Raw genomic sequence first — 55,027 nt, forward strand, 5'->3', positions numbered from 1 at the left:
ACTTCCTCCGTTTTCGAAGTGGACAATGAATAGCAACGGCGCTGTGAATGGTGAATACTCGTACCAACTGACAACGTCCACAACCACAAACCAGCCATCTTGGGCTAAGGTTAATTTGATCATTGGGCAGCAGTATACGTATTCAGCCGTTCATGCAGGGAGGCTTGTAGTTGTCTTTTACGACATTACCGGACAAGTCATTTCGGGATCGGGAGTCTCGACGGCGGAAGCAGAACTAACATTCACAGTTCCCGTAAATACTGCTTACGCGGAGATGAGGTTTGACGGGGATAGCAGCATAGGAACTTTCACCTTCACCAACCCCATGCTCAACTTCGGCCCCGAACCCCTCCTGTTCGAGCCACAAAAGCCATCCTATCTTTATCTGCCCGATTGCAACCTCCGCTCCAACGTAGGCGGCAGCGTAGCAGATCGGCTGTATACGGATGGACAAGGTAAACCGAGGGTGACACGACGGTTTCGGGAGACGGCGTTGGATGGGACGTTGGCATGGGCATTCAACCTTGATTTTTCCGGCTTTAAACGTGTGATATGCCCCCTCCCGGGTGCAACGTATGTCAATGCAAAAGCCGTTAAGTATGACGGCAAGCTGTTGCGCGAGAATGTAGATGTAGACGGGATTGACAATTTTCAGATTGATGTCACTCCAAGCCTATATATCACCATCGCCGACACAGACAGCGGCTGGGGCGAATCCTACACACCTACAGAAGATGAGATTAAGGCTTATTTCTGGGGATGGAGAATGTACGGGTCAAATGATGGATTACCGTACACTGGAACAAATGGAGGAAAAATTTGGAAAATGATTGATGCAAACAACAACTCCACTTACGGTCAAGGAGTATTGGTTGTTCCGACTACCTTGAACATTCTGGCGGAAACAGCTTATAAACCCTACCGCCTAATGTACCAACTCTCCCAAAGTGTAGACGAGCCGGTCACCTATGAAGGCTCCTTGATGCTGCATGAGGGAGATAACCAGGTCGAGGTCGGAACGGGGATTGTGGTGCGGGAAGCCGCCAGTCCAGTGACAAGAGCAGCAGGCGACCTACACGGGATAAATAGTATATCTGGTTATCTGTCCACCAATCCCTTGAAAAACAGAACCGAAAAAATCCTAAGAGTGCACAAGAACAGCCTTGATGATCGAAACTGGCTGAGGGGTATCGGAAATATCTTAAATTGGTACGGCACAGGGTACGCATACATTCCTATCGCCTATTTTGACTCAGCCGCCGCCTATTCCGTCACCTATCTGGCTCTCGACACCTACATGCTCGGCATCGCCCCGCAGACGATCAGCGCGGAGTATGCGCCAAACATCCGGGAGTCCGTCGAATCTCTCGTGCGGGAACTGGTAGAGTCGCGTACGGAAACGTCCGTCCTGGCGAACACGAAGGCGCAGAAGCAGCAACCGCAATGGATCGCGTCGACTCTGCGGAATGATTGGGTGAACTTCGCTAGTGGCATGGCCGCGTCTTACAGACAAAACGAATCTGGAGAAGTGGAATTAAGAGGGGTTATACGAAATGGTATAACAACCGATGGAGTTGTTCTATTTTACTTGCCTACGGATTATAAGCCGACAAGACAGACTGTTATTGGCGTTCTTAATTACCATCCGTCCACCAACGAGGTGTTCAAGGCGTTCCTGGTTATTGATGCTGACGGGAAAGTCACTATCTACGGAGCAGGGGCGGGTTCGGCGATATCCTTCGACGGAGTAGTATTCCCATTAAAGTAAAGGAGAGGGATCAACAAATGAAAGAAGCCACAAAAGTAGACCTCGACGGTCTATACATCGAGCCGGTCATAGTCCCGTTCTCCCAAACGGGCATGACAGAGATCCGCGAGCTGCTGCCCGCAGAAGACGACAAGGAGCCGGAAGACATCGTAACTGGATATATCATCGCCGAAAAAGTCCCAAACGGGCTATTTAAGCCCCGGTGGGACTTTTCTTTATGGGACGACTATCAAGCTGCGCTGAGTGCCGCTCTTGAAGATTACGGCCAGGCGTTGGCGGATTGGAACGCGCTGCCCGAAGAGGAGCGAGGAGAACGACCTGCATATGTCGAGCCCGTTCGTCCCGAGTGTTGGGTCGAGGGGATGGCGCAGGAGGAGATTGACGAGATCCGGAATGCTCCTGTTCCGTTATCGCCTGACCAACGGATCGCTCAACTTGAGACAGAGAGTGTTGAGGTGATGCTGGGGCTGACGGAAATCTACGAGGCGCTGGTTGAGACGAATCCGGGTGCAGGGGCTCGGTTGCAAAGGCTGATGAGCGTGTTTTCGGGCGGAAAGCGATAGGATAATTGGTTTTTTCGAGTAACGTCGCTCAAAAAGGGGAATTATGACCGCCAATATACGATTTTATCGGTTAACGCGCCTGGAAATAGCATGAAAAGACCGACGATGTACGATTCTATCGATTAGCCGGTTGGAAGTGGCGCAGTATGGCCTAAGCTTTCGTTCCTATCCTTATATATGGCCTGCCACCGATCAGTACTGGAGCCTGGTATGCCACAAAACCTCAATCCCAATCAAGAGGAGATGAAAATCATGGCACAAATCTACGCCAATCTGATTCGAAAAGGAATCAAAACGATAGACGATGTACCGGAGTCAAAGCGAGCGGAAGTCGAGGCTATCTTGAATGGCTCTCGGGAGTCCTAGCAAGCGGAAGTCGACTACCCTACTAAGCAATTCGAAATCCAATTAAGTAGAACTAAATTTACCCAAAAGGAAGAACAGCCGATCCGGAGGAGAGAATCTGAGGTCGGCTGCCAGCAAGCAAGCATCTTATTACATCCCAGGAGGTGTCGCCACATGTCCAGCGAAGAGGTGCGCGTGCTCGCGGAAATTCGGGAACGCGTCGTCAGGTTGGAGACGAAGATCGATGCGATGACCGATGTTCGCGAAACGGCGGAAGCGGCGAGAGAATCGGCGCTTGAGGCGCTGCAGTCGACGCGGTCGGCGCATCTGCGGATAAACGAGGTTGCCGACAACCAGCGTTGGCTGTGGCGAACGCTGGTCGGGGCGATCGTCGCGGCCGTGATTGCGGCCGTGACCAATCTGCATGGAGGTTGAATACACTATGGACAAACTGATCTCGATGACCGACGAGGTGGCTCTGCTCGCTCCCATCGTCGCCGCCTATGTGGGCGTCGCGAAGGAGTTTCGCGTGCCAAGCCGGTACTATCATCTCGTCAGCCTGCTCATCGCAACTGTCTTCATACTTGTGCCCCAACAAATACAGCAGACGCTCACGACGATCTCGATTATCGGGTTAACGGCGTCGGGCGTCTATCATTTTACGAAAAAAAGAGAGGAGCAGTCGGATGGTCAAGCTAAGCAGAACGGAATTCATCGCCACATTGGCGCCGATAGCGATTCGAGCTAGAAGGGAGGGCTCCCCTCTGTTCCCTTCCGTCAGATTGGCGCAAAATCTGCTGGAAACGGGGGGAGATCTTCATTCCTGGAACAATCTTGGAGGCATTAAGGTCGGCAGCGGACAAACGAATGCTTATTGGAAAGGCCAGTATGTGCGAAAAGGAACGTGGGAGATCGAAAGCGGGACGAGAGTGGATACGACGGCTCTGTTTCGCGCGTACGACAGTGTCTACGACTTTTATAAAGACCAGGATTTGCTGCTTCAGCTCCCTCGCTATGAACGCGTAAGGAAGGCGGCTATTCCCGAGATTCAGGCGGAAGCTTTGCGATTGAGCGGTTATGCGACCGATCCGCAGTACGGCTCGAAAATCATCTCCCTCATCCAGAGCAATCGTCTGACGCAGTATGACGAACAGGCCGCACAACCGGAGCCGACGAATTCGCCGGTCCAGGAACCGCAGAGGGTTTCCGTTCGTCTGAACGGCGCTCCGCTTGCCGAGGGGCGCTTAATCGCCGGTCAAACTTGGGTGCCCGCAAGGATCGTCGGAGAGGCGTTGCAGCTCAAAATCGGCTTCTCGAATAAAATGGTCACCGCGAACGGTCAATCTCTTCCGACGCTATTGTTCGGAAATACCGGGTACGTGCCGGTGAGAGATTTGATCGCTGTCCACGAAACGGCGAAGGTAGTTTGGAAAAAAGCCGATCTTGCGGTCGACATCACGGTCGCTTAAATTTTCAGTACGACATGATTTTGCGCAAGAGCAAGGCAGACATGCCTACGGTAGCGGCGAATAACTCCAATTCCCCCGGCGCCGTCCTCTCGTTCCGTTCGCGAACTGTTGCGGCGCAATGCCGTTATTAGGCAGGAGTACCCTCTCGAGCTCCCTTCGCATATGATGTTGGCAATCCTGCTGCCCGCAGTTCGCGCAGGCGGTATGATTTGGAGGGAGCTGACCCGATGTCGCGCATTCCGAATTTTCCGAAGAGCCTGCTCGACGAGCACAAAAATTGGCATCATGCCCGGCACAATATCGATATTAACAACCCGCCGCCCGGTTACGGGCTGGAGTTTTTACGTTTTCATCGCGATTTCATTAACCGCGCTCAGGCCTGGTATCGTCAGAATGGGCTCGATCCGAGCTTGATCGAGGCATGGGTATCCGTTCCGGAGGAAATTCGTCGGACGCCCTGTTATAACCAGGCCGCGGAAGCGAGAATTATGTTCCAGCCGGAGTCTTTTGCGAGCGCCGACGAGCTTGGTCGATTTATCGAATCTTCCAATCTTCACGGCTGCATCCACCAGGAGGCGGCCAGGCTGTTCGGGGAGCCGGAGATTAACGACTTCGACTACGCCCCCAGATATACGGAGTTTTATAACATTCATAATATGATTGACCGGTGGTATCGCAACTGGGAAGGGCTTGGCCGTTTTCGGCCGGACGGAGGGTATTGGTACGGTTCGTTCGAGGGAGAGGGCGACGAGATTCTGCTGTATAATTCGTTGTTCGGGGATTGGTGGCTCGGGAAGTTAAAGGAAGAAAGCCGCGAAGACATCCCTGGAAACGAGACGAGAGTGGAGTGGAAAGCGATCGGGGACAGCCGCAAGTTCGGACAGATCAACGACGGACGCCGCTTCCGCATCTGGGACGCGGACGGCGATGGCAAGCTTGAAGTGCTGTTCCAGCATCCGTTGGAGGGGGAATGGATGGAGGGCAAGGTGAGGAACGGGAAAATCGGCTGGCAGCCGATCCGGCTCGAGCCCCTTGGCCAGCCGCCTCATCCCCAGATTGCAACTCGTTAGTGCGCCCGGCCTTAGCCGCTGCTAAGGCCAACTTCAACCTATCTGCCCCACCGGACTTATCGCCAAACGAGCTCCTGCAGGAACTTGAACACGGAGACGTAGTAGTCCGAATCCCGTTCCACGAAAGAGCTGCGGGAGACCTCGGCCTCCGCGGCTTGCAGCTTGCCCCCGCGAAGGGCGACGCCCGGCGCGCGGACAAGCTCCCGCTTTCCTTCCATCAGCGCGATCAACTCACCGGCATCCGCTTCGTACAGACCGGCGACCTCCTCCTCCTGGAGGCGGAAGTCCGCCAACTCCGTCGATACCTCCAAGCCGTAAACCCGGCTGACCTCGTTATCGAAGTAAGCCGCGCCCCCGACCACGCCCTCGCCTTGCTCGCGGACGACGCCATACTCGCGCAGCATCTCGAAAGCCACCTCGACGCCAAGCTCCTCCCGCAGCTCCCGAACGATCGCCTCCGGCGTCTCGCCGGCTTCGAGGTGACCGGCCGTCGTAATGTCGAAGCGCCCGGCACCTGTATCCTTGTTTGCTGAGCGCTGCTGGAACAGCACCTTGGCAGCGATACGGCCCTCCCGTTCCTCGCGCCGAACGAGCCAGCAATGGACCGTATGATGCCATAAGCCCAACCGATGCGCTTCGCTTCGCTCGGCGGTTCCGATCCATACGTCGTTGTCATCGTAAATGTCGAACAGCTCCGCCAACGGACGTTATCCCTTGGCCAGGGAAGCTTGTCCGATCGGCGTTACTTCGGACGTACAGTGAGAGCAGCGGGAAGCCGCTTTGGGAATGTCGGACAGGCAGTACGGGCATTCGCGCGTCGTCGGTTCCACTGGAGCAGGGGCTTCTTCTTTTTTGTGGCTGAGCTTGTTGATTACCTTCACCAGAAGGAACACGCACAAGGCAACGAGTAAAAAGTCGATCAGAATGTTGATGAACTGTCCGTAAGCGATGACCGGAACTCCGGCCGCCTGCGCTTCTTCCAGGGAATTTGCCGTCGTGTCCGACAGCGGAACGTACAAATCCTTGAAGTTCACGTTGCCCAGAAGCTTGCCGATCGGCGGCATCACGATGTCGTTGACAAGCGAGGTGACGATCTTCCCGAAGGCCGCCCCGATGATGACGCCGACCGCCAGATCCACGACATTGCCGCGCATGGCGAAGGCTTTGAATTCGCCGAAAAATGACTTAAACATACCGAAACCTCCAATTTTAGACTTTATCAGAAAAGGAATTTGCTGGCACTCGTCGAATGCTATAAAACGAAAGCAACTGATGTCAGATAATGCGAGGGATAAAAGATGAACGGTACCGTAGCCTCATGGCCTCCTTTTTTTCTGCTGCTGGCACTGTTAATTAGCATACTCGCATCTTATACCATGTTCAACTTCATTAGCAATCTTAAACGTTCGAACGGGACGTTCCGTCAGTTCTGGTTGGCCGGCGGAGCGTTCGTATTCGGGCTGGGATTGTGGGCGAAACATTTCGTGGCTCTGCTGGGCAGTCATGAGCCGATTATTTTCACATGGGTGATGCCGGTTGCGCTGATGTTCATTATTTTCTTTTCCTTGATGGCTTTCATCATGCTGACTTTCCAAGGAATATTGAAGTATCGTCTGGTATACGGCAGCACGATTCTTGCGTTCGGGATCGCGGTCATGAACTATTTCAGCGTGTTCGGCCCGCAGATCGAGCGTCTGGAAGTCAATTCGAGCCAGCTGTTCCTGTCTTTGCTGATGCTGTTTTTCGGCACGTTGTTGGCGTTTATGCTGGCGGAGTCGACGTTCAGGTTCAGGAAGTTTCTGGCCAGCACGCTGCTCGGGGCGTTAGTCGTCGGACTGCAGCTCATGGGCACGGAAGCGCTCAGGGTCGAATATTCGGCCGGCATTTACACAACGTCGGACAAGCTCATTCAGGATATTAACCTGCTGGCGCTGATTCTCGGTCTGGGCGCCTTGCTCATTCTCGTATCCACGCTCATTACCTGGTATATCGACAAGCGGCTCAACCAGATGGACGAACGATACCGACTGCTGGTAGAGAATTCTCTCGATACGATCGCGATTCTGAAAGGCAGCCGCTGGGGATTCGTCAATGCCGCCGGATTGCGAATGTTCGAGGCGGAGAACGAGAGCGACCTGTTGGGCAGGTCGATTTACTCCCTTTTACCGGCGAAGGACCATAATACGATCAAGGAAAGGCTGCACAATCTGGTATTCGTAGGCAGCAGCAAGCCGATCGAGCAGGAATGGTTTACGTTAAAAGGAAAAGTGCTGCACACCGAGATCGTGGAGACGATGACAACGCTGGACAACGAGCCGGCGATTCAGATTATCATTCGCGACATTTCGGAACGGAAGAAGAACGAGGAGCTGCTGATCAACTCGGAAAAGCTGTACGTAGCCGGCCAATTGGCGGCGGGCATCGCCCACGAAATCCGCAATCCGCTGACCTCGCTTAAAGGCTTCCTCCAATTGATCGTCTCCGGAAGAAGAAACAATAACAGCTACTACGATATTATGAACGCCGAGCTCGACCGCATCGAAGACATCGTCAGCGAGCTGCTGATGCTCTCGAAGCCCCAGGTGTACGAGCTAACCTACCAGGATTTGCGGGTGATGATGCGCGATACGGTCACGCTGCTGGAAACGCAGGCGATTCTTCACAACATTGCGATCGAAGCGGAGTACGGCACCGAGCCGCTCTGGATATACGGAGTGGAGAACCAGATCAAGCAGGTGTTCATCAACGTCATCAAAAACGCGATCGAAGCGATGAGCGACGGTGGCTCGATCGGGATCAGGCTGTCACGGGAGCATGACGGCGTATTTGTGCGAATTCGCGACGAGGGGCCGGGCATTGCGGAGGATCAATTGGCCAAGATGGGCCAGCCTTTCTACACGACCAAGGAGAAGGGTACGGGACTCGGACTGATGGTCAGCTACAAGATCGTAGACAACCATCAGGGGAAGATCGACGTCCAGAGCGAGCTCGGCAAAGGCACGCTGTTCGAAATCACGCTGCCCTTTCGCTACCCGGAAGCCGAGATCAAGAAGTCCAGCTGACGGTTGATCAGGTGGCCTGGGGAGGAAGCCTTGCGGATTTGATCGCGCCTCCTCGTCGATAAGGAGCGGGTCGGCGCGGGTCAATTCGAAGTTTGAGGCAAAACTGCGGAGAGGGGGTGCTGGCGGAAATCGGAGGAAGAGTAGTGGAAGACGCACGGATCGGAAGAAGGGAGGGACAGAGGGGACAGGGAGAAGGCCGCATGGGTGATTTGTATGAAAAATCACACAAATGGTAGACGGAATGGCGCTTTTTGGCGAGATTTGTATGAAAAATCACACAAAAGGAAGAGAAAAGGCCCCCTTTCGAAGAGATTTGTATGAAAAATCACACAAATAGCCGTTTGGCGGGTAACGTATGAGTCTGATAGGCGTGTGGAATTCGATCATGCCTGCCATGCCCCCCATTGGGGCGAAGAACCAGCACAAAGCGTCAGTACCAGCACAAGTACCACCACAAGTACCGCAAGAGCATCAGCCACCAGCACAAGTACCACCACAAGTACCGCAAGAGCATCAGCAAGAGCACCAGCCACCAGCACGAGTACCAACAAGAGTATCTGCAAGAGCACCAGCACGAGACCAGCACGAAACCACCACAAGCATCGGCATCCCCCCTTGGGGTCTAAAATCGGCCATTATATCGAGTAGCGAAGAACGCTCCGATTTTCCCTTCGGGTTGAAGGGGAAGCAGGTGCGTTTTTGTTTGCGAAGATGAGGAGTTATTTGCGAAGACGGGGAATTGTTTGAGATGGCGGGGAGTTCCAATACGATTTGCGAGGTGAGGGGATTGAGTTTTGAGGCGGAGCACGAAAAGTGGATGGACTGGCATTTGGACAAGAGGCACGGAGAGAGAAAGGATGCGTTGAGAAGAGGCCACGGGTATGGGAATCGTCTGTTTGTTGAAAAAATATGGTGGAGCCTGATGGGGCATTTTGGCGGCTTGCATCCGGAGTACGAGGTTAAGGACTGGCGGGGGCGATCCTATTATGCCGACTTCGTATGGATCGTTGGCGCGCACCGTTTTGTATTTGAGATTATGGATTACGGTTCCCATGGAAAAGATCGTACGAAATATCGGATGGATCTGAACCGCGTACTGTTTTTGCAATCCCAGGGATACGTTGTTTTCTTGATTTCATTGGACGAACTGAAGGAAAATTCGCCGTTTATCCTGTCCATGCTCCGACATTCGCTTGCTCCCTACCTTACGGCGGCAGCGCAGGAACCTCAACCCAAACCGACGTTTGGGAAAATCGAACGGCAACTCATGCGTCATGCCCTTTTGCACGATCGCATCGTTCGTCCTGCCGCGGCTGCCAAGGAACTGGAACTTCATAAGCACACTGTCATCAAACATTGCCGCAATCTGGTTGAAAAAGGGAGACTTCGAGCCATTCCGACAGGTTCGACGGGGAAAATCTATTGTTACGAGTATATGGGAACGGCGCAGAGCCCGGATTTGCTTTAAGCTGGACGGAGCATGCATGCGTGCGTGCTGCCTAAAGCCTCGGGAAGAGGAATTTATTCGGCGCGAGGACATGCTATAATGGATTTATTTAGCTGGGGGAATCCATGATGGCGGAGCCGCTTAAGGCGATTTATAACGCTTCTTTTTTGGAGGCGTTCGGAGATAAAGTGAAGCAAGCTTACGGAGATTTCGAGATCGATCGGTTTGTTGCTCTCGTTCTCGGCGAAGGGTGGGAGGGGCTGGAGCTCAAGCAGAGAATGCGGCGGATTACGGAAAGCCTGCGTCGGACGCTGCCTGCGGATTACGGCGAGGCGCTCGGTGTGCTGGAGGCGATCGCAGACGAGTGCCGGGGCTTCCCGTATTTGATCTTCCCCGACTTCGTCGAGAAGTACGGGCTGGACGATTGGGAGCGCTCGGTGCGGGCCTTGGAGAAGTTTACTTCCGGGTCCAGCGCCGAATTTGCCGTGCGCCCGTTCATCAAGCTCGATCAAGAGCGGATGATGGCGCAGATGCTGGAATGGAGCGCACACCCGGACGAGCATGTGCGAAGGCTCGCCAGCGAAGGCTGCCGGCCTCGTCTGCCGTGGGGGGAGGCGCTCGTCGCGCTGAAGCGGGACCCGGCTCCGATCTTGCCGATTCTGGAACGGCTGAAGGCCGACCCGTCGGAATATGTCAGACGCAGCGTGGCGAATAACCTGAACGACATTTCGAAGGACCACCCGCAGCTGGTGCTCGACATCGCGAAGGCTTGGCAGGGAGCGGACGAAGGTACGGATTGGATCGTTCGCCATGCCTGCCGGGGGCTGCTGAAGGCCGCCCATCCCGAGGCCATGGCTCTCTTCGGCCTCGCTCCGCAAGATGACATCGAGGTGCTGGAGTGGGAGGTGCATCCGGCCGCGCTCTCCATCGGGGAAGCCGTGGAATTTCGTTACGGACTGCGGGCTCCGGCGGGAGAGGAGGTCAAGCTGCGGATCGAGCTGGCCGTTTATTTTCCTCGTTCGAACGGCAAGCTGTATCGCAAGCTCTTCCGCCTCAGCGAGAAGAGCGTTCCCGGAGAGGCGAACATTCAAGGCGGGAGAGGCTTCTCCTTCGCGGACCTGTCCACGCGCCGTCACTACCCGGGCGTACACCGAATGGCGCTTGTCGTGAACGGCCGCGAGGTCGCGGAAGCCGTCGTCGAGCTGCAAGCGGCCGAGGAGCAGGGAGGAGGGGCGCAGGCATGACGATCGGCGCCCGCGTGCTGAAGACCGGACTGGCCGTCGCCATCGCGCTATGGGTCGGTCAATTGATCGGTCTCTAATCCCCGCTGATCGCGGCGATCGCTTCGATCTTCACGATCCAGCCTTCGATCTACCGCTCCTGGATGCAGATGCTGGATCAGGTCCAGAGCAACGTGCTCGGCGCTGTCATCGCGATCGGAACCGTCTCGCTGGTGGGCAATACTCCGATTCTGGTCGGGCTCGTCTGCGTCGGCGTCATTCTCCTCTGCATCCGCTTGAAGGCAGAGGATACAATCGCGTTAACCCTGGTTACCGTCGTCGTCATTATGGAAGCCCAAGGCCAGGGCTGGATGGTGGCCTGGGACCGGTTGGCCGCCATCCTGACGGGGATGGTGTCGGCGTTCGCGGTGAACGTCGCCATCGCTCCTCCCCGTCATCGCATGCGTTTCGTGAAGCACGTCGAAGATACGCAAGCGCTGCTGTCGCGGCTGCTTCGCACGGTGATCTCCAACGAGCTGAAGGAGAACGTCTATCGGAAGGAGCAGGGCGAGCTGCGGACGAAAATCCGCAAGCTGGAGACCCATTACGATATGTTCGCCGAGGAGCGGGTATGGCGGAAGCAGCCGCGGCTCCAGCGCGCCCGCCTGCTGGTCGTGTACAAAGGCATGGTCGCCGCGCTGGAGAGAGGCTACGCTCTGATCGAAGCGGTGGAGGACCAGTATTGGTCCGTCGCGACGCCGAAGTCCTGGAACCGGCTCATCGACCGCGAGTTCGAAGCGCTGTGCGGCTACCATGAACAATTGCTCTGGAAATGGGGCGGGAAAATGAAGCCGGGAGCCGCTTCGGCCGCCCCGCCCCCCGAAGCTTCGATTCTGCTGATTGAAATGATCGACGATCAAATGGAGAAGGACCAGGAGGCCCGCGCCCGGATGCTGGTCATTACGGGGGCGCTGTACAACTACGAAGAGAGGCTCCGGCGGCTGGACAAGCTGATGGATCAATGGTTCCAGCGCGAATCCGGGGCCGGCGCGGAAGGCGAGGAGCGGGAGAATCCGCTGTTCTCCCGTCTCGGCGAATAGATAAAACAAAGCCCGACCGGCGGCGATGTTCGCAACCGGTCGGGCTTCTTCGTTATTTCTTCCCCGGAGCGATTTGACGGCGGGGATGATCGATTTTGCCGATCTTGTCCGTGTCGTTCTCCTTGGGGACGAGACGAGGGTCGGTCCGCCCTTCGTGATGGTTCTCGAAGGCGAACTCGGTCAGCGTCCATTCCGTCTCTCCCAGCACGACGTCGGAAGGGAAGACCTCTCCCCGTTTCAGCTTCTCCGCTTGTCCGGACTCGTTCTCGTAGACGCCGTCGACCTCGACTTTTTCTCCGGACATCGGGTCCATTCTTTTCGATTCGCTCATCGCGCGCACCCCCTCATAATCCGTGCTTCGGAACGGCGGCTCTGTCGGCTTCGGACTGCAGCCGCTTGGCCGCTTCCTTGCCCGCCCCGGTCCGATCCGCCGCAGATTGGGCCTTGCTGGCCGCTTGCTGCTTGTCGGAAGGCTGTTTGCCGGACATGACCATTCCTCCTTGTCGCATTCGAAATGCCCGCTTAGGGCGTGTATGGAAACCCGCTCAGGGGCATCTATCACCGCCTTTTCGCCCCCTGCATCGACCCTTTGACGTACCCCCGGTACGCCTTCGCAAAAGTTCCTTGCATGGAACGAAAATTCGGCAGTATCTGCTGTCCTCGGAGTATGCATACACGCTCTAGGATTCCACGGCGGGCGAGGGGTTATGCTTAAACGCAGGATTCATAGAGAAGAGGCCGAAGAAATCAGTGATATTGGTTTTCCAGCTTGCGTCCGCCAAGCCACAGCAGAGCGATCACGGAGACGGCCAGGACGATGCGCCACGGATGATCGACCATCGCCTGCAAATCGTGGCCCAGGAAGCTTAGCGTGAAAATCATGACGCCCTTGCCCAGCCCCATCGCGATCAGAAACGTATGGAACGGAATTCGCGACATTCCGGACGCGATATTGACGATAACGGAAGGAGAGAACGGGAAGCAGGCGAGCAGGAAGATCGGGGTGAAGCCTTTGCGCTCGACGTAGCCGAAGAACTTCTCCGATCTCGGGAATCTCGCGCGGATCCGGTCTCCGTAACGATTGCCGAATCGCCGGGCGAGCGAGAACACGAGCAGGGAGCCCGAAGCGACCCCGATCCAGGAGTACAGAAAACCGAGCCACATGCCGTAAGCGGCCGCGTTGGCGACGACGAATACGACCAGCGGCAGGATCGGGAGAAGCGCTTCGAGAAAAGGGAGCAGAATGCCGGGCAGCGGTCCGAATTGCGAATAGCGGTGCAGCAGCTCCTTGATCTCTTCGAGATTGAAATCCATAGAAATAGCTCCATTCGGCCCGCCCGGCGGACTTGGATTATGGCGCCTCCTTCGCTGTGGACGGCGACGATTCGCCTCTGAACAGCCTGAAGGGGAAGAACACGTAAAAGGCGCTGATCACGATAAACAGCAGCCCGGCCAGACCGATGACCGAGGCTTCGCTGTACCGCGTCGCAATCAGCCCGCCGACGACCGGGCCGATCATGCCCCCGATCCCTTCCACCGTGGAAAACACGCCCCATCCCAGCCCTTGCTGGCCCGGGGGTACATAAGCGGCAAGCAGCGCGTTCCAGGCAGGCAGCACGGCGGCGTAGGAGACGCCGAGCACGAACGCCCAGAACAAGGCCAGTCCAAGCGGCGGGTGCAACGTCAGGGCGAACAGCACGAGGCCGAACGCCAGGAAGCCGACAATCAGAAACCACTTTTTGCCGAAGGCGTCGGACAGCTTGCCCATCGGGATCAGGCCGATGACCGTGCAGCCTCCGCCGATCATCAGCAGGATCGAATAATGGGTCGCGGTCATATCGAGCGAGTTGACGGCAAAGCTCGGCAGAATAGGCAGCAGCATGCCCGCCCCGAGCGTCTGCAGCACCATGCCCGGAAGCAGCAGCTTCATCTCGCGCAGACGCTTGCCGAGAATGGACAGCTGGCGGCGGAACGGCACGGTGTCGATGTGGACGCTTTTTCCGCCTCTAATAAGCAGGGAAAGAAGCCATGCCGCCAGCGAGACGCCGACCATTACCCAGTAGCTGAGCTGCAGGTCGTAATCCAGCACGAGATTGATGACGACCGGTCCGCTGCCGAGACCGACCAGCCATACGGTATAGAGAAAACCCATCTGCGTGGCGCGTTGGTCTTCCTTGATTTTCGTCAGGCAGACGATCCATACCGGCGAGATGCCGATTCCGTACAAGGCCGCGGCCGTAATGAACACCCAGGGAATATCCGCGTATTGCATCGCCGCGATCCCGATCAACGAGAACAGCGAACCGGCGGCGACGACCGTGCGCACGGACATGCGGTCCAGCAAATATCCGATCGCCAGCTTTAATCCGGTATCCGTAAAATAATGAGCGGTAATGGCCGCCCCGATCACGTCGAGATTCAGTCCCAGCGCCTTGTCCCCGTAGATGGGCAGGAAGCTGATCAACGCCGCGCCCCTGACGAATTCGATTAAAAACAGAATGACCAGATAGAGGGGCATCTCCGTGCGCAGCAGGGGTTTAAGGGATAACTTGCTCACATATAGCTCTCCTTTGCATCTCCGGCCCGGCCGGAACTCGGGACGAATCGTCCCGGTGCCGAAACTTGCCGTTATCGATGTCGGGAACCACTTCCATTATATTCAATTGTCGGGCAATATCCAAGGCGACCGTATCCGCGGCGTCCGGTTTGCGCAGCGAATAGATCGCCTGCAGCATTTGTTCGCGCAGCCGAGGCTTCTCGAGACGTTCCGCAATGGCGTTCGTCAGTTGGCCGATCGAACCGCAGATGACAGCGGCTCCTTTGTTTTCCAAATAACGGGCGTTGTTGTATTCCTGTCCCGGCACGGGGCGATAGAGAAAAATCGGCAAACCGGAGGCGATCGCCTCCGACAACGTCAATCCGCCCGGCTTGGTTACGATGCAGGAGGAGACGGCCATCCATTCCTGAATTCGCTCTACGTAACCGAGAATCGTCATGCGGGGATCGTCTCCGAGCTGCTCCTCGAGCGCTTGGCGAAGCGCCCGGTTGCGGCCGCATACGACGACGACGCGCGCGTCGCAGCGCCGGGCCAGGCTTCGGCACAGCCCCGCCGCGCGGGCGGGCGCCATCCCGGCGCCGGCCATGACCAGAACCGTCGGCTTGCCCGCAAGGGCGCCCGTTACGGCCGCGGCGGAGGTCTGGAATTCGGGACGAATCGGAATGCCCGTCGCGGCCACCCGCCGCGGGTCGACTCCCAGCTCGCACAGCTGCCGGAGCATGTCGTCCGTCGCGACGTAATACTTGTCGGTGTCCGGGTGCACCCAGCGCAAATGCAGGTCGAAATCGGTGATGACGTTAAACATCGGGATTTTGCACCGCAATTTATGCATGACCTGCGAGCAGGCCAGCGTCGGGAACGTATGGACGATGGCGTCCGGCCGTTCGTCCTCCACCATTTTCTGCAAGGCGGGCACCCCGAAGGAATGCAGCCAGGAGGCCAGGAGGGAGTCCGGCTTCATCGTTCTCGTGCGCTGGTAGACCCAGCCGTAAGCCTGCGGCAGCACGGTATAGCTCTTGCGGTAGACGAAGCGGCTGACCTCGTTGAGCAGGGGATGCGATTCCCCCAGCAGATCGACGAGCTTGACCTCGACGCGGCCGAGCTTGGCGAAGCTCTGCCGGAGAGCGGAAGCGGCTTGCCAGTGCCCGTCTCCGAAGCGGGCGTACAGGATGAAGATTTTGAGCGGGTTATCCACGTTGCTCGCACCTCGCATTGTCTGGTTAGTCGAAACGATCGTTCTCCATCCACTGTACCCCCGAAGTGTAAATCCGGGATAAAGCTTTGGAGAAGGCACGTCAAAACTGATGAAAACCCGTAATTATTAGGTTGGGCGAACGGGTTTTGCGTTATGCGGCGCGGCGAGAAAAAAAACGGAAGCTTCCCGGCGCGGCAGCCGCTTCGCAGACATATGCGAGGGTAATTCGACCGGACGTTGGGCGTTAGGCTGGCAAAACGCGGCGTCAGATCAGTAAATTGAACAACAGCGGGTCTTTGTTGAGCTCGATGAACTGGAACCCCTTGTTCCGCATCCGCTCCAGCAGCCCTTCGCAGTCCTCCGGACTCTTGAGCTCGATGCCGACGAGCGCCGGCCCGTTCTCCTTGTTGTGCTTCTTCGTATACTCGAACTGCACAATGTCGTCGTTGGGACCGAGCACGTCGTCCAGAAACTCGCGCAGCGCTCCCGCTCGCTGAGGGAAGTTGATCATGAAATAATGCTTCAGCCCTTCGTAAATCAGCGAGCGCTCCTTGATCTCCTGCATGCGGTCGATGTCGTTGTTGCCGCCGCTGATGACACAGACGACGTTCTTGCCGCGCAGCGTCTCCGGATCCATCGCCGAGAGCGCGGAGACGGTAAGCGCTCCGGCGGGCTCGGCCACGATCGCATGCTCATTGTACAGCTCCAGAATCGTCGTGCACACCCGCCCCTCCGGCACGACGACGATGTCGTCCAGCAGCTCGCGGCAGACGGCGTACGTCAGCTCGCCGACCCGTTTGACCGCCGCTCCGTCGACGAACTTGTCGATGTCCGTTAACGTAACGACCTGCCGCTCCTCGAAAGCCCGGCGCATGGACGGAGCGCCCTCCGGCTCGACGCCGACGATTCGGGTCGCCGGACTGATCGCCTTGACGTACGTCGAGACGCCCGCCGCCAATCCGCCGCCGCCGATCGTCACGAGCAGCAGATCGATGGAAGGCGCGCCGCCTTCGATGATTTCCTTGCCGATCGTGGCGTTGCCGGCGACGATCCGGGGATCGTCGAACGGATGGACGAACGGAAGCCCTTCCCGCTCGCTGACGCGCACCGCCTCCGCGTAAGCGTCGTCGAACGTGTCGCCGATCAAGCGGATATCGACCTTGTCTCCTCCGAACAGCTTGACCTGGTTGATTTTCTGCCTGGGAGTTGTAGCCGGCATGAAGACGATGCCGGGAATGTCCAATTTGCGGCACGAATAGGCGACGCCCTGGGCGTGGTTGCCGGCGCTGGCGCAGACGACGCCGCGGGCTCTCTCTTCCTCGGGAAGAGAGGCGATCAAATAGTAGGCGCCGCGGATTTTGAAGGAACGGACGACCTGCTGGTCCTCCCGTTTCAAATAGACGTTGCAGCCGAACTTGGCGGACAGCGCCTGGTTGAGCTGCAGCGGGGTCGGGGCAATCACGTCCTGCAAGACGCGGTGGGCGTTCAAAATATCGGCAAGCGATACGATAAAGCCGTCGGAGCGATCGTTCATTGCCATCATCCTTTCTGGTCGTAAATCGGCTTATAAGCGTATAAGAATATAAAAAAACCGCCCCCTGAAAAGGGACGGATCGTTCTCCGTGTTACCACCCTCGTTCCCGATCTGCAAGCGAAAAGAATGCAACGTCGGGCGCTCGATTGTCGTATAGTGTATATACGACTTCCCGTAACGGGGGAACCGTCGGCGCTTACGCAAGCCGGAATTCGGCGCCGCTTCTCGGGGAGGATGTCGCACCGGGTTCCGATCGTCGGCTCTCAGCGGCGCACCGACTCTCTGGAGATCGAAAGGTCCGGACAACTTGTTCCCGTCGTTGAATTTATTATTGTTATACGCCTCTCTATTCCCGAAGTCAACCCTAAAGGAGATTACGATGAAAAAATTGCTTATCGCTCTGTTCGTGCTCGTCTTTCTCGCCGTAATTGCGGGAGTGGGGGCGCTCTATTATGTGAAGCCCGATCAGTCTCTGGACCTGGCCTACGAAGAGGTGCCGCTTAAGGATCGCGCGATCGACATGGCCCGGAGAATGTCGTTGGAGCTGATTCTGACCGATAACGATCTGAGCAATCTGGCCAAAAAATCGCTCGCCGAAAATCCGAAGGTGGAGCAGGACATCGTCGTGACCGGAGCGGAGTTTACGCTGGAGGGGGACCGGCTGATCGCCGATCTGAACGTTCTGTGGAAGGACTGGGTATCCGCCGGTCTGCAGATCACGTACCGCTTGCGCTGGCAGGACCCGAACGTGATCGCCGACGTTCTGGAGGCGAGGCTGAAGGGCTTGCCGCTGCCGAAGTCGATGCTGGACAGCCGGGTGATCCCGATCGCTCAGGAGCTGCCCAAGCCGTTGAAAATCGAAAGCATGAATTGGGGCCGGGGAGAAGTCGCCGTGACGTTCCGCAAGCCGAGCCTTAAGGACCTGCAGGAATTGATCGGCGGGTGACCGGGAAGATAAAATTTCGGCATTTGCGCCAGCCGAACCGGTCAAGCTGGTATAATAGACTAGATTCGCAAGAAGCTATCATTACATACAGAAAGATGGTGCGACAGTTGAAACGTTTGGCAATCGCGTTATCCTCGGCAGTATTGGCGTTTGCGATGGCGGGCACCGCCTCCGCCGCTACCGCGGCCAAGCCCTCCGCCGTCCAAGTCCAGATCAACGGCGAAGCCGTCGACATTGGCGGCGTTCTGATCGAGAAGGGCAAGAGCTACATCGAATACGGCGCGCTCTTCAAGGCGCTTGGTTACGGCACGGAGCTGGATGCCTCCACGCAAATTCTGTACGCCGAATCGGAAGATTACGAGATCCAGGCTTCCGCCGACGCGGACATCGCCATCGTGAACGGCCGGACGATTCCGAGCACGGGCGAGATTATCGAACGGGAAGGCCGCACGCTGATCGGGGTGCGTTTCGCGGGAACGTTGACCAACCATAAAGTGCTGTGGAACGGCAAGGATAAGACGATCTCGCTCGTATTCCAGGGTCCGACCGCAGAGGACAAAACTTCCGTCAACGCGTTTTTCAGCAAGATGCTGCTCGTGGAAGCCGCCGGCGACGCGGAGGGGATCGTTCGTCTGATGGCGGACGATACGGTCATGGATCTGGACGAGGTTCGGGCGAACTTTGAGAGGACCGCGACAAAGACGAACGTCACCGAGATTAACATTCAAGCGTTCGGACCCGGCGAAGCCGTCGTTCTTGCCGTGGAAGACACGAAGAAGGTAAGCGGCAAGTTCTATCCGGACAACCTTGCGCAGGTCCGCTATACGCTTCATAAGGATTCGGCGGGAGAGTGGAAAATCTACAACGTCGAAGTGCTGGGACTGGAATATACGAATATTCCGGGACTGTTCGAGCAGCAGGCGACGCTGCCGGAAGCCGACAAAGCGGCGATCGGCAAGACGTTCGAGGAGCAGGTGAAGGCGGCCAACGAGCAGGACGTCGAAGCTTACGTCGGGACGCTGGCCGACTTCCCGGAGAAGGAGCAGCTCAAGGACCAGCTGACGCAGATGTTCGAGACTACGACGCTTAACGTGACGAGCGAGCAGTGGACCGTCGTCGATTACGACGGCGACAAAGGCACGGCATCCCTGCTGGTCAAAATGTTGTCCGAGACGGAAACGGGCGGGCAAGTGTTCAAAAGCCGCTCCGTCGTGCTCAACGACGCCGTCAAGGTCGACGGGAAGTGGCTGCTGCAGGCCGAAGCGATTATCCTGTCCAGCGAGCCATTGCAATAATCTGTCAGCGCCGCTCTCCCGGTCTCGGGGGGACGGCGCTTTTTTCGTAATACGGCAAATATGAAATTTTCAGGCATGCTTTCGCGATAGGCGGGCATGTCTTTTTTTGCCTGGATGGGCATATGCGGAGCGGCTGACCGAATAAATTAACCAATATCAAGTCGATTCAAGGCAAGGCGAGGAGGTGGCGAAGCGGCTTGTGGAACGTACGCAAGGCGGCGGTGATCGGAGCGGGGGAGACGGGAGCGTCCATTGCCGCGCACTTGGCGAACGCGGGCATCCCTTGTTTGCTGCTCGATCGGGAGGGGAGGGCCGCCGACGGGCTGGCGCGGCTGAAGGGAACGCAACCGCCGCCGCTGTACGACTCCGCTTTTATCGGCAGGATCAGAGTCGGCGACATGGAGCGGGATTTCGCGCAGCTCGCCGAATGCGATTGGATCATCGAAGCCGTATCGGAGGAGCTGGACGTTAAACGCGGCGTCTGGTCGTGCCTTGACGAGGCATGGAAGCCCGGCATGATCGTCAGCAGCAGTACGTCGGGCCTGTCGATCGACGAGATCGCAGCCGGCTGTGGCGACGGACTGCGGAAGCATGCGATGGTTACGCATTTTTTCAACCCTCCGCGCTATTTGAAGCTGGTTGAGATCGTGCCGGGCCGGGATACGGATCGCCAGGCGGTCGAAGCGGCGGCGCTGTTTTGCCGGGATCGGCTGGGCAAGGGTGTCGTGGAGGCGAGGAATACGCCGAATTTCATTGCGAACCGAATCGGAGCGTATGCCCTTCTGGCCGCGCTGGCCGCGATGGAGAAGCACGGCCTTACGATCGACGAGACGGAAGCGGTTACCGGGCCGGTCCTGGGCCGGCCCGAGAGCGCGACGTTCGGGACGCTGGACCGGATCGGCCTCGATACGTTCCTGCAGCTGTGCCGCAGCGTGAGAGAGAACGTGCCGGACCCGATGGAGGCGGCGGCTTTCGCGGCTCCGCCGCTTGTCGAGAGGCTGGCGGAACGGGGGTGGCTGGGAGAGAAGAGCGGCGGCGGCTTTTTCCGCAGGGAAGAATCCGCGCAAGGAGAAGCCCGCGTCCGGGTGCTCGACCCGCGGACCATGGCTTACGTTCCGCGAAGCAAGGCGGCCTCCCACGCGCTGGAAGCGGCGAAGCGGGCGGACGAGGGCACGGCCGGCAAGGTGCGGGCGCTGCTGGAGGCGGCGGAACGGGATCGGCTGGGCGCGTTTGTCCGGGACGTCGTCGACGATACGTTGATCTATGCCGCGGAGAAGCTCGGGGAGATCGCCGACACGCCGATCGAGATCGACCGGGCCATGCGGTGGGGCTTCAACTGGGAGGAAGGTCCGTTCGAATTATGGGACGCGCTGGGCGTGGCGGAAACCGCGGCTCGTCTGGAGGCGAGGGGGAGAGCGGTGCCTGCTCCGGTGGCGGCCATGCTGGAGAAAGGAACGACGTCGTTTTATTTGAACAAGGCGGGAAGCCTGTTCTACTATTCGCACGGCTATTACAAGTACGTCGAAGAGAAGCCGGAGGAAATCTCGTTAAAGGTGCAGCGCGCCCGCGGGCGGACGATCTTCGCGGAGGACGGCACGGAGCTGATCGATCTCGGAGACGACGTCGCCTGCCTAGAATTTCGCTCGCGGCACTCTGCGCTCGGACCGGGAGCGCTGGCCGCCGTGCGCCGTTCCGCAGAGGAGGTGGAGCGCAATTGGCGCGGACTCGTGCTGGCGAACGAGGGGCGCGATTTTGGCGTCGGGGCGAACCTGCGGCTGCTGCTCATGGAAGCGGAGAACGGCGAGTGGGCGGAAATCGACCTGCTGATTCGCGAGCTTCAGGCGAGCGTGCGGGCGCTGCGCCGCCTTCCGCGTCCGGTAGTCGCCGCTCCGCGCGGGAAGACGCTGGGCGTCGGGGCGGAGCTTTGCATGCCGGCCGACCGAATTCTGTTCGCGACGGAGACATATTTCGGCCTCGACGAGACGGGAATCGGCCTGATTCCCGCCGGCGGAGGCTGTCTGGCTGCGGCGGCTCTGGCGAGGGAGCGGGCCGACGAGGCGGGGCTGGACGACGCGACGCAGCCGCTGACGAGGCTGTTCGAGTCGATTGCCATGGCCAAGGTGTCGGAGAGCGGACATGACGCGAAGCGGCTGGGCTATTGGCGGGGCGGCGACGCGGTTCTCATGCGCGACGAGACGCGCATCTACGAGGCGAAAAACGCGGTGCTGGAGCTGGAGCGCCGCGGGTACGCCGTTCCGGAGAGCGAGCGGCGCGTGGCGGTCGGAGGCAGGGAGACGGCGGCGGTTCTGAAGGTGGCGGTCTCTGTGATGCGCAGAGGCGGCTTCATGACGGAGCACGACGCCCGCGTCGCCGGGAAGCTGGCGGAGGTGCTGACCGGCGGCTCTGTGCCGGCAGGGACGGCGGTGAGCGAGCAAAGCCTGTTCGATCTGGAGCGCGAGGCGTTCCTCAGCTTGTGCGGGGAGCCGTTGACGCAGGCCCGTATGCGCCATGCGCTGCTTACGGGCAAGCGGCTTCGCAACTAACGCGCGCCGATCATGGCGAGGAGGGGAGAGAAGAATGGGCAGCAACAGGGAAGCCGTCGTCGTCTCGGCCGTCCGAACGGCGGTCGGACGCGGGAGAGTGGGCGGCTTCGCGCAGACGCGGCCGGAGGATCTGGGAGCGGCGGCGCTGCGGGAGGCGGTGCGCCGCGTGCCCGGACTGGAGCCGGCGGATATCGAGGACGTGATTCTCGGCTGCGCGGCGCCGGAGGGGGAGCAGGGGATGAACGTCGCCCGGCTTGCCGCGCTGCTGGCGGGTTTCCCTGTCGAGGTGCCGGCGGTTACGGTGAACCGCCTCTGCGCGTCCGGCTTGCAGGCCGTCGCGCAGGCCGCCGCGGCGATCCGGAGCGGTCTGGCGGACACGGTCGTCGCCGGGGGCGTAGAGAGCATGAGCCGCGTGCCGATGACGGGCTTCAAGCCGTCGCCCCATCCCGGCTTGTGCGAAGCGATGCCGACGGCTTATATAACGATGGGCCACGCGGCCGAGCTCGTCGCCAAGCGATGCGGCATTACAAGGGAGATGCAGGACCGCTTCGCGGCCGACAGCCACCGCAAAGCCGCCCGGGCGATCGCGACCGGCCGTTTCGCCGAGGAGCTGTTCCCGGTCGAGACCGTCGTCTTTGCCGGGCCGGAAGCGGGAGAGCGGCCGATCGTCGTTGCGCAGGACGAATGCGTGCGTCCGGATACGACGGCGGAGAAGCTGGCGGAGCTGGAGCCGAGCTTCTCCGTTAAAGGCACGGTAACGGCGGGCAACTCTTCGCCGTACGGCGACGGGGCGGCGGCGCTCGTCGTCATGAGCCGCGAGAAGGCCGACAGCCTCGGCGTCCGGCCGCTGGCCGTTTTCCGGGCGTTCGCGGTGGCGGGATTGCCGCCGGAGACGATGGGCCTCGGTCCGGTCGAGGCCGTGCCATTGGCGCTGAAGCAGGCAAAGCTCGCTTCGGAGCAAATCTCGCTTTGGGAGATTAACGAGGCGTTCGCCGCCTCGTGCATCCCCGTCATCGACCGACTCGAGGTCGATCCGGAGCTGGTGAACGTGAACGGAGGGGCGATCGCGATCGGCCATCCGCTCGGCTGCACCGGCGCCAAGCTTGCCGTGACGCTGCTGCACGAGCTGCCGCGGCTCGGCGGCGGATACGGCGTCGTGACGATGTCCGTCGGTGGCGGAATGGGGGCGGCCGGGGTGTTCGAGGCTTTGTAAAAGGGCTGACGCAGCGGCATCCGATCGCAAAATGGGCTTGCGGAAGGGAGGACGAGGGATGGCGGATTCGTATCGGGGAGGAGGGAGCTTTATCGTCGGCGAGACGGAGCCGCGGCGCATAGCGACGCCGGAGGATTGCGCGGAGGAGCGGCACCGGCTCGCGGCGGCGGCCCAGGCGTTCGCGGAACGGGAAGGGCCGCTCGAAGGTGCCGAGACCGGGACGCCCGAAGACGAGGGGACGATCCGGCTGGTTCGCCGGGCGGGGGAAGTCGGTCTGCTCGGTGCGGCCGTTCCGGTAGCTAACGGCGGCCTCGGGCTGACCGGCGTCGGTCTGGCGCTGCTCGCGGAGGCGTTGGCTCCCGTATGGCCGTTCGTGCGTTCGCCGGTTGAGCAGGCCGAGGCCGGCATGCTGCCGCTCGCGCTCTTCGGCACCCCGGAGCAGAAGCTGCGCTGGCTGCCGGCGCTGACGAGCGGAGAACGGATCGCCGCCTATGGCGCGGCCGAGTCCGACATCGGCTCGGAGGCGCTCGCTTCGGGAACGTCCGCCGCGTTGGCCGCAGACGGCAAACACTTCGTCCTGAACGGCTGCAAGCGGGGCGTCGCGAACGCCGGGGGCGCCGATCTGTTCGTCGTGTTCGCGAAGGTGGACGGCACGCAACTTAGCGCGTTTGTCGTCGAGCGCGGCACGCCCGGCTTGACGATCGGCCTCACGGAAAGCGAGCGGGGAATTGCCGCCGCCCCGGTCGGTTCGCTGTTCTTCGAAGACGCGCGTATACCGGCGGAGAACCTGTTAGGCGAAGTCGGGCAGGGCCGACGAATCGCTTACGGCGCATTGAATGTCGGTCGCTTCAAGCTGTCGGCGGGCTGCGTCGGAGGCATGAAGGAAGCGGTCGCGCTGGCTGCCGCTTACGCGAACCGCAGCCGGCAGTTCGGCAAGCCGCTCTCGGCTTTTCCGCTTATCGCCGCGAAGCTGGCGGATATGAACGTGCGGACGTTCGTCGCGGAAAGCGTTGTTTACCGAACGGCCGGGCTGATCGACGAGGCGGCGTCCGCCCCCGGCTCGGCCGACCGGGACACCCCGAAAGACTCGGATGCCTCGGACGCCCCGGACGCCCCGGAAGACTCGGACGCCCCGGAAGACTCGGATGTTCCGGACGCCCCGGACGCCTCGGATCGCGGGTGCCGCGCGGCGGAAGCGTTCGCGGAATATGCGCTGGAATGCTCGATCGGCAAAATACTCGCCTCGGAGGCCCTGGAAGCCGTCGCCGCCGAAACGGTTCAAATTCATGCCGCAGGCGGCGTCGGCATACGGGACGGTAAAGTCGAGAGAATTTGCGGGCATTCCCGCGCGGCTCGCTTCCTGGAAGGAGCGAACGAGATCAACCGGCTGTTTATCCCCGCGGCGCTACTGAGGCGGGCGATCAAGAGTGATCTGCCCTTGATCGAGAAAGCCCAGGCGCTGCAGCAGGAACTGCTGGACTCGCCGCCGCTTCCGCTTTCCTCCGCGTCTCCGGAAGCTCCGTTGGCGAAGCCGGGGGCCATTTTGTCGGCGCTCAAGAAAACGTTTCTTATGGTCGGGGGGCTGGCGGTACAGAAGCATGGGCTGAGGCTGGAGCGGGAGCAGACGATCGTGGCGGCGCTCGCCGACGCGATGATCGACATCTATGCGCTCGAGAGCGCGCTGCTTCGATCGGGCAAGCAGGCGCTGCGCACGGCGGGAGCTTCCGCCGCGGCCCATCAGGCCGACATGACCGCTCTGTTTGCGGAGGAAGCCGCGGAGCGCGCGGGCACGCGTTCGCGGACGATTCTTGCCTCGCTGGAACGGGGAGACGAGCTGCTGCTGCGCCTGTCCGCGCTCAAGCGGCTGCTCCGCTTCGTACCGGGGGACGCGACGGCGCTGCGCAAGCGGATAGCGGCCCGCGTCGTTGCGGCAAGCCCGAATGGGCCTGAGTAACGGCCTGCCAGACCGCTAAAAGCGGGCAACTGCCCGAATGGGTCCGCGTAACGGCCTCCCGGACCGCTAAAAGCAGGCAGCTGCCCGAATGGGCCTACGTAACGGCCTCCCGAACCGCTAAATGCAGGCAGCTGCCCGAATGGGCTTGAGTAACGGCCTGCCAGACCGCTAAAAGCGGGCAACTGCCCGAATGGGCCTGAGTAACGGCCTCCCAGACCGCTAAAAGCGGGCAACTGCCCGAATGGGTCCGCGTAACAGCCTCCCAGACCGCTAAAAGCAGGCAGTTGCCCGAATGGGCCTGTGTAGCGGTCTGTCAGACCGCTAAAAGCGGGCAACTGCCCGAATGGGCCTGAGTAACGGCCTCCCAGACCGCTAAAAGCGGGCAGTTGCCCGAATGGGCCTGAGTAACGGCCTCCCGGACCGCTAAATGCAGGCAGCTGCCCGAATGGGCCTGAGTAACGGCCTCCCAGACCGCTAAAAGCGGGCAGCTGCCTGCAATGGCTTGTGTAACGGCCTGCCAGACCGCTAAATGCAGGCAGCTGCCCGAATGGGCCGGCGTAACGGCCTCCCAGACCGCTAAAAGCAGGTAGCAGCCCGAATGGGCCTGAGTAACGGCCTCCCAGACCGCTAAAAGCGGGCAACTGCCCGAATGGGCCGGCGTAACAGCCTCCCGGCCCGCTAAAAGCAGGCAGCTGCCCGAATGGGCCTGGAGGGCCGCCAAAAGAAGGTTGGTTGAGTAGAGGTTTCGCGATTCCTTCGAGTTCATGTATGCGAATAGGTCGGTCATAGTCAAAAAACGAGGAGGTGCGGCATGAGCGAACTATCCGATGTTCATTCGGGCGCAAGGCCCTGGCATTCGAAATATCCGCTTCAGGTGAAGCCCTCTTACGACTATCCGAAGTCGAATATCGCCAAGCTTCTGATCGACGCGGAGACGGCTTATCCGAACAACGAGGCGCTCGATTTCCTCGGCAGAAGCTATACGTACAAAGAACTGCTGCGGCAATGCCGCAAAATGGCGAACGCCCTGAAGGCGCTCCCGATAGCGAAGGGGGATCGCGTCGCCATTATGCTGCCGAACTGTCCCCAAGCCGTCGTCTCGTATTACGGCGCCTTGATGGCAGGAGCGGTCGTCGTCCAGACGAATCCGACCTATACGGAGCGGGAGCTGCATTTTCAGCTGGTGGACAGCGGCGCGACCGTGCTTGTCGTGCTCGATCTGCTGATGCCCCGCGTCGTCAAAGCCAGGGAGAAAACCGCCGTGCGGTTCGTAGTCGTCACTTCTCTGGCGGATGGACTGCCTTTTCCGAAAAACCTGCTGTACCCGATTAAAAGGCGCAAGGAGCATCCGGACTTAAAAGTCGATTACAACGGTGAAGGGGTGAAGCGCTGGTCCGCTTTCGTCGGCCAAGGCGTAGCCCAAGCGATATGCGAGGAGGTGAACGCGGAAGAGGATCTGGCCATGCTCCAGTATACCGGGGGAACGACGGGGCGGCCGAAGGGCGTCATGCTGACGCACGCCAATCTGCTGGCGAATACGCGGCAGGTCGACGCCTGGTGCTACCGTCTGGAACCCGGCAAGGAGCGGTATCTGGCCGCGCTTCCGATGTTTCATGTCTTCGGATTGACCGTGCTGCTCAATCAGGCGATCGGCCGCGCGGGGACGCTGCTGCTGCTCCCTCGTTTCGAACCGCGAATGGCGCTGGAGACGATTCGCAGACGCAAGCCTACCGTGTTTCCAGGCGCGCCGACAATGTACATCTCGCTTCTCGATCATCCGCTGGCGAAGGACGGGGATTTCGCGTCCGTCAGGTTATGCGTTAGCGGGGCGGCGCCGCTGCCTCGGGAAGTGCAGGAGAGATTCGAGCTTCAGACGGTGGGCAAGCTGATCGAGGGCTACGGTCTGACGGAAGCGTCTCCGGTCACGCACTGCAACCCGATCTGGGGCTTCCGCAAGAACGGCACGATCGGGCTGCCTCTTCCGGACACGGATGCGCGGATCGTCGGAGAGAGCGGTCTGGAGCCGCTGCCGCCCGGAGAGATCGGGGAACTGGCCGTGCGCGGGCCGCAAATCATGAAGGGCTACTGGAACAGGCCAGAGGAGACGGCGGAAGCGCTGCGGGAAGGGTGGCTTCGAACGGGCGACATCGGAACGATGGACGAGGAAGGCTATTTTACGATTATCGACCGGAAAAAAGACATCATTCTCGCGGGAGGGTACAACGTCTATCCGCGAGAGGTCGAAGAGGTGCTGTTCGAGCATCCCGCGATCAAGGAGGCTTCGGTGGCGGGCGTGCCCGACGCCTATCGCGGCGAGACGGTGAAAGCGTTCGTCGTCGTGAAGATCGGCTGGCAGGTGTCGGAGATGCAGCTCGACCGATGGTGCAGGGAGCGGCTGGCCGCTTACAAGGTCCCCAGAAGCTATGAGTTTCGGGACAGTCTGCCTCTGTCGCTGATCGGAAAGGTGCTGCGCCGCAAGCTCAAAGAGGAAGAGGAGGAAAACGATCTAAATTTAACCTAAAAAATGGGTGTCCGCAATTGAAGGAACTTCGTTTATTCGCTATAATATTTGCATATGCGTCCTGTATCATTTCCTTTGTCGACCAATGAGGAAAGCGTTTACAATAGGTGAGGACGGCCGGAGGTGAGCCTGTTGGCGGAGCGGAACGAATCGCAGAGAGAAAGGGGGCATTTCAAGTTCCGCGAAGGACGACGGCCGCGTGTCGCAATGGCCTCCGCAATCGGAGGGATAGCCCTATGGCTGCTGCCCTGCACCGCGCTGGCGTCCGAAGCGCGCAGGGGCCAGGCAGCCGCACAAATGACGCCCGGCACATTGCCGCTGCTCGCGGGTCTGGGGATCGGCATAGCCGTCGCGGTGCTGGCGGTCATCGCGTTCCTGCAATTGACGGCCAAGGGCAAGTTGGCGAACGATGCGGCGCAGACCGCCGAGGAGGACGACGACGAATCGTTCGACGATCCCGACCTGTCGGGCTGGGACGAAGAGGAAGCGAGCGCGAACGAGGAAGCCGAATACCATGAAGAACACGCGCTTACCGATTATACGATCCCGATGACCAGACTGCTGGAGCCGCCCGCGCCGGCCGAGACCGCGGAAGGATCGGAGCCGATGCTGTGCGGAATCGAAGGGGAGCATGCGGGAAGCTGCTTCCGGGTGCTTAACCGGAGGCTGACGATCGGCCGCGATCCGGCCCGCTGCGCGATCTTGTTCCCGTACGAAGCGGTGGATATCAGCCGCGTGCACTGCACGCTCAAATATTCGCAGGACACGCGCGTGTTCGTTCTCGAAGACAAGGGTTCGTCGAACGGCACATTTCTCTTGAGCGGCGAGAGGCTGAAGCCGGGCGTCAAGTACGAGCTACGTTCCGGGGAACGCTTCTCCCTGTCGGGCGACGCCCACTGGTTCGAAGTCCGGGACGAGGGCCCCCGGGGTTAAAGGGAGCGCGTCCGGCATCGTCTGCGCTAAGCTTTCCCGGCGTCAGACCCCGGTCGCGAACTTCGTTCCAAGGACGCCGAAGGCGATTTTGCTTGACGATACAGAATTTATAAGTTTCACTCTTATCCTTGTCTGTATCGTCTCCGACAAAAACGCGTTCGTCATCCTAAGGATGCCGCATGCATTTTTGCTTGCTGTCAAGGGCTGTGCGTTTTATGCTTTATCCCCCAGCTGTTAAATGGTATAATCGAATAATGCAGGACGTTTTCTTATACGGCAACTAGCGGTGGAACATCGAGTTTGAAGGAAGAACCCTTGCAAGAGATTCAGGGAAGCGCCTAATCTCCATTCTTCTCAGAATCGTCTCGAACGTATGCCAAGGTCGCCGAATGTGGCGACTGCCGTTTATGCTTTGGGTTCTCCGGGTGGCGTAATACCGCCTCCGTTCCGGGTTGTGCGGGGACGGAATCCATTCCACTGGGAGGGAATTGCATGGCCAAACGCAGCCACAACGAGGTTCAAGAAAGTTTGCGAGAACTGACGAGAATTTTCCGGCCCAAGGATCCACGCAAGTTTGTTAAAGATTACATCCGCAAATACCGGATCACCGGTGGATACGAAGACGAGTTGACGGTGCTCGTGGAACGCGAGCTGACAAAATTGAACACTCCCGCCTCGTAACGGCGGTGAAAGTCAATCGGCCCGGGAGGCGAAGTTCGCCTCTCCGGGCCGTTTTTTCGACCGTTCCGATTTATGAGCGAATAAGCAGAGGCCTTCCCGACGGCAGCGGAATATACATAGCTATCGAGACGGAGCGGGGAGGCGAACGAATGCGGGGACAACGGCCGCAAGGGATTGCGATTCGCAGCCGGGAAGAGCTGGCGGGAATCCGCAGGGCGGGACGCTTGGCGGGCCGACTGCGGCGAAGACTGGGAACGCTCGTGAAGCCGGGCGTTACGACGATGGAGCTGAACAGGATTGCGGAGCGCTACATGCGGGAGCATGGCGCCCGGGCGGCGCAGCAGGGCTATCACGGCTATCCCTACGCAATCTGCGCGGCGGTCAACGATTGCGTCTGTCACGGCATGCCCGACGGGAGGAGGCTCGCGGAAGGAGATCTGGTCACGCTCGACTTCGTCGTCGAGCTGGACGGCTGGATGGCCGATACGGCATGGACGTACGCGGTCGGCCGCGTGTCCGAGTCGGCCGACCGCCTGCGGCGTGCCGCTTACCGGGCGACGATGAACGGAATCGCCGCGGCGGCGCCGGGCAAGCGTACGGGCGATATCGCGGCGGTCATACGCGAAGCGGCGGGGCCTTGCGGTGTCGTGGCGGAGTTCGGCGGACACGGAATAGGCAGGGAGATGCACGAGCCTCCGGAGGTGGCGCATGTCGGGGAAGCCGGAGAAGGCGCTTTGCTGAGGGCGGGAATGGTGCTGACGATTGAGCCGATGCTGACCGAAGGCTCTCCCGAGGTGTATATCGCCGAGGACGGCTGGTCGGTCATGACGGCGGAGGGCGGCCTGGCCGCGCAGTTCGAGCATACGGTGGCCGTTACTTCCGAGGGCCCGCTCATCTTGACGATGTAAAAACCGCCCCCGGGCGAGTTCGCCTTGACGGCGATGTCCGGGGGCGGTTCGGGAGCGGGCTTGCCAACCTCACGAACGGGAATCAAGGATTCGGCTTCTTTTTTAAATAGAGAGGAAGCGGAATCTCGTTGCCCGTTCCGAAGGTATACTGGACAAGCGTATTGAAGTCCTTCGTCAGCGGCGCCAGCGGCTTTTTCAGCCAGGCTTCTTTCGCGAACTCGAGCGACTGGTTGACGAACTCCCGGTTGGCGGAGATATGCACTTCCTGAGCTCGGGAGAAATGCTCCCGCACCTTCGTGCCGATCACCTGCCGCAGTTCGGAGGAGAGGTCGCTCGGGTCCTTGTGTGTAAAATAGGAGTTGTACGGAGTGGCCACCTGGCGGTTATCCCATTTCGGGCTGCCGTTGTTGACGTTGTATACGCCTTCGGTGGTGCCCGTATTGTCCTGCTCGCGCGAACGGGGACCGCCGGTCGCTTTCGTGCCGGTAGCCGACCAATCGGTCATGATCGCGACGTACGCGTTCTTGTCCGTCAGGAACACGAGAGCGGTATTGATCCCCGGCAAGGCCGCTACCTTGTTGGAAAGCGCGGAGCTGTACTCGAAATAACGGTTCTCGTGCTGCTTCGGATCCGCGGTGTAGGCCCCGTAGGAACGCGTCTGGGACATTTTCGGATCGTTGACGGTCCGGCTTCCGTAATCCTGGGTGCTTTTCTGGAAATAGGATTTGTAATTGCAGGCGGACAGCAATCCGAGCGTCAGGGCGATCCCGATAAGCAGACATGAGCGTCGTGCGGACGACATGGACAACCCTCCTTGAAAAGTCGTTATTGAATAGGCTTCGACCGCCGAAGCCAAAGTATGCGCGCAAGGCCGCACATAAAAATCGGACGAAATGGCAAAAAGAAGGGAGGGCAAGCAAAAAACGCCTGCGGCGTCCTTAGGACGGCGAACGCGTTTTTGTCGGAGACGATACGGACAAGGATAAGGGTGAAACTTATAAATTCTGTATCGTCAAGCAAAAACGCCTGCGGCGTCCATAGGCCGGCGAACGCGTTTTTGTCGGAGACGATACAGACAAGGATAAGGGTGAAACTTATAACTTCTGTATTGGCAAGCAAAATGCCCCGGCGTGCTTGGGACGTGAACCAACGGTTTCTCCCGAACGGAGAGGGAGAAACGGACGCCGGCCGCGAAAGCCGGTCGCCCGTATGGCCGAAAGTGCGAAAGCCTTAGAACGGCGGCCTTTTTGACAGTTTTGAGAACAATTTGTGAACTGCACGGTGAACATTGACAAAAAGGCGGAACAATCTTTATATTTATTAGAGTGCCTGGTTGGCGGAAATTCGGAAAATCCGCGAAAATGAAGGGTTTTTTTGAATTCGAGGCATGAAATGCGTTAAGGTTGGTCCAACGGCGTGTACATATAGGGAGCGGTTGCCGGAGAGGCAAACGATTTTCTATGAAAATGTCAAAATGGGGTTGATATGATGAAACGGTGGCCTGTAATGAAGCGGTTGCTGCCGCTGCTGACTGGGCTCGTGCTGTTGCTGACGGCATGTGGAAGAGAAGACCTCTCAACTCTGAATCCGCAAGGACCTGTAGCTGAGAAACAATTCGAATTGATGAAGCTGGCCATTGGCATCATGACTTTGGTCGTTGTCGTCGTGTTTGCGATTTGTATTTACGTTCTGATCCGCTTTCGCCGCCGCAAGGGGGATAAAGCGATTCCAAAGCAAGTGGAAGGAAACCACAAGCTCGAAGTTATCTGGACCGTTATTCCGATTATTCTTCTGTTGATTTTGGGTGTGCCAACGATTCAAAGCGTGTTCGGCTTCGCCAAAGACTACAGTCAAGATAAAGACGCCGTTCAGGTCAAAGTTACGGCTCACCAGTATTGGTGGGAGTTCGAGTATACCGACTACGGCATTACGACCGCGCAGGACTTGATCGTTCCGACGGGCAAGAAAATTTCGTTCGAGCTGGTTGCGGCTGATGTGAAGCACTCGTTCTGGATTCCCGCGATCGGCGGCAAGATGGACACCAACCCCGGCTCCTCCAACAGAATGTACCTGGAATTCCCGAATGAGGGCGTATTCCGCGGCAAGTGCGCCGAACTCTGCGGACCTTCCCATGCCTTGATGGAGTTCAAGGCGAAGGCGGTCAGCCAGGAATCGTTCGATCGCTGGGTTTCCGCGATGAAGGCTCCTGCCGTTATGCCTGCCGACGCCGAGCTGGCCGAGAAGTTCACTTCGCAATGCCTGAGCTGCCACGCGGTAGGAGAGAACGGCGGCAACAGCGCGCCGAACCTGACCGGCATCGGCAGCCGCGAGACGGTCGCGGGCTATCTCTTCAACGACGAAGGCGGCATCGAGGAGAATCTCCGCGAATGGATTACGGATCCTCAGAGCGTCAAGATGGGCGCGATGATGCCGGGAGCGGAAGATACCGGCTTGACGCCCGAAGAGATTGCCGATATTGCCAAATATTTGGCTGAATATAAGCTTGACTATTAACCAGCGGGAATTTGAAGGAGGTACGTGGCCTTGGCAGCAACACATGCACATGGACACAAGGTCAAGCGCTATAGCGGCTTGATGGATTGGCTAACGACCGTCGACCATAAGAAGATCGGCATCCTGTATTTGATTGCGGGCCTGATCTTCTTCCTGATCGGCGGGCTGGAGGCGATCATCATTCGGGTTCAACTGCTCAAGCCGATGAATGATATCGTCGCCGGAGATACGTTTAACGAATTGATTACGATGCACGGAACAACGATGATCTTCCTTGCGGCGATGCCGCTGCTGTTCGCGGTCATGAACGCGGTTATTCCGCTGCAGATCGGCGCGCGCGACGTCGCGTTCCCGTTCCTGAACTCCCTCGGTTTCTGGACGTTCTTCTTCGGCGGACTGCTGCTCAACCTGAGCTGGTTTACGGGGACCGTCCCGGATGCGGGATGGACCTCATACGTACCGCTGGCCGGCACGCTTTTCAGTTCCGGCTCAGGCGTCGATTATTATGTGCTCGGTTTGCAGATCGCCGGTATCGGTACGCTGCTCGGCGGGATCAACTTCATGGCGACGATCATCAACATGCGGGCTCCGGGCATGACGTTCATGAGAATGCCGATGTTTACCTGGGCGATCTTCATCACGTCGGCGCTGATCGTGTTCGCTTTCCCGGCCCTGACGGTAGGTCTGGTCGCGCTCATGTTCGACCGTCTGTTCGACGCCAATTTCTTCAATGTCGCCAACGGCGGCAACGGCGTGCTCTGGGAGCACATCTTCTGGGTGTTCGGTCACCCTGAGGTTTACATTCTTATCCTCCCGGCGTTCGGAATCATCTCCGAGGTCGTCAGCACGTTTTCGCGCAAGCGCCTGTTCGGTTACAGCTCGATGGTGTTCGCGACGGTGCTGATCGCGTTCCTCGGATTTATGGTGTGGGCTCACCATATGTTCACCACCGGTCTCGGACCGGTAGCAAACGGTCTGTTCTCGATCGCGACGATGCTGATCGCGGTGCCGACCGGGGTCAAAATCTTCAACTGGCTGTTTACGCTTTGGGGCGGATCGATTCGGTTCACTACGGCGAACCTGTTCGCGATCGGCTTTATCCCGACCTTCGTTATGGGCGGCGTAACGGGCGTTATGCTCGCTTCCGCGCCGGCCGACTATCAGTATCACGACACCTACTTCGTCGTCGCTCACTTCCACTACGTTATCGTGGGCGGTCTGGTTCTCGGTATTTTCGCGGGTCTGCATTACTGGTGGCCGAAAATGTTCGGACGCATGCTCAACGAGAAGCTCGGCCAAATTACGTTCTGGACGTTCTTTATCGGCTTCCACCTGACGTTCTTCGTCCAGCATTTCCTCGGCTTGCTGGGGATGCAGCGCCGCGTATATACGTACCTGCCGGGTCAGGGCTTCGACAACATGAACTTCATCAGTACGATCGGCGCGTTCTTGATGGGAATCGGAACGATCGCGTTCCTGATCAACGTCTTCGTCACATGGTCGAAGCCGCGCAACGCTTCCAACGACCCATGGGAAGACGGACGTTCGCTGGAATGGACGATTCCTTCTCCGGCGCCGGAATATAACTTCAAGCAAACTCCGCTCGTTCGCGGATACGACGCATGGTGGTTGGAGAAGATGGAAGGAAAGACTTCGATGACTCCGGCCGAGCCGGTCGGCTCGATCCATATGCCTTCTCCGTCGATCCTGCCGTTCATTATGAGCATTGGATTGTTTGTCGCCGGATTCGGATTCATTTACGACAAATTGATCGTTGCGGGCGTCGGCTTGGTGATTACGCTCGGCTGTATGACGATTCGTTCTCTGATCGACGATCACGGTTTCCATATCGAACCGGAAGAACAGGATAAGGGGGTGCAGGCATGAGCGCGCATGACCACGTAGAAGGGCACTTGCCTCATGAACCGGAGAAGGCGACTCTGGAGGCCCGCAATAAAATTTTGGGCTTCTGGCTGTTCCTCGGAGCGGAAGTCGTCCTGTTCGGCACCTTGTTCGCAGCTTTCCTGGCGCTGCGCCACAGCGTCGGCGACGGCCCTACGGCCGGCGAGCTGTTCCAGCTTCCGATGGTATTCGCGGCGACGATGATCCTGCTGACTTCCAGCTTGACGAGCGTATTCGCCGTGCAGGCGATGCATCAACATAACCGGAAGTCGATGGTCGTCTGGCTGATCATTACGGTTCTTTTCGGACTGTCGTTCCTCGGCCTCGAAATTTACGAGTTCGTGGAATACGTTCACGAAGGCCACGGCTTTACGACAAGCGCGTTCAGCTCCTCGTTCTACACGCTCGTCGGTTTCCACGGCGCCCACGTCGCTTTCGGGGTATTCTGGATTTCGCTTGTCATCGGTCAGGTTTTGAAAAAAGGGCTTACGGTAGTTACCGCGCCCAAAGTGTACATCTCCGCGATGTACTGGCACTTTATCGACGTTGTCTGGGTTTTCATCTTCACCGTTGTTTATTTGATGGGAAAGGTGGCTGGTTAACTTGTCGAGCAATCCTAACGAGTCGGCATCCGGTGAGCTTCCCAAGCGCCACAAGGTCGAAGGACCGCAGAAACACGTTGTCGGCTTCATTCTCTCGCTCGCTCTGACGATTATCGCGTTCGCCGCGGTATCGGCAGGCGAGATTAACGAAACGTTCACGTACATCATTCTGGTGGCCATGGCGGTCGTTCAGGTCATCATTCAGATGGCTTACTGGATGCACATGAAGGATCGCGGACATTTGTTCCCGATTATCGGAATCATTTCCGGAGTCGTCGTCGTATTCGCGATGGTGATTATGGCGCTGTTCTGGGTATGGTGGTAATATCCGGACGGAATTGAATTTCAGAGAGGCGGGCCGCAATCCGTCCTCTCTTTTTTCATGGGTCCGGCAATCGCATTCGAAAGGAGGTCGGCAGCAATGATGGGATTGGAATATTTCTCGTTCAGCGATTTGTGGAGTCCGGCGTTTATGATCTTGATGATGGTGATTGTCGTTTTGTACACGTTCACGGTGGGTCCTTGGAGGCATCACTTCTCCGGGAGCGCCCCCGTTTCCGCTATGCGCCAGATTTCGTTCATCCTGGCGATCGCGCTGCTGTACTTGACGCAAGGCGGGCCATTGAGCTTGTTGGGCCACCTGATGTTCACTTTCCACATGACCAATATGGCGCTCGCCTACATGCTGGTTCCGCCCATGCTTATTTACGGCATACCGGCATGGTTTTGGCGCGCCGCGTTCGGGGGACGTTTCTGGCGGAACGGGGTATTTCGTTTTCTGATGAATCCTATTTTTGATATGCTGGCCTTCATTTTGCTATTCTCTATGTATCATATCCCGGACAATCACGATTGGATCATGACTCATTTTACGATTCATCGGATCTATTACGGTTTGCTGTTCCTCAGCTCGATGGCCATGTGGTGGCACGTCTACTGTCCGATTCCGGAGTGGCGGCGCATGTCCCATATGCTGACGCTGGGCTACATTTTCATGAGCGGTCTGCTGCTTACTCCGGCCTGCGTCATGATTATTTTCGCAGGAAAGCCGCTATTCGGCGTCTACAACGATCCCCAGATCTGGGCCAATGCGATGGGCTATTGCGTGGCCGGCGACCCGGCGGAGCTGCTGCGTCAGTTCGAAGGACCGAAATTCTTTAATCTGTTAAGCGCGACGGACGACCAACAGCTTGGAGGCATCGTCATGAAGCTGCTGCAGGAAGGGATTAACGTGGCGGCGCTGTATACGGTGTTCATGCAGTGGTATCGCAGGGACCGTTCGCTCGACAACGACAACGTGCTCGATCCGGTGCCGGAATGAACATATTAACAATGTGTGACGTTCCTCACAAACGTTTGAACTGAGCCTCCCGGACAGGTACAATGAAGGAAGAAGCTTGGAACAACCGACGATAGAACAGGTGGATGCGTATGTCGTGGTATGAGATTTTTCCGCTCGTCAGCACGAGCTTTATTTTAATCAGCGGAATTCTGGTCGCCATCGGCTGGCGGCTCATTATTCTGAAGAAGCGCGACGCGCATGAGAAGGTCATGATCGCGGCGGCGATCGCGGCGTCCTTGTTCTTCATCATCTATGTCTCGCGCACCATCTTCATCGGCAATACGACGTTTAACGGTCCCGACGACTTGAAGACGGTCTACTTGGTCTTCCTGTTGTTCCACATCGTGCTTGCGACCGTTGCCGCCGGATTCGGAATTACGACGCTGACGCTGGCTTTTCGCAAGAGGTTCGCCAAGCACCGCAAAGTCGGGCGGGTAACCTCGGTCATTTGGTTCGCTACTGTGATTACGGGCGTTACGGTCTATGTGCTGCTCTACCTGATGTATCCGGGCGGACACACGAAGCCGGTCATTCAGGCGATATTCGGGTAAAAGGAAAGGATCGCTCTAATCCGAGCGATCCTTTAGCAATTTTAAAGCCTTCTTGTAATTGCTCTCCGAGAAAATCACGAATTTATGAGTATCCTCGAAGTAGCCTCTGTATTGGTAATACTCCGTTTTCTCGATGCGGCTTAATCGCCGATAATCCGCGACCTGGGAGCGGTCCGTCTTCTCGAACCGGTACCCCGAGTTGTTCAGATTATCGACGAGCACGCTCAGATTGCTCCCTAACGTGAAGTAAAACATTTCAGTTGCGGTGTGGACTTGGATCGTTGCTTCGTAGAAGTGGATGTATAGAATGGAGTCCATTGGCAACGACACGATGCCAGTTGCACCTTTAGGGTCTCGACTTACTGGGAGCTCCTTGATCCACTCCATAAGCTCCTCCTACTGCAGTTCTTCCGGCATTTCGGGGTCGTACAACCCTTGCTGGCAGGCAAATGAAGATTGTACAAAAGCAACGATCCCAAGAATAGTAGAAAGAATGAATAATGTTGAGATTCTCAGTTTCTTCATATACTATTACCTCCTTTCCTAAAATGGATGAGTGTTAAGGCTTGCAGGAAAAATGCTATAGCGAGAACGGGAGACATAACGAGAAAATTGACGGCTATGATCGCCCCGCCTGCAAGCTTTATTATTTGGTGCTGCTTTACGATTGCACGTTTTCCTTGTGGAGCAAACGTGATGCAAAGCAGCAAACTCCCCAGGGTAATTGCAAATGTGACATACGGAGAATGAACGAATTGGGCAAGTATCGGAATCGCGTTATATACGATGACCGTCGTTGCAATACATAATGTCGGCGATGAAAAATGGTACCCTCCGGTAATGAAGCGCAAAAGAAGAAAGGAAATAATCGTGAGGAGGACTTGTGATGCTTGGGTGATAAAACTTCCTGCGACTAATGAAAATGCGATAATAATCGTATTGAGAATGATCGTTTCAATCGCATATCTTTGGACAGGAAGACTGACCGAATGATTAGGATTGGCGGAATGGATCCGAACGGCCAGATTGTCCGCAAGTTTATGGCTCCAGTTCATTTCGTAGCTCATCCCTTTCCATTTTTCTGCTTAACATTAGGAGAGCAACAAGCATGACAATATTGGCAAGTATTTGGCTTAAGTCGTTTAGAATAATAAACCGAAACAAGACGGCAAGTAGTATGAGTTCCAAGAAAACAAGCCATAGATGCTTCCAGCGCCAACGCGGAAACTCATAGGTAAATCCGGCTCCACGATAGTAGTAGAGGAAAGAGAATAGAAATACGAAAGCAGACGAAAGGATTTGAGCCAACACTAAGTAGGATAGGTTCGTTTGGACCTCTGCCATCGTGATGCCAATAACATCAAATACAATTAACACGATCATTTGTGTGGCACCGACAAGAGCATAACCTGTAGTCATCATCACGGATGCCCATAAGATTCGAATTTTACTGATGTAGCGAATGAACAGGGTATAGGAGAAGAGATAAGCCATGGGAACAATAATCGTAAATTTGTTAATGACCGTTATATCTCTTAACGAATAAGAAAAGACTGCCAGTAGAACGCTCAAAATAAGCTTCTTCCAAATGAACTCTCTGAACGGAAACCGGAAAAGCATGTAGCTAGCGGATATAGTACAGAACGCTTCTAGAGTGTAGATTGTCACGTAGATAATGGCCACCAACCAACTACGCTCCTCTCAGCAGTTTGTGACTAAATTATACATAATTTTCTTGTTCAGTGGAATATCTGAAAGCTATAATTCTTTTTACTAGAATTCCATGTATGATATTTATAGGGTTTTTATTATGTTAAGTTGGGGTGGTAGACAATGAAGGGATTCGCTATTCTGGCGGTTTATTGTCTGGTATTGCTCGGATGCAGCAGCGAACGTTCGCTGGTTCCCATTCAGAAAACGGAGGAAACCGATAATTTTCGATTAATACTGGAAGTGAATAAAGGGGAGTTTCAAGAAGATGAAGGGATCTTGATTAATTCCTCTTTTGAATATACGGGCGAGAAAGAAATACGATTTGATCAACAACCGGCATTTGTAATCGTAGTTTGGAACGAAGAGAGCGGAGAAATAGCGAGGATGATCGAATTCAATGTTGTGGAAAAGACGATGACGAAGGGAGAGGCCTATTCCAAAGAAATCAATGATATTCATTTGGCGAAGGGGAAGTATGGAATTGTGGTTCAAGCTTCTTCGGCATTTTCCGTAGGGGTACGGTCGTACGTCATAAATACGACTCCATTTTTAGTTGAAATCAAGTAGTCGGTTATTTCTTCATGTATTTTTTATTGCATGGTATTAGGTTACGTTATAGAATATAAATAAGAGAAGGAGCCGTGCTCTAACACGACTCCCCCCACAACAGCCGCTTTTAAGGGCGGTAGGCTTATAGGAAATGCGTCAGAAATAGACCGCGTCCTTGGCGAGGGCGGTCTATTTCCGTTTAAAGGACAGTATCGCAACGATCAGTGAACCGAACGTTAGCATAAGTATAAGTCCTTCGAATACTGTCACAGGCATCACCTCCCCTCCGGGAGACTAGCCGACCGCCCTTGCAAGCCTATACTGTTGTGATTGCATTATACCATAATTTGTATGGGGAGCAGCGGGAAACGGGCTTGATCTTGATTTTTTAATTGCATGGTATTAGGTTACAATATAGAATATAGATAAGAGAAGGAGCCGTGCTGCTAACACGACTCCTTACAACAGCCGCTTTTAAGGGCGGTAGGCTTTGGAAAATGGTTGGAAATAGACCGGTTCCTTCGCGAGGGTGGTCTATTTCCGTTTAAAGGACAGTATCGCAACGATCAGCGAACCGAACGTTAGCATAAGTATAAGTCCTTCGAATACTGTCATGGGCATCACCTCCCTTCCGGGAGATTAGCCGACCGCCCTTGCAAGCCTATACTGTTGTAATTGAATTATACCATAATTTGTATGGAGAGCTGCCTCGGCAGCTCTTTCTTTTCAAAACTGCTCAATTGATGTACATTCGCTCGATTCGCCCGTGTAACGGCCTCCCGGACCGTTAAAGGCGGTCGCCTCCTTGAATTTGCTCGCGTAACGGCCTCCTGGACCGTTAAAGGCGGTCGCCCCCTCGAATTTGCCCGCGTAACGGCCTCCCGGACCGTTAAAGGCGGTCGCCTCCTCGAATTTGCTCGCGTAACGGCCTCCCGGACCGTTAAAGGCGGTCGCCTCCTCGAATTTGCTCGCGTAACGGCCTCCCGGACCGTTAAAGGCGGTCATCCCCTTGAATTTGCTCGCGTAACGGCCTCCCGGACCGTTAAAGGCGGTCGCCCCCTCGAATTTGCTCGCGTAACGGCCTCCCGGACCGTTAAAGGCGGTCGCCTCCTCGAATTTGCCCGCGTAACGGTCTCCCAACTGCATGGAATGGTTATATTCAAGGGAAGCTGCAGCTGCGTCAGGAAGAGCAGGACAATCCCAGGCATGATCTCGGGTCCCGGCTAATATAAATAAGGTGGAAAGGTTTAAACCGGGAACCGACCGGACCGAGCGGAAAGGGTGAGCCTCATGCTGCATATCGTCGCCTGCATCAAGCAGGTGCCGGACACGAAGATCATCAAGATGAACCCGAAGACGAACACGATGGATCGCTCCAGCGCGCCCGCGATCCTGAATCCGTACGACGCCCATGCGGTGGAGGAGGCGGTGAGACTGCGAGCGCGATACGGAGGCGTCGTCTCCGTGCTGACGATGGGGCCGCCGCCTGCGGTGAAGGCAATCCGCAAGTGCATCGAGATCGGCGCGGACGAAGGCTACATGATTACCGACAGGGCGTTCGCGGGCGCGGATACGCTGGCGACCAGCTACGCGCTGACGAAGGCGCTGGAGAAGATCGCGCAGACGCGCCCGATCGATCTGATCATCTGCGGCAAAATGACGATAGACGGGGACACCGGCCAGGTCGGCCCCGGCATCGCGCGAAGGCTCGACATGCCGCCGCTCACGTCCGTCAACAAGGTTGTCGAGGTCGATGCGGAGCAGCGCCATGCGATTGTCCACCGCAAGCTGGAGGACGGCTACGAGGTAGTCCGTTCCACGCTGCCGTGTCTGCTCTCGGTGGAGAAGGAGATCAACGAAGTACCGTATTCCTCGCTGCCGAACATGCTGCGGGCCGCGCGATATCAGCCTCATATTTGGGCGGTCGCCGACTTGCCGGACATCGACAAGACGCAGCTTGGACTGAAGGGCTCTCCGACGATCGTCAGCTCTGTCTGGGCGCCGCCGAAGCCGCAGGGAGGCACGATGCTGGAAGGCGCTCAGGAGGAGCAAGTCGCTCGACTGCTGGATATCTTGATGGCGCGTCAAGAGCTGTTCGCTGCCGCATCGGGAGGTGGAGCTTCTTGAATTTCGAGGATTATCGCGGCGTATGGGTATTTATCGAGGAGAAGGACGGAGCGATCGCTCCGGTATCGCTGGAGCTGCTCGGAGCGGGCAGGCAGCTGGCGGACAAGAGGAAGACGGAGCTGGCCGGGGTGCTGATCGGGGAAAATATCGGAGCGCTGGCGGAGACGGCGTTCGAATACGGGGCCGACAAAGTCTACGTATACGATTCTCCGATCTATCGTTTCTACCGGACGGAGACGTATATGCGGGCGATGCTGGCGTGCGTGGAGAAGCATAAGCCGGAAATTTTGCTGTACGGGGCAACTTCGACGGGGAAGGATCTGGCCAGCGCCGTAGCGACCGACTTGCCGACGGGACTGACCGCGGATACGACGCAGCTTGACGTGGAAGAGGATACGGGGCTGCTGCTTGCCAGCCGGCCCGCGTTCGGCGGCAACATTATGGCGACGATTCTGTGCAAGAAGTACCGTCCGCAGATGGCCACCGTTCGCCCCAAAGTTATGAAAGCGCTGCCTCGCAGACCGGGAGCATCCGGAGCCGTCGTCGAGGAATGCATCCCGCTGAAGGAGGAGGACATCCGCACGAAGGTGCTCGAAATCGTTCGATCGACGACTCGTCACGTCCGCATCGACGAAGCCGACGTTATCGTCGCGGGGGGCAAGGGGCTGGGAAGTCCCGCGGGCTTTAAGGTCGTACAGCAGTTGGCGGACACGTTGGGCGCGGCCGTCGGGGCGAGCCGGGATGTCGTGGAGGCCGGATGGGTCGATCATCATCGCCAGGTGGGTCAGACGGGCGTGACGGTGACGCCGAAAATCTATTTCGCGATCGGCATATCGGGCGCTATCCAGCATCTGGTGGGCATGCAGAATTCGGGCCTCATTATCGCGATCAACAAGGACCCCGCGGCTCCCATATTTCAAGCCTGCCATTACGGCATCGTCGGAGACGCGCTGACGATCGTGCCGATGCTGACCGAGGCTTTCAAATCCGCGTTGGAAAGAAAGGAAGAGGCCGATGCCGGAAAAGTTTGACGCGATCGTCGTGGGAGCGGGTCCCGCCGGAACCGCCTGCGCATACGAGCTGGCGAAAGCGGGCGTTAACGTAGTCTTGATCGAACGAGGGGAATACCCCGGCTCCAAGAACGTGATGGGCGGCGTGCTGTACCGCAAAATGATGGAGGAGGTCGTCCCCGGCTTCCATAAGGAAGCGCCGATCGAACGGCCGATCGTCGAGCAGCGGTTTATGATGATGGATAAGTCGTCGGCGGTGACCTTCTCGTACAAGGGGATGGAGTGGGCGGAGGAGCCGTACAACAACTTCACCGTGCTGCGCGCGAAGTTCGACCAGTGGTTCGCCTCCAAAGCGGTAGAGCAAGGCGCTCTGCTGCTGAACGAGACGGTCGTGCTGGAGTGCATCGCGGAGGATGGCCGGGTGGTCGGCGTACGCACGGACCGTCCGGACGGGGAGCTGCGCGCCGATGTCGTTGTGCTGGCCGACGGCGTCAACTCCCTGCTCGCGAAGCAGCTCGGTTTCCATAAGGAATTCCGACCGGACGAAGTGGCGCTGGCGACGATGGAAATCGTGAAGCTCGACAAGAAGATTATCGAGGATCGTTTCAGCCTCGAGGAAGGGCAGGGCTGCACGATCGAGCTGTTCGGAGACGCGACGAAGGGCATTCTCGGCACGGGTTTCCTGTACACGAACAAGGATACGCTCAGCATCGGCGTCGGCACGCTGCTCTCCGGCCTTATCAAGCATAAGATAAAGCCTTACGAGCTGATGGAATACGTGAAGACGCATCCGATGATCCGTCCTTATATTCAGGGAGCCGAGGCACAGGAATATTTGGCGCATCTCATACCCGAGGGCGGCTACCGTTCAATGCCCAAGGTCGTGGGGGCGGGCGTCCTCGTCGCGGGCGACGCGGCGCAGCTCGTGAACGCAATTCATCGCGAAGGCTCCAACATGGCGATGACGTCGGGCAGGCTCGCGGCGGAGACGATCGTGGCCGCCAGGGAGCGCGGCGATTTCTCCGAGGCTTCCCTGGACGACTATCGGAAGAAGCTGATGGGCAGCTTCGTCGGGCAGGATCTGAAGAAATACAAGGACGCCACTCACCACTTCGACAAGTTCCCGCAATACTTCGAGCAATATATCCCGATGATGAACCGGGCGGCAAGCCAGATGCTGACCGTCGACGGCGTGCCCAAGCGGGAGAAGCAGAAGAAAATATGGCGGGATATCGGCCCGGCCAAGGAGAAGATCAAAATGGCCCGCGACCTGTATCGGGCGTGGAGGGTGATGAAGTAATGAGCGAAGCGCAGCCGGCCAAGGGCTCGACGATCGAAGAAAAGCAATACTTGATCCGATTTAACGCCGATACGCAGTCCCACCTGCACGTTATGGACGCGGAAGTGTGCCTGACGAGCTGCCCGGATAAAATTTGCACGATTTTTTGCCCCGCCGAAGTCTACAAATGGGAAGAGGTGCGCATGCATGTCGGCTACGAGGGCTGCCACGAGTGCGGGAGCTGCCGCATCGGCTGTCCCCACCAGAACATCAAGTGGGTGTATCCGAAGGGCGGACACGGCATCGTTTTTCGACTCGGATGACAAGGTGGGAAGCGAATGAAGATCGGGGATCGCGTCGTCTACGTACAGGACGGCACGCAGGGGGTTATCGTGGAAATCCACGACAATCTGTATCACATCATCTGGGAGGATCATTTCAGCAGCTGGGAGCTGGGCGAACGGTTGAGAAAAGTGGAAGCGCAATCTTGAACGGCAACCGTCAAGCCGCTATCGCGTGAAAAGAAGAGCCGAAACGCCGCGTGTCTCCTCGGGAGGGCGCGGTTGTTTGCGTTTCAGGAGAGCGAAGAGAAGGGCATGACGGGCCGTAAAATGAAACTTTATCCATCTATCTACGTCTAAAGGGTAGGATGATGCCAACAGCACGGATGATGGAGGGGAAAACGTGAAACTGATGAAAAGAACGACGGGAGCGGCTCTGTCGCTGGCCTTGCTTCTATCGGCCTGGCCCGCGGCCGCCGATCAGGCGGGCGCCGCCGGGAAAACTTCCTACACGCGCGAATATGGAATCAGGACTCCGGACAAGACGCCGGTGCTTAAGCCCAAGTGGCAGCTTCAGGCCGATCCGGCAGGGGGAGGCGCGTCCGAAATCTCGACGGCGGACGGCAGGCTGTTCTATTCCTACAAGAACAAGCTGATCTCCGCGGATGCGAAGACCGGAAAGCAGAAATGGACGTATAACGCCCGGCGTTCCAGTCCGCTGCTGGTCGGCGGGGGCTCGCTTTATTTTGTTAATTCGCAAGGTTACCTGGTCAAGCTGAACGCCAAGACGGGCGCGGCCGGCTGGAAAACGAAAATCGCCGACGCCTCCGAGGACGCCTTCTATTCTCTTGCACAGGAAGGAAAAACGCTGTATGTGACCGAGACCGGCAGTCTGGCCGCTTACGACGTTTCCACGGGGAAGAGGAAGTGGAAAACCAAATCGCAGGAAATAGGCTCCCCTCAGTACCGGGGTACCTACAACGGAATCGTCGTCGTATCGGGAATGGAGAGCGGGGCGATTACGACCACGCCTTATTACGGGTACGACGCCGCCTCGGGAAAACGTCTGTGGGAGCTGCCCGGCATTCATTCCGACGTGCTTGACGAGCAGGACGGCCACCTGTATTTGCGCAACGAATGGCCCGTGCTCGATAACGGATATGCGGCGGTCATCGACAAGGTGAACGTCAAGACGGGCAAAATCGCCGAGACGCTCTCTTATATTCCGGAAATGGATGTGTTCGCGAACTACGCGACCGCAGTCGTCATCGACGGCAAATCGATCTACATCGAACAGCAGCCCAGTGCGGGGAACAGCAGGGTGACCGTATTTTCGCTCGATCGCGATCCCGATAAGCAGACGCCGAGAGTCTACGACAATCACGGCCAATGGCTGGCAGGGCCATATGCGACCCGGCTCTATTTCGAGGTTAACCAGAAGCTGATCGGAGTTAAGATCGGAGGAAACGGGTTCATTGTCTTTAACGGGGCTGTGGGCACGATCGCTCAGTTGGATTTGCTCGATCAAGCCGCCGTTATCGGGCTGACGGACGGGCAGGTCTATCTGGCCAATGCGTCTACCGGCAAAGTGGCGGGCAAGGTGATTACGGGAGCGAAGCGGTTTGGAGTCGCACAGGAGGAGAGCGGGATGGCGATTATTCAGGCCGAGGACCAGATTTACGCCGTAGCTCTGCCTGCTTCTCTGACCAAGTAAAGGAGATCGGCAGTCCGGGGGAGAAGTTTTATTAAAATCGGACTTTTGAGCAGCTTCGTAAAAGGGGGGAGGCTTAAGGATGAAGGTTGTCGGAAGCTCGCTGGCAGGTCTGATCGCCCTCCTGGTCTTGACCGCTTGCTGGGGAGCGGGAGAGCGGTCCGGGACCGGAACGCCCGCTCCGACGGAATCCGCGAGAGGCGGCGCCGTGACGCTGGAGCCGGCCTTCGGGGACGAGACGTTCGACAAGCCCGTGGGGCTGGAGCGCCGCGAGGGCGATCCGGAAGCCGTCTACATTGTGGAGCAGCCGGGGCGAATCGTAAGCAAAAGCTTGAGCAGCCCGGATCGCGAGGCCGAGGTTGTGCTGGATATTCGGGAACGCGTGTACGACAAAGGCGGGGAACAGGGCCTGCTCGGCCTGGCTTTCGATCCGCAGCGCCCGGACGATGCCTACGTGAATTATACGACGGAGTCGCATACGGTTATCGCGCGTTACACCGCCGATTCGGACGAGCCGGGAAGACTGGACCCGGACAGCGAGCAGGTGCTGCTCACGTTCGAGCAGCCTTACTCCAATCATAACGGAGGGCAGCTTGCCTTCGGGCCGGACGGCTATCTGTACATCGCGGCCGGCGACGGCGGCAATGGCGGCGATCCGCAAAATCGCAGCCAGAATCTCGATAGTCTGCTTGGCAAAATATTGCGAATTGACGTCAGGAACGAGGCCGAGGGAAGGAAGTATGCGATTCCGCCGGACAATCCGTTCCTGGAGGGCGGGCGTCCCGAAATCTACGCTTACGGCCTGCGAAACCCTTGGCGCTTCAGCTTCGACGAGGAGACCGGCAGGCTGTGGGCGGCGGACGTAGGGCAGAACCGCTTCGAGGAGATCAACCTGATCGAGCGCGGCGGCAATTACGGCTGGCGCCTGATGGAAGGGACGGAATGCTTTAATCCGAAGAACGGCTGCCAGCAGGAGGATCTGATCGATCCGTTGTTCGTGTATGGCCGCGATGACGGCATATCGGTGACGGGGGGCTACGTCTACAGAGGAAACGAGCTGTCGGATTTGACGGGCTGGTATGTCTACGCGGATTACGGCATGGGCACCATATGGGCGCTGCGGGAGCGGGAGGACGGCACGGCCGAGCACCGGACGCTGCTGCGGTCCGAAGAAAACATTACCTCGTTCGGCCTGGACGCGGAGGGAGAGCTGTACCTCTGCACAGGCGACGGCAAGGTTCTCAGAATGACGGAGATCGGGTGAGCGAATGACATCCAAGAATAAAATCAGGTTAGGAGCGGCGGCGTTCGCGGTAATTGCGGCTGCCGGATTGTATTTCCTGGGCGGTTACCTGGCGGACGGACAGCGGCTTATCGAACGCTTCGAGAGCTCGATCGACAAGAAGCAGCCGGACAAGCTATTAAAGCTGCTCTCCGCGCCCGAGGGAGCCGTGGACCGTACGACTGCGGAGGCGATCGTCGACCATCTGGGGGAGGACGCGGACGCGAAGCAAGCCGTGCTCTCCAGGCTGAAGACGGAAATCGCGCGGTTAGAGGAGGATTCGGAGCAGTCCTTCGCCGCCGACGGAGAGTCCGCGTTCGTCTATGCGCACAAGAAGGAGAAGAAGCGCTGGCTCATCTATGACGACTACGAGCTGGAGCTTCGTACCTACAAGGTTCCGGTGACCACGAATTTCGGCGGCGCCCGGATCCTGCTGGACGGCGAAGAGGCCGGAATCGCGGGAGTGGACGGATCGACGCTGCAGCTGGGACCGCTGCTGCCGGGCAAATACGCGATCAAGGCGATGTATGAGGGCAAATATACGACGCTGGAAAATGAGGTGCAGGCCAAGCTCTTCCCGATCGGGAGCGCCGTGGAACCGGTTGAGGTTCCGCTCCGGGGAGAATACGTCGACGTATTCTCGAACAACGGCTTTGCCCGCATCTTCATTAACGGAGAGGACATCGGACTGGCCGTAGGGGACGGGCAGAGGATCGGACCGATTACGGCGGACGGCTCGAATACGATCAGCGTGGAAGCCGATTATCCATGGGGCACGACGAAGAGCGAGGAACGCCCGATCGACGGGAAGCGGGTGGAGTTCGAACTCACCGCCCTGACGGACGAGACGAAGGAGCAGATCGTCGACGCCGCGCACGCTTTCGTCTCGAGCTGGTACGAAGCTTTCCGGGAACGCGACGCGGAGCGGCTGCGCCGCGTCCATCCGGGCCGCAAAGCGGATCTCGCCGGTCATTTTGCCGATATGGTCGCCGGGGACGAGCATTATATCGGGCAATTGCGGAAGGCGACCTTCGACCGCGACAGCTTGCGTCTCGAACAATTGGGCGCGTCGGATTACTCGGTATCCGTTCGGGCCCGCATTGAATACGAGGAAGCGTATTATTACGGCGCGTTCGATTTCAGACCCGAGACGGAGGCGGGAGAACAGACGACCAGCTACCGGTTGAGGTACGAGAACGGAGAGTGGGCAGTGTTCGAATGGTCAGAAGCGGATAACGAGGCACTGTCTGCAAATGTGAAGGTTTACGATCGATAATTCCGCGTTTTCCCTACTCGAACTTGTCCAAGGCGGAGAAGAGCTTGCCCGGCTGAACGGCAACGCAAGGAAATCTCTCCGACAGGATCGCGCCCGCGGAGCCGTACGTGCGCTCCAGAGCGTAAGCTCCGTCGCGGAGCACGAATTGATCGATCGTCCGGTGGTGGATATCGACGATCCAGTATTCGGGCACTCCGAAGCGCTCGTAGAGAGCTTTCTTCCGAACCTTGTCATGCTCTCCCGTGCTGGGGGATAAAATTTCAATCAACAGGTCGGGAACTCCCTCGATTCTCGTTTTGAGAATCGAGGCGTTTTCGTTTGTCACGTAAATCAGGTCCGGCTGAACGATGTTGTTTTCGTCGAGATGCACGTCCATCGGAGCGACGACAACCGTCCCTGTCGCATGGCAAGTTTCATGCAGTTCATACCAAAGCTGAGTGACGAGAAGCTGATGCTTCAGCGTCGGGGAAGGCGAGAAATCGTACCGGATCCCGTCAATAATCTCGTATCGTTCTTCGATGAGGGGGGCCTCCGCCATCGGCGGGAACGGGAGTTCGGTTTCAAAAGAATAACTTTCGGGATGTTCTTTGACAAGATCGCGGTCGGTTTTTTCTTTTTTCTCGCTCATTTTTTCGCTGCCTCCAATGATTGATAGGATTAAATAAATTATACCTTATTTTGGAGGAGCTGTTTGACTAACGCGATTCTTCCTTGAATTGGCTCAGGAACGGCTTCGGAATATCCGTCTCGAAGCGCATCGGCTTGCCGGTCGTCGGATGCTCGAAGGCGAGCACCCGGGCATGAAGGCCGAGGCGGGAGAACGGCTTCGTCTTCGCGCCGTACTTCTTGTCGCCGGCGACCGGATGTCCGATGTCCTGCATATGGACGCGAATCTGGTTTTTGCGTCCGGTCTCCAGTTCGATCTCCACCAGCGAATAATTCCGGTTCGCCCGCAGTACCTTGTAATGGGTGATCGCGTGCTGCCCGTCGTTCGCGACGGGACTGGAGTACATTTTCAGAGTGGATGTTTCCTTCAGCCAGGACGAGATCGTTCCGTTCGTTTTCTTCACCATTCCTTCGACAAGCGCCACGTAAGTCCGCTCCGTCACGACGTCCTTCCAGTTGTCCTGCATGTTCTGCTGAACCTGCTCGGTCTTGGCGAACATCATGACGCCTGACGTCTCCCGGTCGAGCCGATGAAGCACGAAAATACGGGCTTTGGGATCGGCCTGCCGGACGTGAGCGTTTAATTGACGGTATGCGGTAAGCTCCGTTTCCTGCGCGGTCGCGATCGACAGCAGCCCGGCATCCTTGTGCACGACGATAATCGCGTCGTCTTCGTACAGAATGCGCAAGCCGACCAGAGGAGCCGCGGACGAAGCGCGGGTCTTGCTCACGGTCACCGACTGCCCGGGATGAAGCGGATGATTGTATTGCTTCTCGACCCGGTCGTCGACCGAGATTTGCCCGCGGGCGAGCATGGATTTGACGCTGTTGCGCCCTTGGGGCGCCAGCTTGGCGAGCAGAAACTCCAATAATTCGCCCGGCTCCGTGACCTGCAGCCGTCTGGCCGGCGCCGAATGGCGGGGCGAAGAGGCTGACGCGTTCCGGCGCTCGGCTTTGTTTTCTTTTCTCATATTCGTAATCAACCGTTCCTCTCGTATTGCGTTGGACTATTGCAATCGATTATACCTTATTTGATCGCCCGGACGAAATCGACGGCATAGGAGAGGGTCCGCGCCGTTCCCGTCTGCGAGCGTAGTCCCTGGATCGTCACCTGATAGCGGTCCCCGTCCTCGTATTTCAGGATGCCGCCGGGGCGGAAAATAATCGCGGCTCCCGATCCGTATCCGCTCGGTTCCACCGTAAAGTAGTTTCCTTTTTCGGCCACCTTGCCGTATTTCGAGTTTAACGTCCACGTTTTCCGATCGCGCTGCCGCACGACGGTTACCGTTACCTTTTTCCCCTCGGGGGCCTGGAACTTCTCTTCGTTAAGACTGACCGACCAGGCATAGTCCGGGCCGAAGATTTCCAGCGGGAACGCCCCGTTCGCGGGATAAGCGACGTAGTTGAAGTCCGGGACCTTCGCGCGGCTCTCGTCCACCACCTGCATGACGGAGTAGATCCAGCCCTCTTCGCTTGCGGCTTGTCCGAGTCCGATCCGCTTCAGCGGAGGGTTCAGAATCCATCTCCGGTGCCCGACTTCGGCCAGGTTGCTCGTGTCGGAGTCTTCCATGTATGCGTCGATCGACAGGGCCGCAATATGATCCTCGCCGCCGTAATAGGCGTAGAGGTTGGACGAAGAGGCGGATTCCAGCCCTCTCTTATAGAACGCTTGCGGCATGTCCCAGGGCTTGGCGGGCTCATGGCTGAAGTCGTCTTCCGCGGCAAGCAGCACGGCGCCGTATTGGGCCTGGGCATTCAGGTCGGTCGTTGCGGTCAGATCGTAAGGAAGTCCGCTGACGAAGCGGTAGAAGTTGACGGCATCGACGCCGTCCCGAATGTAACGCGGCTGCAAGGAGCCCGGAGCATACGGCGGACTGACGGAAGGGGAAGTTAAATACGGGTTCTCCGCATTTCCCGAAGGATTCATCAGCTTCTTCCATTGAACGGCGACTTCCTGCGCACTGCGAATCGGGAGGCCGGGCTTTAAGGGAGCTGTCGCGGAGGAGGCCGGCCACGCTTGCGGAAGAAGCATAATCGCGATCAATACCGCGCTAAGGAGGGCAAGTCGCACACTTCTCGTCGTCACGGAACCAGCTCGCTTTCGCTAGGGCGTGTATGCAAACCCGCTCAGGGGCATCTATCACCGCCTTTTCGCCCCCTGCTGCGTCACTTTTGCTTGACGTACCCCCGGTACGCCTTCACAAAAGTTCCTGGCATGGAACGAAAATTCGGCAACATCTGCTATCCTCGGAGTATGCATACACGCCCTAAGGCTTCGATGCGGAGACCAAGCTAGGGCGTGTCTGCATACACGCCCTGGTGGATTCTCTACATTCATTCGCTGCCGGGGGCAAAGATTCCTTCCTCGGGTTGACGACCGCGGATTTACCCTGTATAGTGTGTATAAGGATATACACACATAAACACTGTGCGGGAGGGGATTCCCGATGAACCAGCGGCAAGCCGTCGCTTACGTAACAGCTTATTTATGGAGACGCGAACGGTTCGGCATGCTTTTTACCTTGTTATTTGCAGTGTATATAGGTGCCGTCAACAGCACTACGATAGACGGAATATTGGGCGGGGACGATACGGTTCCCAGAGCCCTGCACGGTATTCTGGACTGGTTTAACTTGACGATGTACCCGATGTTCGGAATGGTGATGAACAAGTCGGCCTGGGGCATGTGGCGGGACGACTCCTATTCCAAGCGGCTGGCGCAATGGCGCACGATGCCGATACCGGTCTCCGCGATCGTATGGGCCAGAATGCTGCAGAGCGCGAGCCTGCTGCCGATCGTCGGCGGGATCTATCTTCTCTTGCAATACTGGATGGCGCCGCAGCTTAGAGAGTACGCGACCCCGGCCCAGTGGATCGAGAACGGCTTAATCTGGCTATGCTACGCGATTGCGATTATTGCCATGTTCATCTGGTTCGAGCTGGGATTCACCGGAAAGCAGTACTGTTTAATGTTTCTGGGAGTGATGCCGCTCATGGCCATAATTACCACGGTGCTGACCTGGCAAGGCATCGGAATTTTCCAAATGGTGCTGGACCTGGTCAAGGCCGGGCAAGGCTGGGCGCTTCTGCTGGGGCTGGCCTGCGTTGCGGCCGCGGCGGTCGCGATCGGCCAGAGGCTGACGGTCGAACGAATCCGTTCAAGGTCGCTGCCGCTCTAAGCGGCGAAAATCGAAACCGGGGGTGAGTCTGTGTGGCTTCCGATACGAATAGATGAACAGCGTCCCGAACCGCTCTACCATCAGATCGAGGTCCAGCTTCGCGGACTCATCCTTGGCGGACAGTTAAAGGAGGGAACGCTGCTTCCCTCGATTCGCGAGCTGGCGGTTTCGCTGAAATGCAGCGCGATCACGGTGCGAAGAGTGTATCAGGACTTGGAGAACGAAGGTCTGATTCGCACAAGGCAGGGCACGGGAACGTTCGTTGCGGGAGTGGAGCCGGTGGCGCGGGACGAACATCGCCTGGAGCGGCTGACCGAAGAATTGGGGAAGGCGATCGAAATCGGGTTTCAGCTCCAATGCTCGCCCGAGGAGATCGAGACGGCGTTCCGGCAAGCTCTTGACAGGAAATCGACCGAAAGAGGAGGGGATGCCTTGTGACGGTTGCGAATATGGAAGCCGCGATTTCCTTTCGCAGAGTAAAGCTGCAGCATGAACGGTTTTCGCTCGGACCGATCGATTGCGATATTCCCAAAGGAATGGTTACGGCAATCGTCGGGCCGAACGGTTCGGGCAAGAGCACGCTGTTCCGGGCTCTGCTGGGGCTGGAGCCCGTTCGATCGGGCGAGGCGCTGCTGCTCGGCACGAGGCTGGACGGGAAGCAGGACGACGGCTACAAAAGCCGCATCGGTTTTCTGGCGGAAAATCCGCATGCCCACGAGAATGATCTGACTGCCGACCGGAAAGCCAAGTTTGCCTCTCGCTGGTATCCGGGCTGGGATTGGGAACGCTATCGAAAGCTGCTTCGCCATTTCGACGTAGACGGGGGCATCAGGCTGTCCAAGATGTCCAAAGGCATGAGGCGCAAAGCCGAGCTCTCCATCGCAATGGCGCACGATCCGGAGCTGCTGCTGCTCGACGAGCCGTCTTCCGGGCTGGACCCGTTCGCCTGGAAAACGATGCTGGAGGAGCTCGGGCGCTACATGGAGCCCGGAGACCGGACGCTCGTACTCGCGACGCACATTCTCGAGGAAATCAGGCGGTTGGCCGACTACATCCTGTTTATCTACCGCGGGCGAGTTCTCGGTCTCTACGAGAAGGACCGTCTGCTGGACGACTGGAGAACGATCGTCCTGCAGATCGAATACGCCCCGAAGGGCGGAGGCGAGCTGCTCCAGCGCGCTCCCGGGTTCCAGGGGCTGACGGAAGCGGGACCGGGTCTCTATCGGCTGGAGGTGGACGATCCCGAGCGGGGCGAAGCGTACTGCCGCGACAACGGATTCCGGGTGCTGGCCATCCAGCGCATGGACCTTGAAGAGATACTGGGCTGTTTAATTCGAAAGGAGGAAGCAAGACGATGAATTCATTAAAAGTAGACAGAATTATTAAAAATTATGGCGACAAGAGGGCCGTAAACGGCTTAAGCTTCGAGGTATCGGCGGGAGAAATCTACGGCCTGCTCGGCGCCAACGGCGCAGGAAAAACGACGACGATGCGAATGATCCTGGGCTTGATTCTGCCGGACGAAGGGGATATCCGTTATCTCGGCAATCCCTACAGCGAGCAGCAGCTCAGCATGCTGGGCTACTTGCCGGAAGAACGGGGCATGTATCCGAAGATCAAGGTGAGCGATCAGATTCTGTATCTTGCCCAACTGCGCGGCATGTCCCGCAAGGACGCGGACAAGAATCTGAAGAGCTGGCTGGAGAAGTTTCAGGTGCCGGAGTACTACAACAAGAAGGTCGAGGAGCTGTCCAAGGGCAACCAGCAGAAAATCCAGTTTATCGCGGCCGTGATCCATAATCCGAAAATTCTGATTCTCGACGAAGCGTTCAGCGGTCTGGACCCGGTTAACGTGGAGCTGCTCAAATCGACGGTTAAGGAGCTGCGGGACGGGGGCACGAGCATCGTGTTCTCGACGCACCGGATGGAGCACGTTGAGGAGCTGTGCCGCAACATTACGATCATGCACAGATCCAATCCGGTGCTGCAGGGTCCGATCAAGGAAATCAAGAAGAAATTCCCGCAGGAGCGGGTCATCGTGGCGGGCGACGGGGACATTGAGGGACTGGATGCGATTACGGGAGTCGAGAGCGTGTTCCGGCACGAGCACGGAGGCTACGAGCTGAAAGTCGATTCTCCGGAGGTCGGGCAGCGGATTCTGAAGCATGCCCTGGTCCAAGGTCCGGTTAACCGCTTCGAGGTATTGGAACCGACGCTTAACGAAATCTTTATTAAAACGGTGGGTGAGAGCCATGAATAACAGCTTATGGACGGTAATGGCGTTTACGATGCGCAACAAGCTGCGCAGCAAAGGATTTATCATTATGACGGTAGTGCTTGCGGTACTGTTCGTCGTAGCGGGCAATCTGCCTTACTTGATCGACAAGCTGAGCGGCGGCGGGGGCGTGACGAAGGTCGGCTATGCGGAAGGGCAGCAGGCCCAAGTGGTGGAGGGGCTCCAAAATTACTACGCCAAGCTTCCGGAGCCCGGCGTGGAACTGGTCGGCATCGCGTCCGAGGAGCAATTGAAGACGGCGCTCGAGAACGGCGACGTCAAAGGCTACTTGACGTTCGAAGAGGATGCCGCGGCCGGCTTCCCGAAGGTCACGTACAATTCGAAGAGCGCATTCGAGGGCGGAACCTCCTCTTCCCTTACGGCTGCTCTCCAGCAGGTCAAGTACGATACCCTGTTGGGAGGCGCAGGATTAACCGATGAACA

59 protein-coding genes and 1 pseudogene (1 of these 60 running past the window's edge) are annotated in these 55,027 nt (G+C 57.8%); 40 read left to right on the plus strand and 20 right to left on the minus strand.

Annotated elements, in window-relative coordinates; genetic code table 11:
* From ACFFT4_RS20815 to ACFFT4_RS20845, 7 genes and pseudogenes are all read left to right on the plus strand, one after another.
* Window positions 1-1,768 (plus strand): annotated as a pseudogene (locus tag ACFFT4_RS20815) (hypothetical protein); the annotation flags it as partial.
* Between the two features lie 17 nt (window positions 1,769-1,785).
* The gene (locus tag ACFFT4_RS20820) at window positions 1,786-2,331 is read left to right on the plus strand and encodes a hypothetical protein (protein WP_378050743.1); all 546 of its coding nucleotides are present in this window, start codon (window positions 1,786-1,788) and stop codon (window positions 2,329-2,331) included.
* Between the two features lie 252 nt (window positions 2,332-2,583).
* Window positions 2,584-2,697 carry a CD1375 family protein gene (locus tag ACFFT4_RS20825; protein WP_378050744.1) on the plus strand — a complete coding sequence of 38 codons (114 nt, stop codon included), beginning with the start codon at window positions 2,584-2,586 and terminating at the stop codon, window positions 2,695-2,697.
* Between the two features lie 153 nt (window positions 2,698-2,850).
* Window positions 2,851-3,111 (plus strand): hemolysin XhlA family protein, encoded by a 261-nt coding sequence (locus ACFFT4_RS20830; protein ID WP_378050745.1) that lies wholly within the window; start codon window positions 2,851-2,853, stop codon window positions 3,109-3,111.
* A gap of 7 nt (window positions 3,112-3,118) precedes the next feature.
* Entirely contained in the window at window positions 3,119-3,424 is a 306-nt protein-coding gene (locus ACFFT4_RS20835) for a hypothetical protein (RefSeq protein WP_378050746.1), read from the plus strand.
* The gene (locus ACFFT4_RS20840) at window positions 3,363-4,145 is read left to right on the plus strand and encodes a glycoside hydrolase family 73 protein (RefSeq protein WP_378050747.1); all 783 of its coding nucleotides are present in this window, start codon (window positions 3,363-3,365) and stop codon (window positions 4,143-4,145) included. The genes ACFFT4_RS20835 and ACFFT4_RS20840 overlap by 62 nt, the downstream gene beginning before the upstream one ends.
* Window positions 4,146-4,372: 227 nt before the next feature.
* A complete protein-coding gene (locus tag ACFFT4_RS20845; protein WP_378050748.1) occupies window positions 4,373-5,215 on the plus strand; it encodes a hypothetical protein in 843 nt (280 codons plus the stop codon).
* 56 nt (window positions 5,216-5,271) lie between these two features.
* Here the strand turns inward: ACFFT4_RS20845 and ACFFT4_RS20850 are convergent, their stop codons facing one another.
* Entirely contained in the window at window positions 5,272-5,916 is a 645-nt protein-coding gene (locus ACFFT4_RS20850) for an NUDIX hydrolase (protein ID WP_378050749.1), read from the minus strand.
* Window positions 5,917-5,922: 6 nt separating this feature from the next.
* On the minus strand, window positions 5,923-6,408 hold the full coding sequence (gene mscL, locus ACFFT4_RS20855; protein ID WP_378050750.1) for a large conductance mechanosensitive channel protein MscL: 486 nt from the start codon (window positions 6,406-6,408) through the stop codon (window positions 5,923-5,925).
* A gap of 105 nt (window positions 6,409-6,513) precedes the next feature.
* Between mscL and ACFFT4_RS20860 the strand changes: the two genes are divergently transcribed.
* Window positions 6,514-8,277: an ATP-binding protein gene (locus ACFFT4_RS20860; protein WP_378050751.1), complete on the plus strand. Its 1,764-nt coding sequence runs from the start codon at window positions 6,514-6,516 to the stop codon at window positions 8,275-8,277.
* A gap of 383 nt (window positions 8,278-8,660) precedes the next feature.
* Here ACFFT4_RS20860 and ACFFT4_RS20865 read toward each other — a convergent pair whose 3' ends face one another.
* Complete coding sequence (locus tag ACFFT4_RS20865) at window positions 8,661-8,876, minus strand: hypothetical protein (RefSeq protein ID WP_378050752.1); 216 nt, start codon at window positions 8,874-8,876, stop codon at window positions 8,661-8,663.
* A gap of 179 nt (window positions 8,877-9,055) precedes the next feature.
* Between ACFFT4_RS20865 and ACFFT4_RS20870 the strand changes: the two genes are divergently transcribed.
* The 3 genes from ACFFT4_RS20870 (at window position 9,056) to ACFFT4_RS20880 (ending at window position 12,044) form a co-directional block, all read left to right on the plus strand.
* A complete protein-coding gene (locus tag ACFFT4_RS20870) occupies window positions 9,056-9,745 on the plus strand; it encodes a hypothetical protein (RefSeq protein WP_378050862.1) in 690 nt (229 codons plus the stop codon).
* 107 nt (window positions 9,746-9,852) lie between these two features.
* Window positions 9,853-10,968 (plus strand): DNA alkylation repair protein, encoded by a 1,116-nt coding sequence (locus tag ACFFT4_RS20875; protein ID WP_378050753.1) that lies wholly within the window; start codon window positions 9,853-9,855, stop codon window positions 10,966-10,968.
* An 86-nt stretch (window positions 10,969-11,054) separates the two neighbouring features.
* Complete coding sequence (locus ACFFT4_RS20880; protein WP_378050863.1) at window positions 11,055-12,044, plus strand: FUSC family protein; 990 nt, start codon at window positions 11,055-11,057, stop codon at window positions 12,042-12,044.
* 52 nt (window positions 12,045-12,096) lie between these two features.
* Here ACFFT4_RS20880 and ACFFT4_RS20885 read toward each other — a convergent pair whose 3' ends face one another.
* The 6 genes from ACFFT4_RS20885 to ilvA form a co-directional block, all read right to left on the minus strand.
* A complete protein-coding gene (locus tag ACFFT4_RS20885) occupies window positions 12,097-12,375 on the minus strand; it encodes a transposase (protein WP_378050754.1) in 279 nt (92 codons plus the stop codon).
* A 13-nt stretch (window positions 12,376-12,388) separates the two neighbouring features.
* Window positions 12,389-12,532, minus strand: coding sequence for a hypothetical protein (locus ACFFT4_RS20890; RefSeq protein ID WP_378050755.1), 144 nt, complete (start codon window positions 12,530-12,532; stop codon window positions 12,389-12,391).
* A gap of 259 nt (window positions 12,533-12,791) precedes the next feature.
* The gene (locus ACFFT4_RS20895; protein WP_378050756.1) at window positions 12,792-13,358 is read right to left on the minus strand and encodes a TVP38/TMEM64 family protein; all 567 of its coding nucleotides are present in this window, start codon (window positions 13,356-13,358) and stop codon (window positions 12,792-12,794) included.
* A 37-nt stretch (window positions 13,359-13,395) separates the two neighbouring features.
* Window positions 13,396-14,601, minus strand: coding sequence for an MFS transporter (locus ACFFT4_RS20900; RefSeq protein WP_378050757.1), 1,206 nt, complete (start codon window positions 14,599-14,601; stop codon window positions 13,396-13,398).
* Window positions 14,582-15,796, minus strand: a complete 1,215-nt coding sequence (locus ACFFT4_RS20905; protein WP_378050758.1) for an MGDG synthase family glycosyltransferase — start codon at window positions 15,794-15,796, stop codon at window positions 14,582-14,584. The genes ACFFT4_RS20900 and ACFFT4_RS20905 overlap by 20 nt, the downstream gene beginning before the upstream one ends.
* Before the next feature lie 265 nt (window positions 15,797-16,061).
* Window positions 16,062-17,330 (minus strand): threonine ammonia-lyase IlvA, encoded by a 1,269-nt coding sequence (ilvA, locus tag ACFFT4_RS20910; protein ID WP_378050759.1) that lies wholly within the window; start codon window positions 17,328-17,330, stop codon window positions 16,062-16,064.
* A 379-nt stretch (window positions 17,331-17,709) separates the two neighbouring features.
* Between ilvA and ACFFT4_RS20915 the strand changes: the two genes are divergently transcribed.
* From ACFFT4_RS20915 to map, 9 genes are all read left to right on the plus strand, one after another.
* A complete protein-coding gene (locus ACFFT4_RS20915) occupies window positions 17,710-18,276 on the plus strand; it encodes a hypothetical protein (protein WP_378050760.1) in 567 nt (188 codons plus the stop codon).
* A gap of 107 nt (window positions 18,277-18,383) precedes the next feature.
* On the plus strand, window positions 18,384-19,571 hold the full coding sequence (locus ACFFT4_RS20920; RefSeq protein WP_378050761.1) for a stalk domain-containing protein: 1,188 nt from the start codon (window positions 18,384-18,386) through the stop codon (window positions 19,569-19,571).
* A gap of 197 nt (window positions 19,572-19,768) precedes the next feature.
* Window positions 19,769-22,114: a 3-hydroxyacyl-CoA dehydrogenase/enoyl-CoA hydratase family protein gene (locus tag ACFFT4_RS20925; RefSeq protein WP_378050762.1), complete on the plus strand. Its 2,346-nt coding sequence runs from the start codon at window positions 19,769-19,771 to the stop codon at window positions 22,112-22,114.
* 34 nt (window positions 22,115-22,148) lie between these two features.
* On the plus strand, window positions 22,149-23,327 hold the full coding sequence (locus ACFFT4_RS20930) for a thiolase family protein (RefSeq protein ID WP_378050763.1): 1,179 nt from the start codon (window positions 22,149-22,151) through the stop codon (window positions 23,325-23,327).
* Between the two features lie 58 nt (window positions 23,328-23,385).
* Window positions 23,386-25,281, plus strand: a complete 1,896-nt coding sequence (locus ACFFT4_RS20935) for an acyl-CoA dehydrogenase family protein (RefSeq protein WP_378050764.1) — start codon at window positions 23,386-23,388, stop codon at window positions 25,279-25,281.
* An 811-nt stretch (window positions 25,282-26,092) separates the two neighbouring features.
* Window positions 26,093-27,802: a long-chain-fatty-acid--CoA ligase gene (locus ACFFT4_RS20940; protein WP_378050765.1), complete on the plus strand. Its 1,710-nt coding sequence runs from the start codon at window positions 26,093-26,095 to the stop codon at window positions 27,800-27,802.
* Between the two features lie 123 nt (window positions 27,803-27,925).
* On the plus strand, window positions 27,926-28,735 hold the full coding sequence (locus ACFFT4_RS20945) for an FHA domain-containing protein (RefSeq protein ID WP_378050766.1): 810 nt from the start codon (window positions 27,926-27,928) through the stop codon (window positions 28,733-28,735).
* A 492-nt stretch (window positions 28,736-29,227) separates the two neighbouring features.
* Window positions 29,228-29,416, plus strand: coding sequence for a hypothetical protein (locus ACFFT4_RS20950; protein ID WP_094050045.1), 189 nt, complete (start codon window positions 29,228-29,230; stop codon window positions 29,414-29,416).
* Between the two features lie 149 nt (window positions 29,417-29,565).
* Window positions 29,566-30,324, plus strand: a complete 759-nt coding sequence (map, locus tag ACFFT4_RS20955; RefSeq protein WP_378050767.1) for a type I methionyl aminopeptidase — start codon at window positions 29,566-29,568, stop codon at window positions 30,322-30,324.
* Window positions 30,325-30,406: 82 nt separating this feature from the next.
* Here map and ACFFT4_RS20960 read toward each other — a convergent pair whose 3' ends face one another.
* Window positions 30,407-31,126 carry a hypothetical protein gene (locus ACFFT4_RS20960; RefSeq protein ID WP_378050768.1) on the minus strand — a complete coding sequence of 240 codons (720 nt, stop codon included), beginning with the start codon at window positions 31,124-31,126 and terminating at the stop codon, window positions 30,407-30,409.
* A 683-nt stretch (window positions 31,127-31,809) separates the two neighbouring features.
* Here ACFFT4_RS20960 and coxB point away from each other — a divergent pair.
* The 6 genes from coxB to ACFFT4_RS20990 all read left to right on the plus strand — a co-directional run bounded on the left by coxB (window position 31,810) and on the right by ACFFT4_RS20990 (window position 37,235).
* A complete protein-coding gene (coxB, locus tag ACFFT4_RS20965) occupies window positions 31,810-32,838 on the plus strand; it encodes a cytochrome c oxidase subunit II (RefSeq protein ID WP_378050769.1) in 1,029 nt (342 codons plus the stop codon).
* An 81-nt stretch (window positions 32,839-32,919) separates the two neighbouring features.
* Entirely contained in the window at window positions 32,920-34,725 is a 1,806-nt protein-coding gene (gene ctaD, locus ACFFT4_RS20970) for a cytochrome c oxidase subunit I (RefSeq protein WP_378050864.1), read from the plus strand.
* Entirely contained in the window at window positions 34,722-35,342 is a 621-nt protein-coding gene (locus ACFFT4_RS20975; RefSeq protein WP_378050770.1) for a cytochrome (ubi)quinol oxidase subunit III, read from the plus strand. The genes ctaD and ACFFT4_RS20975 overlap by 4 nt, the downstream gene beginning before the upstream one ends.
* Window position 35,343: 1 nt before the next feature.
* The gene (locus ACFFT4_RS20980) at window positions 35,344-35,667 is read left to right on the plus strand and encodes a cytochrome C oxidase subunit IV family protein (RefSeq protein ID WP_378050771.1); all 324 of its coding nucleotides are present in this window, start codon (window positions 35,344-35,346) and stop codon (window positions 35,665-35,667) included.
* 96 nt (window positions 35,668-35,763) lie between these two features.
* On the plus strand, window positions 35,764-36,663 hold the full coding sequence (ctaG, locus tag ACFFT4_RS20985; protein WP_378050772.1) for a cytochrome c oxidase assembly factor CtaG: 900 nt from the start codon (window positions 35,764-35,766) through the stop codon (window positions 36,661-36,663).
* A 110-nt stretch (window positions 36,664-36,773) separates the two neighbouring features.
* Window positions 36,774-37,235 (plus strand): DUF420 domain-containing protein, encoded by a 462-nt coding sequence (locus ACFFT4_RS20990; RefSeq protein WP_378050773.1) that lies wholly within the window; start codon window positions 36,774-36,776, stop codon window positions 37,233-37,235.
* Between the two features lie 15 nt (window positions 37,236-37,250).
* On the opposite strand, the gene ACFFT4_RS20995 is transcribed toward ACFFT4_RS20990, so the two are convergent.
* From ACFFT4_RS20995 to ACFFT4_RS21010, 4 genes are all read right to left on the minus strand, one after another.
* Window positions 37,251-37,565, minus strand: coding sequence for a LytTR family transcriptional regulator DNA-binding domain-containing protein (locus tag ACFFT4_RS20995; RefSeq protein ID WP_378050774.1), 315 nt, complete (start codon window positions 37,563-37,565; stop codon window positions 37,251-37,253).
* 66 nt (window positions 37,566-37,631) lie between these two features.
* Window positions 37,632-37,760, minus strand: coding sequence for a cyclic lactone autoinducer peptide (locus ACFFT4_RS21000; protein WP_378050775.1), 129 nt, complete (start codon window positions 37,758-37,760; stop codon window positions 37,632-37,634).
* Window positions 37,757-38,290 (minus strand): accessory gene regulator B family protein, encoded by a 534-nt coding sequence (locus ACFFT4_RS21005; RefSeq protein WP_378050776.1) that lies wholly within the window; start codon window positions 38,288-38,290, stop codon window positions 37,757-37,759. The genes ACFFT4_RS21000 and ACFFT4_RS21005 overlap by 4 nt, the downstream gene beginning before the upstream one ends.
* Window positions 38,274-38,921, minus strand: coding sequence for a hypothetical protein (locus ACFFT4_RS21010; RefSeq protein WP_378050777.1), 648 nt, complete (start codon window positions 38,919-38,921; stop codon window positions 38,274-38,276). The genes ACFFT4_RS21005 and ACFFT4_RS21010 overlap by 17 nt, the downstream gene beginning before the upstream one ends.
* Before the next feature lie 147 nt (window positions 38,922-39,068).
* Here ACFFT4_RS21010 and ACFFT4_RS21015 point away from each other — a divergent pair, with 147 nt between their 5' ends.
* The gene (locus ACFFT4_RS21015) at window positions 39,069-39,515 is read left to right on the plus strand and encodes a hypothetical protein (RefSeq protein ID WP_378050778.1); all 447 of its coding nucleotides are present in this window, start codon (window positions 39,069-39,071) and stop codon (window positions 39,513-39,515) included.
* A 171-nt stretch (window positions 39,516-39,686) separates the two neighbouring features.
* Here ACFFT4_RS21015 and ACFFT4_RS21020 read toward each other — a convergent pair whose 3' ends face one another.
* From ACFFT4_RS21020 to ACFFT4_RS21030, 3 genes are all read right to left on the minus strand, one after another.
* Window positions 39,687-39,773, minus strand: a complete 87-nt coding sequence (locus tag ACFFT4_RS21020) for a putative holin-like toxin (RefSeq protein ID WP_378050865.1) — start codon at window positions 39,771-39,773, stop codon at window positions 39,687-39,689.
* A 258-nt stretch (window positions 39,774-40,031) separates the two neighbouring features.
* A complete protein-coding gene (locus ACFFT4_RS21025; RefSeq protein ID WP_378049475.1) occupies window positions 40,032-40,118 on the minus strand; it encodes a putative holin-like toxin in 87 nt (28 codons plus the stop codon).
* A 105-nt stretch (window positions 40,119-40,223) separates the two neighbouring features.
* Complete coding sequence (locus ACFFT4_RS21030; RefSeq protein WP_378050779.1) at window positions 40,224-40,643, minus strand: BspA family leucine-rich repeat surface protein; 420 nt, start codon at window positions 40,641-40,643, stop codon at window positions 40,224-40,226.
* 144 nt (window positions 40,644-40,787) lie between these two features.
* Between ACFFT4_RS21030 and ACFFT4_RS21035 the strand changes: the two genes are divergently transcribed.
* The 8 genes from ACFFT4_RS21035 to ACFFT4_RS21070 all read left to right on the plus strand — a co-directional run bounded on the left by ACFFT4_RS21035 (window position 40,788) and on the right by ACFFT4_RS21070 (window position 48,463).
* Complete coding sequence (locus ACFFT4_RS21035; protein ID WP_378050780.1) at window positions 40,788-41,624, plus strand: electron transfer flavoprotein subunit beta/FixA family protein; 837 nt, start codon at window positions 40,788-40,790, stop codon at window positions 41,622-41,624.
* Window positions 41,621-42,655, plus strand: a complete 1,035-nt coding sequence (locus ACFFT4_RS21040) for an electron transfer flavoprotein subunit alpha/FixB family protein (RefSeq protein WP_378050781.1) — start codon at window positions 41,621-41,623, stop codon at window positions 42,653-42,655. Before ACFFT4_RS21035 ends, ACFFT4_RS21040 begins: the two co-directional genes overlap by 4 nt.
* A complete protein-coding gene (locus ACFFT4_RS21045; RefSeq protein ID WP_378050782.1) occupies window positions 42,639-43,934 on the plus strand; it encodes an FAD-dependent oxidoreductase in 1,296 nt (431 codons plus the stop codon). Before ACFFT4_RS21040 ends, ACFFT4_RS21045 begins: the two co-directional genes overlap by 17 nt.
* Window positions 43,934-44,236 (plus strand): ferredoxin family protein, encoded by a 303-nt coding sequence (locus ACFFT4_RS21050; RefSeq protein ID WP_378050783.1) that lies wholly within the window; start codon window positions 43,934-43,936, stop codon window positions 44,234-44,236. Before ACFFT4_RS21045 ends, ACFFT4_RS21050 begins: the two co-directional genes overlap by 1 nt.
* Window positions 44,237-44,251: 15 nt before the next feature.
* Window positions 44,252-44,404 (plus strand): hypothetical protein, encoded by a 153-nt coding sequence (locus tag ACFFT4_RS21055; protein ID WP_378050784.1) that lies wholly within the window; start codon window positions 44,252-44,254, stop codon window positions 44,402-44,404.
* A 202-nt stretch (window positions 44,405-44,606) separates the two neighbouring features.
* Window positions 44,607-45,908, plus strand: a complete 1,302-nt coding sequence (locus ACFFT4_RS21060) for a PQQ-binding-like beta-propeller repeat protein (RefSeq protein WP_378050866.1) — start codon at window positions 44,607-44,609, stop codon at window positions 45,906-45,908.
* A 79-nt stretch (window positions 45,909-45,987) separates the two neighbouring features.
* Window positions 45,988-47,169: a PQQ-dependent sugar dehydrogenase gene (locus ACFFT4_RS21065; RefSeq protein WP_378050785.1), complete on the plus strand. Its 1,182-nt coding sequence runs from the start codon at window positions 45,988-45,990 to the stop codon at window positions 47,167-47,169.
* 4 nt (window positions 47,170-47,173) lie between these two features.
* Entirely contained in the window at window positions 47,174-48,463 is a 1,290-nt protein-coding gene (locus ACFFT4_RS21070; RefSeq protein ID WP_378050786.1) for a YvbJ-related protein, read from the plus strand.
* A 13-nt stretch (window positions 48,464-48,476) separates the two neighbouring features.
* Here ACFFT4_RS21070 and ACFFT4_RS21075 read toward each other — a convergent pair whose 3' ends face one another.
* The 3 genes from ACFFT4_RS21075 to ACFFT4_RS21085 all read right to left on the minus strand — a co-directional run bounded on the left by ACFFT4_RS21075 (window position 48,477) and on the right by ACFFT4_RS21085 (window position 51,215).
* Window positions 48,477-49,091, minus strand: coding sequence for a Uma2 family endonuclease (locus tag ACFFT4_RS21075; RefSeq protein WP_378050787.1), 615 nt, complete (start codon window positions 49,089-49,091; stop codon window positions 48,477-48,479).
* Window positions 49,092-49,158: 67 nt separating this feature from the next.
* The gene (locus ACFFT4_RS21080) at window positions 49,159-50,100 is read right to left on the minus strand and encodes an RluA family pseudouridine synthase (RefSeq protein ID WP_378050867.1); all 942 of its coding nucleotides are present in this window, start codon (window positions 50,098-50,100) and stop codon (window positions 49,159-49,161) included.
* Between the two features lie 56 nt (window positions 50,101-50,156).
* Entirely contained in the window at window positions 50,157-51,215 is a 1,059-nt protein-coding gene (locus tag ACFFT4_RS21085; RefSeq protein WP_378050788.1) for a CAP domain-containing protein, read from the minus strand.
* A gap of 361 nt (window positions 51,216-51,576) precedes the next feature.
* Between ACFFT4_RS21085 and ACFFT4_RS21090 the strand changes: the two genes are divergently transcribed.
* The 5 genes in view from ACFFT4_RS21090 to ACFFT4_RS21110 are tightly spaced (at most 30 nt apart) and all read left to right on the plus strand, a layout consistent with a single transcriptional unit that may run on beyond the window.
* Complete coding sequence (locus ACFFT4_RS21090) at window positions 51,577-52,308, plus strand: hypothetical protein (protein WP_378050789.1); 732 nt, start codon at window positions 51,577-51,579, stop codon at window positions 52,306-52,308.
* 30 nt (window positions 52,309-52,338) lie between these two features.
* Entirely contained in the window at window positions 52,339-52,746 is a 408-nt protein-coding gene (locus ACFFT4_RS21095; protein WP_378050790.1) for a GntR family transcriptional regulator, read from the plus strand.
* Complete coding sequence (locus tag ACFFT4_RS21100; protein ID WP_378050791.1) at window positions 52,743-53,666, plus strand: ATP-binding cassette domain-containing protein; 924 nt, start codon at window positions 52,743-52,745, stop codon at window positions 53,664-53,666. The genes ACFFT4_RS21095 and ACFFT4_RS21100 overlap by 4 nt, the downstream gene beginning before the upstream one ends.
* Window positions 53,663-54,568, plus strand: coding sequence for an ABC transporter ATP-binding protein (locus ACFFT4_RS21105; RefSeq protein ID WP_378050792.1), 906 nt, complete (start codon window positions 53,663-53,665; stop codon window positions 54,566-54,568). The genes ACFFT4_RS21100 and ACFFT4_RS21105 overlap by 4 nt, the downstream gene beginning before the upstream one ends.
* Window positions 54,561-55,027, plus strand: partial view of an ABC transporter permease gene (locus ACFFT4_RS21110; RefSeq protein WP_378050793.1) — the 5' end (the start) only. It continues 799 nt past the right edge of the window; 467 of the gene's 1,266 nt are visible here — the first part of the coding sequence; its start codon is at window positions 54,561-54,563; its stop codon lies beyond the right edge, outside the window. The genes ACFFT4_RS21105 and ACFFT4_RS21110 overlap by 8 nt, the downstream gene beginning before the upstream one ends.

This window comes from Cohnella cellulosilytica (genome assembly GCF_042431195.1).
Lineage (GTDB): Bacteria > Bacillota > Bacilli > Paenibacillales > Paenibacillaceae > Cohnella > Cohnella cellulosilytica.

Excerpts from the sequence above, each read along its gene's own strand:
- ACFFT4_RS20830 (WP_378050745.1), top strand. The coding sequence starts at position 2,851 with ATGTCCAGCGAAGAGGTGCGCGTGCTCGCGGAAATTCGGGAACGCGTC.
- ACFFT4_RS20875 (WP_378050753.1), top strand. The coding sequence starts at position 9,853 with ATGGCGGAGCCGCTTAAGGCGATTTATAACGCTTCTTTTTTGGAGGCG.
- ACFFT4_RS21005 (WP_378050776.1), bottom strand. The coding sequence starts at position 38,290 with ATGAACTGGAGCCATAAACTTGCGGACAATCTGGCCGTTCGGATCCAT.
- ACFFT4_RS20950 (WP_094050045.1), top strand. The coding sequence starts at position 29,228 with ATGGCCAAACGCAGCCACAACGAGGTTCAAGAAAGTTTGCGAGAACTG.
- ACFFT4_RS21045 (WP_378050782.1), top strand. The coding sequence starts at position 42,639 with ATGCCGGAAAAGTTTGACGCGATCGTCGTGGGAGCGGGTCCCGCCGGA.
- coxB (WP_378050769.1), top strand. The coding sequence starts at position 31,810 with ATGATGAAACGGTGGCCTGTAATGAAGCGGTTGCTGCCGCTGCTGACT.
- ACFFT4_RS21025 (WP_378049475.1), bottom strand. The coding sequence starts at position 40,118 with ATGCCCATGACAGTATTCGAAGGACTTATACTTATGCTAACGTTCGGT.
- ACFFT4_RS21105 (WP_378050792.1), top strand. The coding sequence starts at position 53,663 with ATGAATTCATTAAAAGTAGACAGAATTATTAAAAATTATGGCGACAAG.
- ACFFT4_RS21075 (WP_378050787.1), bottom strand. The coding sequence starts at position 49,091 with ATGAGCGAGAAAAAAGAAAAAACCGACCGCGATCTTGTCAAAGAACAT.
- ACFFT4_RS20825 (WP_378050744.1), top strand. The coding sequence starts at position 2,584 with ATGGCACAAATCTACGCCAATCTGATTCGAAAAGGAATCAAAACGATA.
- ACFFT4_RS20860 (WP_378050751.1), top strand. The coding sequence starts at position 6,514 with ATGAACGGTACCGTAGCCTCATGGCCTCCTTTTTTTCTGCTGCTGGCA.
- ACFFT4_RS20975 (WP_378050770.1), top strand. The coding sequence starts at position 34,722 with ATGAGCGCGCATGACCACGTAGAAGGGCACTTGCCTCATGAACCGGAG.
- ACFFT4_RS21035 (WP_378050780.1), top strand. The coding sequence starts at position 40,788 with ATGCTGCATATCGTCGCCTGCATCAAGCAGGTGCCGGACACGAAGATC.
- ctaD (WP_378050864.1), top strand. The coding sequence starts at position 32,920 with ATGGATTGGCTAACGACCGTCGACCATAAGAAGATCGGCATCCTGTAT.
- ACFFT4_RS20885 (WP_378050754.1), bottom strand. The coding sequence starts at position 12,375 with ATGAGCGAATCGAAAAGAATGGACCCGATGTCCGGAGAAAAAGTCGAG.
- ACFFT4_RS20835 (WP_378050746.1), top strand. The coding sequence starts at position 3,119 with ATGGACAAACTGATCTCGATGACCGACGAGGTGGCTCTGCTCGCTCCC.
- ACFFT4_RS21065 (WP_378050785.1), top strand. The coding sequence starts at position 45,988 with ATGAAGGTTGTCGGAAGCTCGCTGGCAGGTCTGATCGCCCTCCTGGTC.
- ACFFT4_RS21080 (WP_378050867.1), bottom strand. The coding sequence starts at position 50,100 with ATGAGAAAAGAAAACAAAGCCGAGCGCCGGAACGCGTCAGCCTCTTCG.
- ACFFT4_RS21000 (WP_378050775.1), bottom strand. The coding sequence starts at position 37,760 with ATGAAGAAACTGAGAATCTCAACATTATTCATTCTTTCTACTATTCTT.
- ctaG (WP_378050772.1), top strand. The coding sequence starts at position 35,764 with ATGATGGGATTGGAATATTTCTCGTTCAGCGATTTGTGGAGTCCGGCG.
- ACFFT4_RS20915 (WP_378050760.1), top strand. The coding sequence starts at position 17,710 with ATGAAAAAATTGCTTATCGCTCTGTTCGTGCTCGTCTTTCTCGCCGTA.
- ACFFT4_RS21060 (WP_378050866.1), top strand. The coding sequence starts at position 44,607 with ATGAAAAGAACGACGGGAGCGGCTCTGTCGCTGGCCTTGCTTCTATCG.
- ACFFT4_RS20845 (WP_378050748.1), top strand. The coding sequence starts at position 4,373 with ATGTCGCGCATTCCGAATTTTCCGAAGAGCCTGCTCGACGAGCACAAA.
- ACFFT4_RS21015 (WP_378050778.1), top strand. The coding sequence starts at position 39,069 with ATGAAGGGATTCGCTATTCTGGCGGTTTATTGTCTGGTATTGCTCGGA.
- mscL (WP_378050750.1), bottom strand. The coding sequence starts at position 6,408 with ATGTTTAAGTCATTTTTCGGCGAATTCAAAGCCTTCGCCATGCGCGGC.
- map (WP_378050767.1), top strand. The coding sequence starts at position 29,566 with ATGCGGGGACAACGGCCGCAAGGGATTGCGATTCGCAGCCGGGAAGAG.
- ACFFT4_RS21090 (WP_378050789.1), top strand. The coding sequence starts at position 51,577 with ATGAACCAGCGGCAAGCCGTCGCTTACGTAACAGCTTATTTATGGAGA.
- ACFFT4_RS20935 (WP_378050764.1), top strand. The coding sequence starts at position 23,386 with ATGGCGGATTCGTATCGGGGAGGAGGGAGCTTTATCGTCGGCGAGACG.
- ACFFT4_RS20960 (WP_378050768.1), bottom strand. The coding sequence starts at position 31,126 with ATGTCGTCCGCACGACGCTCATGTCTGCTTATCGGGATCGCCCTGACG.
- ACFFT4_RS20890 (WP_378050755.1), bottom strand. The coding sequence starts at position 12,532 with ATGTCCGGCAAACAGCCTTCCGACAAGCAGCAAGCGGCCAGCAAGGCC.
- ACFFT4_RS21030 (WP_378050779.1), bottom strand. The coding sequence starts at position 40,643 with ATGCAGTTGGGAGACCGTTACGCGGGCAAATTCGAGGAGGCGACCGCC.
- ACFFT4_RS21070 (WP_378050786.1), top strand. The coding sequence starts at position 47,174 with ATGACATCCAAGAATAAAATCAGGTTAGGAGCGGCGGCGTTCGCGGTA.
- ilvA (WP_378050759.1), bottom strand. The coding sequence starts at position 17,330 with ATGAACGATCGCTCCGACGGCTTTATCGTATCGCTTGCCGATATTTTG.
- ACFFT4_RS20940 (WP_378050765.1), top strand. The coding sequence starts at position 26,093 with ATGAGCGAACTATCCGATGTTCATTCGGGCGCAAGGCCCTGGCATTCG.
- ACFFT4_RS21055 (WP_378050784.1), top strand. The coding sequence starts at position 44,252 with ATGAAGATCGGGGATCGCGTCGTCTACGTACAGGACGGCACGCAGGGG.
- ACFFT4_RS21020 (WP_378050865.1), bottom strand. The coding sequence starts at position 39,773 with ATGCCTGTGACAGTATTCGAAGGACTTATACTTATGCTAACGTTCGGT.
- ACFFT4_RS20820 (WP_378050743.1), top strand. The coding sequence starts at position 1,786 with ATGAAAGAAGCCACAAAAGTAGACCTCGACGGTCTATACATCGAGCCG.
- ACFFT4_RS20840 (WP_378050747.1), top strand. The coding sequence starts at position 3,363 with ATGGTCAAGCTAAGCAGAACGGAATTCATCGCCACATTGGCGCCGATA.
- ACFFT4_RS20930 (WP_378050763.1), top strand. The coding sequence starts at position 22,149 with ATGGGCAGCAACAGGGAAGCCGTCGTCGTCTCGGCCGTCCGAACGGCG.
- ACFFT4_RS21050 (WP_378050783.1), top strand. The coding sequence starts at position 43,934 with ATGAGCGAAGCGCAGCCGGCCAAGGGCTCGACGATCGAAGAAAAGCAA.
- ACFFT4_RS20895 (WP_378050756.1), bottom strand. The coding sequence starts at position 13,358 with ATGGATTTCAATCTCGAAGAGATCAAGGAGCTGCTGCACCGCTATTCG.
- ACFFT4_RS20990 (WP_378050773.1), top strand. The coding sequence starts at position 36,774 with ATGTCGTGGTATGAGATTTTTCCGCTCGTCAGCACGAGCTTTATTTTA.